The 57,671-nt window shown below is 73.8% G+C and carries 42 protein-coding genes and 1 rRNA gene (1 of these 43 running past the window's edge); 12 read left to right on the top strand and 31 right to left on the bottom strand.

Going from position 1 to position 57,671, the window contains the following annotated elements; translation table 11 throughout:
* The 4 genes in view from ACIGZJ_RS25205 to ACIGZJ_RS25190 are tightly spaced (at most 15 nt apart) and all read right to left on the bottom strand, a layout consistent with a single transcriptional unit that may run on beyond the window.
* Nucleotides 1–975, bottom strand: partial view of an IucA/IucC family protein gene (locus ACIGZJ_RS25205; RefSeq protein ID WP_396459333.1) — the 5' portion only. Its footprint begins 852 nt before the window's first position; only the first 975 of its 1,827 coding nucleotides appear in the window; it begins with the start codon at nt 973–975; its stop codon lies off the left edge, out of view.
* Nucleotides 953–2,443: a lysine N(6)-hydroxylase/L-ornithine N(5)-oxygenase family protein gene (locus ACIGZJ_RS25200; protein WP_396459332.1), complete on the bottom strand. Its 1,491-nt coding sequence runs from the start codon at nt 2,441–2,443 to the stop codon at nt 953–955. Before ACIGZJ_RS25200 ends, ACIGZJ_RS25205 begins: the two co-directional genes overlap by 23 nt.
* Before the next feature lie 15 nt (nt 2,444–2,458).
* Nucleotides 2,459–3,136, bottom strand: a complete 678-nt coding sequence (locus tag ACIGZJ_RS25195; RefSeq protein WP_392940623.1) for a GNAT family N-acetyltransferase — start codon at nt 3,134–3,136, stop codon at nt 2,459–2,461.
* On the bottom strand, nt 3,028–4,851 hold the full coding sequence (locus ACIGZJ_RS25190; protein ID WP_396459331.1) for an IucA/IucC family protein: 1,824 nt from the start codon (nt 4,849–4,851) through the stop codon (nt 3,028–3,030). Before ACIGZJ_RS25190 ends, ACIGZJ_RS25195 begins: the two co-directional genes overlap by 109 nt.
* A gap of 373 nt (nt 4,852–5,224) precedes the next feature.
* Between ACIGZJ_RS25190 and ACIGZJ_RS25185 the strand changes: the two genes are divergently transcribed.
* On the top strand, nt 5,225–6,394 hold the full coding sequence (locus tag ACIGZJ_RS25185) for a trypsin-like serine peptidase (protein WP_396459330.1): 1,170 nt from the start codon (nt 5,225–5,227) through the stop codon (nt 6,392–6,394).
* Between the two features lie 31 nt (nt 6,395–6,425).
* The gene (locus ACIGZJ_RS25180; RefSeq protein WP_396459329.1) at nt 6,426–7,562 is read left to right on the top strand and encodes a trypsin-like serine peptidase; all 1,137 of its coding nucleotides are present in this window, start codon (nt 6,426–6,428) and stop codon (nt 7,560–7,562) included.
* A 73-nt stretch (nt 7,563–7,635) separates the two neighbouring features.
* Here ACIGZJ_RS25180 and hflX read toward each other — a convergent pair whose 3' ends face one another.
* The 5 genes from hflX to miaA all read right to left on the bottom strand — a co-directional run bounded on the left by hflX (nt 7,636) and on the right by miaA (nt 14,546).
* Nucleotides 7,636–9,141 carry a GTPase HflX gene (gene hflX / locus ACIGZJ_RS25175; protein ID WP_396459328.1) on the bottom strand — a complete coding sequence of 502 codons (1,506 nt, stop codon included), beginning with the start codon at nt 9,139–9,141 and terminating at the stop codon, nt 7,636–7,638.
* A 148-nt stretch (nt 9,142–9,289) separates the two neighbouring features.
* Entirely contained in the window at nt 9,290–11,644 is a 2,355-nt protein-coding gene (locus ACIGZJ_RS25170; protein ID WP_396459327.1) for a RelA/SpoT family protein, read from the bottom strand.
* Nucleotides 11,645–11,803: 159 nt separating this feature from the next.
* Nucleotides 11,804–12,712: a diaminopimelate epimerase gene (gene dapF, locus ACIGZJ_RS25165; RefSeq protein ID WP_396459326.1), complete on the bottom strand. Its 909-nt coding sequence runs from the start codon at nt 12,710–12,712 to the stop codon at nt 11,804–11,806.
* Between the two features lie 86 nt (nt 12,713–12,798).
* Nucleotides 12,799–13,308: a hypothetical protein gene (locus ACIGZJ_RS25160; protein ID WP_392940484.1), complete on the bottom strand. Its 510-nt coding sequence runs from the start codon at nt 13,306–13,308 to the stop codon at nt 12,799–12,801.
* A gap of 272 nt (nt 13,309–13,580) precedes the next feature.
* A complete protein-coding gene (gene miaA, locus ACIGZJ_RS25155) occupies nt 13,581–14,546 on the bottom strand; it encodes a tRNA (adenosine(37)-N6)-dimethylallyltransferase MiaA (RefSeq protein WP_396459325.1) in 966 nt (321 codons plus the stop codon).
* A gap of 168 nt (nt 14,547–14,714) precedes the next feature.
* Here miaA and ACIGZJ_RS25150 point away from each other — a divergent pair, with 168 nt between their 5' ends.
* Nucleotides 14,715–15,002, top strand: coding sequence for an antitoxin (locus tag ACIGZJ_RS25150; RefSeq protein ID WP_396459324.1), 288 nt, complete (start codon nt 14,715–14,717; stop codon nt 15,000–15,002).
* Between the two features lie 38 nt (nt 15,003–15,040).
* Here the strand turns inward: ACIGZJ_RS25150 and ACIGZJ_RS25145 are convergent, their stop codons facing one another.
* Both ACIGZJ_RS25145 and miaB read right to left on the bottom strand, forming a co-directional pair.
* Complete coding sequence (locus tag ACIGZJ_RS25145) at nt 15,041–15,739, bottom strand: hypothetical protein (protein ID WP_392940478.1); 699 nt, start codon at nt 15,737–15,739, stop codon at nt 15,041–15,043.
* A gap of 72 nt (nt 15,740–15,811) precedes the next feature.
* Nucleotides 15,812–17,308 carry a tRNA (N6-isopentenyl adenosine(37)-C2)-methylthiotransferase MiaB gene (gene miaB / locus ACIGZJ_RS25140; protein WP_396459323.1) on the bottom strand — a complete coding sequence of 499 codons (1,497 nt, stop codon included), beginning with the start codon at nt 17,306–17,308 and terminating at the stop codon, nt 15,812–15,814.
* Between the two features lie 85 nt (nt 17,309–17,393).
* Between miaB and ACIGZJ_RS25135 the strand changes: the two genes are divergently transcribed.
* The gene (locus ACIGZJ_RS25135) at nt 17,394–18,413 is read left to right on the top strand and encodes a TAXI family TRAP transporter solute-binding subunit (protein WP_396459322.1); all 1,020 of its coding nucleotides are present in this window, start codon (nt 17,394–17,396) and stop codon (nt 18,411–18,413) included.
* Nucleotides 18,414–18,437: 24 nt separating this feature from the next.
* Here ACIGZJ_RS25135 and ACIGZJ_RS25130 read toward each other — a convergent pair whose 3' ends face one another.
* Together ACIGZJ_RS25130 and ACIGZJ_RS25125 are read right to left on the bottom strand one after the other, a co-directional pair.
* On the bottom strand, nt 18,438–19,880 hold the full coding sequence (locus ACIGZJ_RS25130) for a sensor histidine kinase (RefSeq protein ID WP_396459321.1): 1,443 nt from the start codon (nt 19,878–19,880) through the stop codon (nt 18,438–18,440).
* A 6-nt stretch (nt 19,881–19,886) separates the two neighbouring features.
* On the bottom strand, nt 19,887–20,639 hold the full coding sequence (locus tag ACIGZJ_RS25125) for a response regulator transcription factor (RefSeq protein ID WP_396459320.1): 753 nt from the start codon (nt 20,637–20,639) through the stop codon (nt 19,887–19,889).
* A gap of 383 nt (nt 20,640–21,022) precedes the next feature.
* On the opposite strand from ACIGZJ_RS25125, the gene ACIGZJ_RS25120 reads away from it, so the two are divergent.
* The 5 genes from ACIGZJ_RS25120 to ACIGZJ_RS25100 all read left to right on the top strand — a co-directional run bounded on the left by ACIGZJ_RS25120 (nt 21,023) and on the right by ACIGZJ_RS25100 (nt 26,306).
* A complete protein-coding gene (locus tag ACIGZJ_RS25120) occupies nt 21,023–21,796 on the top strand; it encodes an amino acid ABC transporter ATP-binding protein (RefSeq protein ID WP_392940469.1) in 774 nt (257 codons plus the stop codon).
* Nucleotides 21,797–21,914: 118 nt separating this feature from the next.
* Entirely contained in the window at nt 21,915–22,817 is a 903-nt protein-coding gene (locus ACIGZJ_RS25115) for a glutamate ABC transporter substrate-binding protein (protein ID WP_396459319.1), read from the top strand.
* A gap of 48 nt (nt 22,818–22,865) precedes the next feature.
* Entirely contained in the window at nt 22,866–23,516 is a 651-nt protein-coding gene (locus ACIGZJ_RS25110) for an amino acid ABC transporter permease (RefSeq protein WP_396459318.1), read from the top strand.
* Between the two features lie 76 nt (nt 23,517–23,592).
* Nucleotides 23,593–24,444 carry an amino acid ABC transporter permease gene (locus ACIGZJ_RS25105; RefSeq protein ID WP_396459317.1) on the top strand — a complete coding sequence of 284 codons (852 nt, stop codon included), beginning with the start codon at nt 23,593–23,595 and terminating at the stop codon, nt 24,442–24,444.
* A 107-nt stretch (nt 24,445–24,551) separates the two neighbouring features.
* On the top strand, nt 24,552–26,306 hold the full coding sequence (locus ACIGZJ_RS25100; protein WP_396459316.1) for an FAD-dependent monooxygenase: 1,755 nt from the start codon (nt 24,552–24,554) through the stop codon (nt 26,304–26,306).
* Here the strand turns inward: ACIGZJ_RS25100 and rny are convergent.
* From rny to ACIGZJ_RS25065, 7 genes are all read right to left on the bottom strand, one after another.
* Nucleotides 26,287–27,741 (bottom strand): ribonuclease Y, encoded by a 1,455-nt coding sequence (gene rny, locus ACIGZJ_RS25095; protein ID WP_396459315.1) that lies wholly within the window; start codon nt 27,739–27,741, stop codon nt 26,287–26,289. The genes ACIGZJ_RS25100 and rny overlap by 20 nt on opposite strands.
* Before the next feature lie 187 nt (nt 27,742–27,928).
* Nucleotides 27,929–28,912: a regulatory protein RecX gene (locus tag ACIGZJ_RS25090; RefSeq protein ID WP_396459314.1), complete on the bottom strand. Its 984-nt coding sequence runs from the start codon at nt 28,910–28,912 to the stop codon at nt 27,929–27,931.
* Between the two features lie 7 nt (nt 28,913–28,919).
* Nucleotides 28,920–30,044: a recombinase RecA gene (gene recA / locus ACIGZJ_RS25085; RefSeq protein WP_396459313.1), complete on the bottom strand. Its 1,125-nt coding sequence runs from the start codon at nt 30,042–30,044 to the stop codon at nt 28,920–28,922.
* 154 nt (nt 30,045–30,198) lie between these two features.
* Nucleotides 30,199–31,560 carry an AI-2E family transporter gene (locus tag ACIGZJ_RS25080; protein ID WP_396459312.1) on the bottom strand — a complete coding sequence of 454 codons (1,362 nt, stop codon included), beginning with the start codon at nt 31,558–31,560 and terminating at the stop codon, nt 30,199–30,201.
* A gap of 102 nt (nt 31,561–31,662) precedes the next feature.
* Complete coding sequence (locus ACIGZJ_RS25075; protein ID WP_387950175.1) at nt 31,663–31,857, bottom strand: DUF3046 domain-containing protein; 195 nt, start codon at nt 31,855–31,857, stop codon at nt 31,663–31,665.
* Nucleotides 31,858–31,891: 34 nt separating this feature from the next.
* Complete coding sequence (locus tag ACIGZJ_RS25070) at nt 31,892–32,458, bottom strand: GNAT family N-acetyltransferase (RefSeq protein WP_396459311.1); 567 nt, start codon at nt 32,456–32,458, stop codon at nt 31,892–31,894.
* 110 nt (nt 32,459–32,568) lie between these two features.
* Nucleotides 32,569–34,158: a S8 family serine peptidase gene (locus ACIGZJ_RS25065; RefSeq protein ID WP_396459310.1), complete on the bottom strand. Its 1,590-nt coding sequence runs from the start codon at nt 34,156–34,158 to the stop codon at nt 32,569–32,571.
* Between the two features lie 212 nt (nt 34,159–34,370).
* On the opposite strand from ACIGZJ_RS25065, the gene ACIGZJ_RS25060 reads away from it, so the two are divergent.
* A complete protein-coding gene (locus ACIGZJ_RS25060) occupies nt 34,371–39,080 on the top strand; it encodes an ATP-dependent helicase (protein WP_396459309.1) in 4,710 nt (1,569 codons plus the stop codon).
* Between the two features lie 110 nt (nt 39,081–39,190).
* Here ACIGZJ_RS25060 and ACIGZJ_RS25055 read toward each other — a convergent pair whose 3' ends face one another.
* From ACIGZJ_RS25055 to ACIGZJ_RS25015, 9 genes are all read right to left on the bottom strand, one after another.
* A complete protein-coding gene (locus ACIGZJ_RS25055; RefSeq protein ID WP_396459308.1) occupies nt 39,191–39,490 on the bottom strand; it encodes a hypothetical protein in 300 nt (99 codons plus the stop codon).
* 54 nt (nt 39,491–39,544) lie between these two features.
* Nucleotides 39,545–39,913, bottom strand: coding sequence for a helix-turn-helix domain-containing protein (locus ACIGZJ_RS25050; RefSeq protein WP_148642736.1), 369 nt, complete (start codon nt 39,911–39,913; stop codon nt 39,545–39,547).
* 374 nt (nt 39,914–40,287) lie between these two features.
* Nucleotides 40,288–40,764 carry a CinA family protein gene (locus ACIGZJ_RS25045; RefSeq protein ID WP_396459396.1) on the bottom strand — a complete coding sequence of 159 codons (477 nt, stop codon included), beginning with the start codon at nt 40,762–40,764 and terminating at the stop codon, nt 40,288–40,290.
* A 143-nt stretch (nt 40,765–40,907) separates the two neighbouring features.
* On the bottom strand, nt 40,908–41,546 hold the full coding sequence (gene pgsA, locus ACIGZJ_RS25040; RefSeq protein WP_396459307.1) for a CDP-diacylglycerol--glycerol-3-phosphate 3-phosphatidyltransferase: 639 nt from the start codon (nt 41,544–41,546) through the stop codon (nt 40,908–40,910).
* Nucleotides 41,543–43,030, bottom strand: a complete 1,488-nt coding sequence (gene rimO, locus ACIGZJ_RS25035) for a 30S ribosomal protein S12 methylthiotransferase RimO (protein ID WP_396459306.1) — start codon at nt 43,028–43,030, stop codon at nt 41,543–41,545. The genes pgsA and rimO overlap by 4 nt, the downstream gene beginning before the upstream one ends.
* Before the next feature lie 96 nt (nt 43,031–43,126).
* A complete protein-coding gene (locus tag ACIGZJ_RS25030) occupies nt 43,127–43,987 on the bottom strand; it encodes a helix-turn-helix domain-containing protein (RefSeq protein ID WP_396459305.1) in 861 nt (286 codons plus the stop codon).
* A 274-nt stretch (nt 43,988–44,261) separates the two neighbouring features.
* Complete coding sequence (locus tag ACIGZJ_RS25025; RefSeq protein ID WP_396459304.1) at nt 44,262–46,961, bottom strand: DNA translocase FtsK; 2,700 nt, start codon at nt 46,959–46,961, stop codon at nt 44,262–44,264.
* Between the two features lie 124 nt (nt 46,962–47,085).
* Nucleotides 47,086–47,721 (bottom strand): two-component system response regulator, encoded by a 636-nt coding sequence (locus ACIGZJ_RS25020; RefSeq protein ID WP_392940437.1) that lies wholly within the window; start codon nt 47,719–47,721, stop codon nt 47,086–47,088.
* 304 nt (nt 47,722–48,025) lie between these two features.
* Nucleotides 48,026–52,525, bottom strand: coding sequence for a HAMP domain-containing protein (locus ACIGZJ_RS25015; protein WP_396459395.1), 4,500 nt, complete (start codon nt 52,523–52,525; stop codon nt 48,026–48,028).
* A gap of 569 nt (nt 52,526–53,094) precedes the next feature.
* Between ACIGZJ_RS25015 and ACIGZJ_RS25010 the strand changes: the two genes are divergently transcribed.
* Nucleotides 53,095–55,656, top strand: coding sequence for a SpoIIE family protein phosphatase (locus ACIGZJ_RS25010; protein WP_396459303.1), 2,562 nt, complete (start codon nt 53,095–53,097; stop codon nt 55,654–55,656).
* 300 nt (nt 55,657–55,956) lie between these two features.
* On the top strand, nt 55,957–56,517 hold the full coding sequence (locus ACIGZJ_RS25005) for an acetate uptake transporter (RefSeq protein ID WP_396459302.1): 561 nt from the start codon (nt 55,957–55,959) through the stop codon (nt 56,515–56,517).
* A gap of 136 nt (nt 56,518–56,653) precedes the next feature.
* Here ACIGZJ_RS25005 and ACIGZJ_RS25000 read toward each other — a convergent pair whose 3' ends face one another.
* Nucleotides 56,654–57,493: a phosphatase PAP2 family protein gene (locus ACIGZJ_RS25000; protein ID WP_396459301.1), complete on the bottom strand. Its 840-nt coding sequence runs from the start codon at nt 57,491–57,493 to the stop codon at nt 56,654–56,656.
* A 95-nt stretch (nt 57,494–57,588) separates the two neighbouring features.
* Nucleotides 57,589–57,671 (bottom strand): 5S ribosomal RNA (rrf, locus tag ACIGZJ_RS24995); the annotation flags it as partial.

Here is a 57,671-nt window from a genome sequence, read left to right as displayed (position 1 = left end):
CAGGAAGGCGTCCGCCTGCCGCAGCCCGTGGATCCAGGCGGTGACGGCGGGGGCGGCCAGCGTGCGCTCGGTGGGCAGGCCGCGCCAGACCAGGGTGTTGAGGATGGCGAGCGGCAGTTTGACGGTGCAGCGCTCGGGCCGGCTGAGGTTGAAGAAGGAGCGGATGGACTGCTGGGGCAGCCGCAGGTCGCCGTCGGAGGGCAGCGGGACGATCTCGCCGCCGGCGATCCACGGGGCGAACAGCGGGACGACGGTCTCGTCCCACTGCCAGGGGTGGACGGGCAGCAGCAGGTAGTCGTCGGCGTCCGGGCCGAGGGCGGCGCGCAGGGCGTCGGGGTCGTCGAGTTCGCGGGCGTAGAGCTGCTCGGGCTCGGTGAGGCCGGGGACTCCCCGGTACTGGGCGAGGCGCCGGTGGACGGCGATCCAGGGCAGCGGCTGCGGGGTGCGGGCCTCGGGGGCCCAGCGGGCGGCGTCGGTGGCGGAGAAGCCGATCCGGCCCTTGTTGGGGACGATCCAGGGGTGACCGGTCTGCCGGCCCTCCAGCTCGACGTGGTCGAGGTCGGCGAGTTCGGCGGCGGTGGGGGCGGTGGCGAGCTGGTGGGCGTCGGCGATCAGGGTGGCGGTGAGCTCGCGGATCAGGTGGCCGGTGGTGTCGCCGCCCAGGCCGAGGGTGTGCCGGGCGTACTGGAGGAAGCGCAGCGGGTCGAGGCCCTCGGGGTTGCGGCACTGCAGCGAGGCGGGATCGACCTGCCAGCCGTCGTACGCGCCGCGGCGCGCGGTGAAGCGGTACTCGGCCTCGGGCAGCCGGAGCAGGTAGGCGCCCTCGCGGTCGGCCGGGACGGGTGTGATCAGCTCCTCGTAGGCGAACTCGCCGAGCATCTTGGCCAGCAGTGCCCGGCTCGCGCGCCGCCAGTGCCCGGGGGCGAGCTGCGGGGGCAGGTACAGCGGCGGTTCAGCGGCCGGCGGTTGCGGCACGGGTCCACTCCTGGGGTCGCGGAACGGCGGGGGCGGTGAAGTCGGCGGGGGCGGTGCTCTGGGCGGAGGCGGTGCTCTGGGCGGAGGCGGAGGCGGTGGCGGAGCCGGAGGCGGTCGGATCGGCGGCCCCGGCGGGTGTCACCGGTGGCGCGAAGCCGGTCCAGGCGGTGCGGGCGGGCAGCCGGTGGACGGTCCGGCCGGCCACGGCGTTGAGGATCACGGCCGCACGATGGGCGCCGAGACCCAGGTCGGGCGTGCCGACGCCGTGGGTGTGCAGTTCGGCGTTCTGAACGTACAGGCCGCCGGTCAGTTCGGGGAGGGTCGCGACACGGTGTTCGAGGTCGACCCGATAGCGGCCGGCCTCGTCCCAGTCGATCAGGTGGGCGAGCGGCTCCAGGGCGGCCGGGCGGGCGGCGCGGTACCCGGTGGCGAGCACCACGGCATCGGTGCGCAGCACGTGCTCGGCGCCGGAGTCGGTGTGCCGGCAGCGCAGTTCGAGGCCGCCGCAGGGCCCGGGCCGGGCCTCGGTGACGGCGGTGCCGGGGGTGATCTCGACCGGGACGGTGCCGATCGGCAGGCCGATGGTCCGCTCGTACAGGTGGTCGTGGATCTCGGCGAGGGTCTCGGCGCTGGCGGCCTTGTGCAGCTGCCACTGGGCCTCGACCAGGGTGTCCCGGACGTCGGCGGGCAGGCCGTGGAAGTAGCGGGTGTAGTCGGGGGTGAAGTGCTCCAGGCCGAGCTTGGAGTACTCCATGGGGGCGAGGGCCCGGGTGCGGGTGAGCCAGCGCAGCCGGGTGCCGTCCCCGGCACGGCGGCGCAGCAGGTCGAGTAACACCTCGGCGCCGGACTGTCCGCTGCCGATCACGGTGATGTCGCCGGCGCCGTCGAGGGCCTCGCGGCGGTCGAGGTAGTCGGCGCTGTGGAAGGCCCGCGGATGGCCGTCGAGGGCGGCGAAGGCCTCGGGCCGGACGGGCCGGGTGCCGACACCGAGGGCCAGGTTGCGGGCGTACACGGTGTGGCCGCGCCCGCTCGCGGTGTCCCGCAGCTCGGCCCGGTACAGCGTGCCGTCCCGGTGCAGGGCGGTGACCTCGGTGGCGAAGCGGCAGTTGGCGAGGCGTTCGGCGGCCCAGCGGCAGTAGTGGTCGTACTCCCGGCGGGCGAGTTGGAAGCGCTCGGCGAAGTAGAACGGGAAGAGCCGGTCCTGCTCGCGCAGGTAGTTGAGGAAGGACCAGGGGTTGGTGGGGTCGGTCAGCGAGACCAGGTCGGCGAGGAACGGCACCTGCATTCGGGCTCCGTCGACCAGCATGCCGGGGTGCCAGCGGAACTCCGGGCGCTGGTCGCAGAAGAGCGTGCGCAGGCCGGGTACAGGCTCGGCGAGCGCGGCGAGCGACAGGTTGAACGGGCCGATGCCGACGCCGAGCAGGTCGTACGGCCCGGGCTGGAGGGTGTCCGGCTGAGGGGGTTCCATGGGGTCGGGGGTGTCCTAGGAGGAGTGGGGAGGGCGCTCGCGGATCATCAGGGCGGCGCGTTTGTCGGGCAGGTCGAGTTCGGCGGCGCGGGCGAAGCCGGCCCGTTCGAAGGCGCGGACCGAGCGGCGGTTGCGGACGTCGGGTTCGCCGACCACCCGTTCGCAGCGGGGCCTGGTCCGGAGGATGTCGGCGGCGAGGGCGTCGAGCAGGGTCGCGCCGAGGCCTCGGCCGCGGGCGGCGGCGGGGCCGAGCAGCAGGTGCACTCCGGTGTCGTGCGGCCGGGCGGGGTAGTGGCGGGCGAGCGGGTCGAGGTCGGCCCGGTAGACCTCCCAGTAGCTCATCGGGGTGCCGTCGAGCAGTCCGATCAGGGGCAGGCTTCGGTCCTCGCCGTCGAGTTGGGCGCGCAGGTGGCGCTCGGTGGTGGCGGGCGGGCCGTCGAGCTCCCAGTAGGCGGCGACCTCGGGGTCGTTCATCCAGGCGGTGAGCAGCGGCAGGTCGGCGGGCAGGCGTACCGGGCGCAGGGCGAACTCGCCGGCGGCGGTGGGCAGTACGGCCCGGGCGGGCGCGTCGTCGGGCAGCAGGGTCACCGGCCTGCCACCGGGTTGGGGATGTCGACGTAGACGGACTGGCTGGCGACCGGGCCGACGAGTTCGTCCATGCCGTTGATCCGGGTGAGCAGGTTGGCCTTGCAGGGCAGGGTGGGCGCGTCCAGCAGCAGGGCGGGCAGCGCGGATCCGGTGGCGGCGACCCGGGGGCTGCCGAGGAAGCCGCGCAGGGCGGCGAGCAGGACGGTTTCGTCGGCCAGCCGCTGGGAGCCGAAGGCGCCGATCAGGCCGAGGACGTGGTTGATGCCGAGGTAGTAGGCGAAGTGGTGGTCGATCACCTCGTCGGTCAGGAAGGTGTCGCTCCGGGTGCCGAGGCCGGGGAGCCGGGTGGTGAGCCGCTCGGCGGCGCTCTGCCGGTAGTAGTAGCCCTGGTTGTCGCGGTAGCGCCCGCCGGTCGGCCAGCCGTCCCGGTCGAGCAGGACGAGGCTGTTCTGCTGGTGGGCCTCCAGGGCGATGCCGGCCTGTCCGTCCAGCCACAGGACGGGCAGGACCACGGCGTCCAGGTAGCGCAGGAACCATTCGGCGGCCACGGTGGCGGGCGGGCGGCCGCAGCGGGCGGCGAGGGTTCGCAGGGTGTCGCCGAGCAGCGAGGGCACGGTGTCGCCGGTGCCGAGCGGCTGTTCGGCGACCAGGCCGGCGACGCAGAGGGCGCGTTCGGCGGGGCCGAAGGGCTGGGCGCGCAGCACGGTGTCCAGGCCGCCGGGATCGCCGAGGGCGGGGTGGTCGACGCCGATCCAGGCGGGGTCGCGGACGATGTCGAAGCCGGGGTGGGCGGCCCGCCACTCGGCGGCCAGGCCGCTCTCCAGCAGCCGGTGCATCTCCAGCCCGCGGTGGAGCTCCTTGCGCAGGTTCTCCCGGCGGGAGTTGGTGATCCGCAGGCCGAGCGAGAGCTTGAGCATCCAGGGTGTGCCGGGCCGGTAGACGGTGCGCACCGAGGAGGTGGGGTGCCACGGCTCGCCGTGCGGGCCGAGGTCGTGCAGCAGGCCGTCGGCGAGCAGTGCGGCGACGGCCGGGCGCAGGGCGAGTTCGCGGGCCTGCCAGGGGTGCAGCGGCAGGGCGGCGGTGCCGGGCGGCAGCAGGGCCTGGTCGCCGAGGAGCCCGGCGGTGATCCGGTCGGCGCTCTCGGTCACGGCGGAGCCGGCGGCGAGCAGTTCCCGGTCGACGGCGTACCAGTGGAGCCGGAAGGAGCCGTGCAGCTCCGGGGAGTAGGCGGCGCTCTGGGCGGGGCCGAGGCCGTCCCGGCTCTTGGGGGTGGGGTGCAGCGGGTGGCCGAGCAGCAGGGACTGTTCGGCGGCGAGGAACTGCGAGCCCTCCGGTCCGCCGGGGGCGGCGGCGGTGCGGCGGTGGGCCAGGATGTCGGCGGTGCGCACCACGGAGTCGGCGACCCGGGCGGCGAGGTCGGCGACCTGGCCGGGGTCGGGGCGGTCGGCGGCCGCCGCGGCGAGCAGGGCCGCGGCGGTGACGGCGTCGACCGGGGCGTCGGCGCCGCCCTCGCCGACCGCGAGGGTGGCGGGGCCGAACCGGTGCCAGCCGCCGGGCGACCAGTAGCGGACGGGTGCGGAGAGCCGGGCGGCGCCGCCGAGGACGGCGATCCGCAGCCGCCCGTCGGGGCCGGGGGTGGCACCGGTCTCGCGGGCCCAGCAGCGCAACAGGGCCTCCATCGCGGCCTGTTCGGCGGCGACGGCGGGGTCGGGGTGCAGCAGCGGGTCGGGGTGCGGCAGCGGGTCGGGCTGGGCGGGGCGGGCCGGGGCGGGCCGGCGGGCCGGGATCGCGGGCGGGGCTCCGGTGAGGGCGGTGCTCAAGGCTGCTCCTTGGGGCGCGTGGAGGTGCGGACGCGGGCGGTTGGTGGAGGGGGTCTGGCGGGCGCTCGCACCGGTGCGTCAGGTAAGGGTTACCTATCCCTGACGGGTGATCACAAGAACGGCTCACTCGTCCGGGTGAAGAGCGGGGATTGTTCAACACTCAGGAGGGAGGGCCTGTCGTTCCGACGACACGGCGGAGGGCTCGTCCGGCACGGCAGAGGGTCCGTCCGGCACGGCAGAGGGTCCGTCACAACCCGGTGGCCGGTGGCCGGGCGTGCAACCAGGGGTCGGCCGGTGCCGTCCTGGTGGCCAGTGGGAGACTCCAAGGCGGCGAGCCGCCATCGCACAGGACCAGCAGGGGGAAGCGAACACCATGCCATCGATCCACCGGTCAGCCCTTGCCGCCCTCGCCGCGGGGACCCTGCTCGCCGTGAGCGCCTGCGGTCCGGACGGCCCCTCGGGCGGGGCCGGCGCAGCCCCGCCGCCCTCCTCGGCCACCGCCACCGCCACCGGGGGCGGCGGCGTGATCGGCGGGCTGACCCTGCCCTCCGGCATCCCGACCAGTCTGCTGGAGGGCCTGCCGAAGAGCTGGGAGGACCTGACGAAGTGGAAGTACGAGGACTGGGACAAGTGGGCGTCCAAGCACGTCTTCAACAACCCGGTGGTGAAGGACTTCTGGAACCCGGACAAGATGGGTGACTCCAAGCCCGCCGAGCCGGCGCCGCCCAGCACGAAGCCGGTCGAGGACCCGGGGGTGACCGATCCCGAGCCGCCGGTCGTCAAGGCGACCCCGGTGGCCCGCCCGTACACCAAGCAGCCCTCGGGGAAGGTCTTCTTCAGCGCCCAGGGCGGCCGGGGCAACTGCTCGGCCACGGTGATCACCGACCCGCAGCGCCCCGGCAAGAGCAACCTGGTCTGGACGGCCGGGCACTGCGTGCACGCGGGCAAGGGCGGCGACTTCCTCAAGGACCTGGTCTTCGTCCCCGCGTACAACAACTCCGGCGCCTCCAGCGGCGGCAAGAAGGCCCCGCTGTCCGAGCTGGCGCCGCTGGGCACCTGGTGGGCGGACCAGGTCTCGACCTCCCCGCAGTGGATGGTCGAGGGCGGCGGAACGGGCGACGCGGCCAACCAGTACGACTTCGCGATCATGCGGGTGCACAACCAGAACGACACCGGCAAGTCGCTGGAGGAGACGGTCGGCGCGGCCGTCCCGGTCTGGTTCGACGCCCCCCGCGACAAGCTCGGCGTCTCGGCCATCGGCTACCCGCTGTACAAGCCGTTCGACGGCCAGGAGCTGTACAAGTGCGACGGCGGCAAGCCGACCCGGCTGTCGTTCGACCCGAAGCGACCCTCGATGCTCACCATCGGCTGCACCATGACCCAGGGCGCCAGCGGCGGCGGCTGGTTCGCCACCATGCCGGACGGGAGGACGGCGCTGGTCAGCAACACCTCGATCGGCACCCAGGACCACACCTCGCTGAGCGGCCCCTACCTGGAGTCGGTCGCCAGGCAGGCCCTGGACTGGATCTCCAAGAAGCAGTAGCCGCCGGCACACCAACGGGGACGGATTCACCATGCCGAAGACCAGTCGGCGCGGGTCGCGGCGCCGGGCCGTGTCGGCCGGTGCCGCGGCGCTCACCGCGCTCTCGCTCGCCGCGGCCGGCTGTGGCCCGGGCGGCTCGGGCGGCTCCGGCGCCGCGTCCAGGGCGCCCGCGGCCGCCCGGCCGGGCGCGGGCCCGCCCACCGGCCAGCTGGAGCCGGCCGACTGGAAGGTCGCCGACTGGGCGCGGTTCGTCGGCGAGAACGCCTTCGTCAACGAGGTGGCCCAGGGATTCTGGTCCGTCGCCCGGATGGAGCGCGCCAAGGGCCGGGCGGCCCCGGAGTTCTCGTACCGGACGGCCGCCGCCGGCGTCGACCGCGACCCGCCGCCGGCCGCCGTCGCGGCCAGGGCGGTGCCGCACCCCTACGGCCCCGGCACCGCGGTGGTCGGCAGGATTTTCATGACCGCGCCCGAGGGCGAGGCGGCCTGCTCGGGCACGGTGGTCGGCGACCCGGCCAACCCGGGCCGGAGCAACCTGGTCTACACGAGCGCGCACTGCCTGCACGACGGCAAGGGCGGCGGCTGGATGAAGAACCTCGTCTTCGTCCCCGGTTACAACCGGGACGGCCAGGCGGTCCGCGGCAGGCCGTCCACCGAGCAGCAGCTCTCCCCGTACGGGCGCTGGACGGCGGTGCGCGCGCTGGTCTCGCCGACCTGGCTCAAGGAGAGCGGCGTCGGCGCCAACGCCCAGTACGACTACGGGATCATCCGGGTCAGGAACGAGAACGGCTCCGGCACCTCGCTGGAGGAGGCGGTCGGCGGCTCGATCCCGATCTGGTTCAACGCCCCGCGCGACCAGATCACCTCGGCGTCCTCCTACGGCTACCCCGCCGAGCGGCCGTTCGACGGCACGGCGCTCAGCCAGTGCGACTCCGCCATCCGGCCGGGCCGGCTCTCCTTCGACGCGGCGCGCCCGCCGATGTACGTGATCGGCTGCAGCATGACCGGCGGCGCCGTCGGCGGCGGCTGGTTCATCGTCCGGGACGGCAAGCCGAACCTGATCAGCCTCAGCTCGATCGGCAACCGCAACCCGTCCGAGTACCTGGCCGGCCCCTCGCTCCAGGACCAGGCCAAGCAGGCCTTCGGCTACTTCAGCAAGAACGTGCGGTAGCCGCCCGACGCCTCGGGCCCCGGCCCCCCGATGTGGGGGGCCGGGGCCCGAGGCGTTACAGCTCTTCCCGGGCTCAGCCCTGGGTCAGCGCGACCGTGTAGCGCTCCAGCTCGGCCGCCAGCTCCGCCGCCACCTTGGCGTGCAGCAGCGTGCCCTCGCCGGTGTGCTCGGTGGAGAGCAGCTCGCCCTCGGCGTGCACCCGGGAGACCAGGTCCCCGCGGGTGTACGGGACGAGGGCCTGCAGCTCGACCGCCGGGCGCGGCAGCTCGTCGTCGATGAGCTTCAGCAGCTCGGCGATGCCCTGACCGCTGCGGGCCGACACCACGATGGCGTGCGGCTCGCGGCGCAGCAGGCGCTGCAGGACGTGCGGGTCGGCGGCGTCCGCCTTGTTGATCACCACGACCTCGGGCACGTGCTGTGCGTCGACCGAGAGGATCACCTCGCGGACGGCGGCCAGCTGCGTCTCCGGCTCGGGGTGCGAACCGTCCACCACGTGCAGGATGAGGTCCGCGTCGGCGACCTCCTCCATGGTCGAGCGGAACGCCTCGACCAGGTGGTGCGGCAGGTGCCGGACGAAGCCGACGGTGTCGGCCAGGGTGTACACCCGGCCGCTCGGGGTCTGCGCCCGGCGGACGGTCGGGTCGAGGGTGGCGAACAGCGAGTTCTCCACCAGCACGCCCGCACCGGTGAGCCGGTTGAGCAGCGAGGACTTGCCGGCGTTGGTGTAGCCGGCGATGGCCACGGACGGCACCTGGTGGCGCTTGCGCTCCTGGCGCTTGGTGTCGCGGCCCGTCTTCATCGCGGCGATCTCCTTGCGGAGCTTCGCCATCTTCTCGCGGATCCGGCGCCGGTCCGTCTCGATCTTGGTCTCACCGGGACCACGGGTGGCCATACCGCCGCCGGAGGAGCCGGAACCGCCACCACCCATCTGCCGGGAGAGCGACTGGCCCCAGCCTCGCAGGCGCGGCAGCATGTACTGCATCTGCGCGAGCGAGACCTGCGCCTTGCCCTCACGGGACTTGGCGTGCTGGGCGAAGATGTCGAGGATCAGGGCCGTCCGGTCGACGACCTTGACCTTGACGACGTCCTCCAGCTGGATCAGCTGGCCCGGGGTGAGCTCACCGTCGCAGACCACGGTGTCGGCACCGGTGGCGGCGACGATGTCGCGCAGCTCCTTGGCCTTGCCGGAGCCGATGTACGTCGCCGCGTCGGGCTTGTCACGGCGCTGGATGACGCCGTCGAGCACCTGGGAGCCGGCCGTCTCGGCGAGGGCGGCGAGCTCGGCCAGCGAGTTCTCCGCCTCCTCGGCCGTGCCGTCCGTCCAGACGCCGACGAGCACCACGCGCTCCAGGCGGAGCTGGCGGTACTCGACCTCGGTGACGTCCTGGAGCTCGGTGGAGAGGCCGACGACGCGGCGCAGCGCGGCACGCTCACTGCGGTCGTACTGGTCGCCGTCGTAGTGGTGGTCGAGGTCCTCGTCGATGGCCGCGAGGTCCTCGTCCATGAGTGCTTCCGCCCGGAGGCCGTCCATACGGCGGCCGGCTTCGGCATTGTCGCGGGTGTCGAACGTGGAGGTCATTCTGTCCTTTGGCTGGCTGGTGCGGATGGCCTGTCTGCGACCGTACGGACGGTCGTACCCGGAGTCTGCCCAGCTGCCGCCCCGACTACCGCTCGGGCGAGGTGTGAGCTACCCCTGAGGACCGCGGGCTGCACCCAGGCTGTTTTTCTCAGTGCCCGGTGAACGCCGCGGACCGGCCGTGAATTCCCCATGATGGTCGCACGCCCGGCGCGGGCGGGTCATCCCCATTTCCCGGGTCGGGCGCCGGAGCCGACCCGGCCGCGGGAGTCGGGGCGGGCCCGGCCGCCTCCTCCGGGGCGGGCCCGGACCCCGTCTCCGGGGCCGCGGCCGCCGGGGCCGGGGCGTGCGGGCGGCCGACGTCGTACACCCCGGAGACCTTGAGCATCGCCCGCATCACGGCGGGCAGCGCGCCCGGCTCGGGCAGCTCCACGGTGTAGGTGTGCCGGACCCTCAGCTCCTGCGGCGGCTCGACCTCGGCCGAGACGATCCCGACGCCCTCCCCCGAGATCGCCGCGGTGAGGTCGGCCAGCAGCCGGGGCCGGTTCAGCGCCTCGGCCCGCAGCGTCACCCGGTACCCGGACGGCGGCGCCGCCCCGGGCTGCCAGTGCACCTCCAGGACACCGCGCCCGTCGGCCCGCATCCGCTCCCCCGCCGGGCAGCCGCCGCGGTGCACGGCCACCACCCCGCCCCGGATCGCGAAGCCGCTCACCGCGTCCGGCGGCACCGGGGTGCAGCAGCGGGCCAGCCGCACCGGCGCGCCGGGCCGGTCGGCCACCGTGGCGGGCGCCGCGCCGCGCTCGGCGGCCCGGTGCGCGGGCGGCGCCGGCTGCCCGGCCGACGGGCCGGTGCGCACCACCGCCACCCGGGTCGGGTGGTCGGCCAGCCAGCGCTCGATGGCCAGCCGGGCCCCGGGGGTACGGGCGTGCGCCAGCCACTCGGGGGCCGGGCCGGAGGGCTCGGCGGCGCGCGGTCCGCTCTCGGTGAGCACGGCGAGCCGGTCGCCGTCCTGGAGCACCGTGGACAGGGCGGTGAGCCGGCCGTTGACCCGGGCGCCGATACATCGGTGGCCGGTGTCCTCGCCGAGCAGGTACGCGGCGTCCACGCAGCTGGCCCCGGCCCGCAGCTGAAGCGTCTCGCCGTCCTCGGTGACGACGGTGATCTCGCGGTCGCCGGAGAGGTCGGCGGTCAGCGCGGACCAGAAGGCGTCCGGGTCGGGGGTGTCCTGCTGCCATTCGAGCAGTCGGCTGAGCCAGCCGGGCCGGGCCGGGTCGGTGCGGTCCAGCTCGTCGGCGCCCTGGTCGGCGCCGGGCTGCCGGGGGTCGCCCAGGGCCACCACCCCGGTCTCGGCCACCTCGTGCATCCGCCGGGTGCGGACCAGCACCTCGACCACCGTGCCGCCGTCCAGCGCCACGGCGGTGTGCAGCGACTGGTACAGGTTGAACTTGGGGGCGGCCACGAAGTCCTTGAACTCGCCGGGCAGCGGCGTCCAGCAGGTGTGCAGCTCACCGAGGACGGCGTAGCAGTCCGCGTTCTCCTCGACGACGACCAGCAGCCGCCCGAAGTCGGCGGGCTGGGGGCCCTGCGGCCGCCCGTCCGGACCGGCCGCGGCGGCCCGCTTGAGCAGCACCCGGTGCAGCGAGACGCAGTGCCGGGGGCGGACGGTCACCTCGGCGGCGACCCCGGCCTCGGCGAGCTGGCGGGCCAGCGTCCGGGAGAAGGGCTCCAGCAGGGTGTCCGGCCCGTCCTCGTGCCCGGTGACCAGGGCGCGGGTACGGGCGTACTCCTCGGGGTGCAGGGTGGCGAAGACGATGTCCTCCAGCTCCGCCTTGAGCACCTGGATGCCGAGCCGCTCGGCCAGCGGGATCAGCACGTCCCGGGTGACCTTGGCGATCCGCACCCGGCTGGCGGGCTTCATGTGCCGGATCGTCCGCATGTTGTGCAGCCGGTCGGCGAGCTTGATCACCATCACCCGGACGTCGTCCCCGGTGGCGACCAGCATCTTGCGGAAGGTCTCCGCCTCGGCGGCGGCGCCGAAGTCGACCTTCTCCAGTTTCGTCACCCCGTCGACCAGGTAGGCGACTTCGGGCCCGAACCCCTCACCGACCTGATCAAGCGTCAACTCGGTGTCCTCGACGGTGTCGTGGAGCAGCGAGGCGACCAGGGTGGTGGTGCCGGCGCCGAGTTGGGCCAGGATCATGGTGACGGCCAGCGGGTGGGTGATGTACGGCTCGCCACTCTTGCGCTTCTGGCCGCGGTGGCTGGCCTCGGCCAGTCGGTACGCCCGGCCGAGCAGGCCGAGGTCGGCCTGCGGATGGTGGCGGCGGTGGGCCTGGACGAGCGGTTCGATGGCGTCCGGCAGCGGCGGGCGGCCGGTGGCCAGCAGGGCCGCGCGGCCGGCCCGGCCGAGTGCGGCCCTGCCCAGCCCGCCGAGGGGCCGCCTGGGCCCGGCCTGCCGTGCGGATGTCGGCTGCCCCGCCAGGGGCTGCCCGGCTTCGATGGTCATCGGCACCTCCGGCAGCGGTCACCGGAGCCGATGGCCGACCCGGTGGTCCATGCTACCGAGCACAGCACGTTCCGCGACGCGCTGCTCCCCGTCCGTCATGGGGATCACCCGAACGGGGGGATTCACCGCCTCGCGAAATGGGCAAACCGCCCGCCGCCGTCAGAGCCCGAGGGTTTCGAGCCACCGCGGGTCGAGCACACCGCTCGCCACGATCACCGCCGGACCGGTCATCTCCACCCGGCCGTCCGGGTGCTCGGTGATCACCAGCCGGCCGCCCGGCAGGTCCACGGTGTAGCTGACGGACTCGCCGGTCAGCGCCGGGTCGGCGCCGTCCCGCCGGGCGGCGGCCACCGCGACGGCGCAGGCGCCGGTGCCGCAGGAGCGGGTCTCGCCGGAGCCGCGCTCGTGCACCCGCATCGCGACGTGGCGCGGGCCGCGGTCCACCACGAACTCGACGTTGACGCCCTCCGGGTAGACGCCCTCGGGGCTGGTCAGCGGCGCGTTCAGCAGATCGCCGGCGTGGTCCAGGCTCGCCACGAACGCCACCGCGTGCGGGTTGCCCATGTTGACGTTGCGGGCCGGCCAGCGCCGGTCGCCGACCGCCACCTCGATCCCGTCCGGCCCGGGCAGCCGGGCGTGGCCCATGTCCACGGTGACCTGGCCGGGGGTGCCGTCCTCGGCGTCCTCGGCGACCCGCGCCACCAGGACCCCGGCCCGGGTGGCCACGGCCACCTCGCCCGGCTTGGCCAGCCCGGCCTCGACCAGGTAGCGGGCGAAGACCCGGACGCCGTTGCCGCACATCTCGGCGATGCTGCCGTCGGAGTTGCGGTAGTCCATGAACCACTCGGCCCGGTCGGCCATCGCGGCGGCGGCCGGGTCGGCGGCGGCGCGCACCACGCGCAGCAGGCCGTCACCGCCGATCCCGGCCCGGCGGTCGCAGAGTGCGGCGACGGCCACGGGGCCGATCGTCAGTCGGCCGTCCGGGTCGGGGAGGATGACGAAGTCGTTCTCGGTGCCGTGGCCCTTGAGGAAGGGCAGGCCCGCGGGCTGCTGGGAGGAGTCGCTCACCCACCCGATGGTACTGAGCCGGCCGGCGGGACACCGCCCCGGACCGGCAGGCGGACCGGCAGCCGAGGCCCGGCAACGGCGCGCGGTCAGCGCAGGTGGACGACCCGCCACAGGGCGAGCGCGCAGGCGACCAGCGCGATCAGCGTGTAGATCACGATCGCCTTCCACCCGGCCCGCTCGCCGGAGCCCCGGCGGGGCAGGCCCGGCCACTTGTACCCGGCGTGCCGGGCGGCCATCGCGCCCCAGCCGACCGAGGCGGCGGTGAGCAGCAGGCCGAGCATCCCGACCATCGCGGAGCCGGCCCCGCCCGAGCCGAAGGCCAGCGGGAAGGCGAACATCAGCGAGCCGGCGGTGGCCAGCAGGGCGATCGGCAGCGTCTGCCACCAGCGCAGCCGGCGGCGCGGGCGGATCTCCCGCTCGTGCACCGCGCCGGCGGGGGCGCGGGTGTCGAGGGCCGGGAGGGCCACCGCGTAGGAGGTGGGCACATCCAGGCCGGGCAGCACGGGCAGGTCCGGGAGGGTCGAGGCGTCCAGGCCGTCGGCCTCTGCGGTGGCGCTCCTGCGCTGCCCGGTTTCGGGGCCGGTACCCGTCGACACGCGGCCTCCCCTGACAGTTCGACACGAGTGCGGACTCGCGGCCGGGCACGGTCGGCCCGCACGGACCGACCCTTATGGCATCGATGATGGCATGTCCAGGGAGGCGTTCCGGGCCTGACCGGGGTCGGCGGGTGATCCGTGGCCATCACGTGATCCGGCCGTAACCGCTGGTTCTTCCTGCACGCCCACCTGCGCGCGCAGGTGCACCGCCGGATTGGCCGGATACCGCCCACGGCCCGTCTCGAACCCCGCTGTCCGTCCCGGGAGGAGCCCTACGCCCGGCCCTGCTCCTGATGCCCGATCAGCTCCAGCGAGCGGGCCAGCAACTCCGCCGGGTCGGCCCCGGCCGGCCGGGAGAGCCAGTGGATCCGGTCGTCGCGGCGGAACCAGGACTCCTGTCGGCGGGCGAAGCGCTTGGTCGCGCGGACGGTCTCGGCACGGGCCTCGTCCTCGGTGCACTCCCCGGCGAAGTGGTCGAGCACCTGCTGGTAGCCGAGCGCCCGGGAGGCCGTCCGGCCCTCGCGCAGGCCGGCCTTCTCCAGCTCGCGGACCTCGGCCGGCAGCCCGGCCTCCCACATCCGGTCGACCCGCAGGGTGATCCGCTCGTCCAGCTCCGGGCGGGGCACCGCGACGCCGATCTGCACCGCCTCGTAGACCGCGGTGTTGCTCGGCAGGTTGGCGGTGAACGGCTGCCCGGTGATCTCGATGACCTCCAGCGCGCGGACGATCCGGCGTCCGTTGCTGGTCAGGATGGCCTCGGCGGCGGCCGGGTCCAGCTCGGCCAGCCGCCGGTGCAGCGCGTACGGGCCGGCCTGCGCCAGCTCCTCCTCCAGCCGGGCCCGGACGGCCGCGTCCGTCCCGGGGAAGTCCATCTCGTCGATCGCCGCCCGGACGTACAGCCCGGAGCCGCCGACCAGCACGGGGGCGCGGCCGGCCGCGAGCAGCCGGTCGATCTCGGCACGGGCGAGCCGCTGGTACTCGGCGACGCTGGCGGCCTCGGTGACGTCCCAGACGTCCAGCAGGTGGTGCGGGATCCCGCCGCGCTCCTCCTCGGTGAGTTTGGCGGTGCCGATGTCCATGCCCCGGTAGAGCTGCATCGAGTCGGTGTTGATCACCTCGCCGCCGAGGCTGCGCGCGATGGCGACGGCCAGGTCGGACTTGCCGGCGGCGGTCGCGCCGACCACACAGACCACGGGGGGCCGGGCGGCGCTGGGCTGGACGTTCGTGGAGCTGCTCACCGCACCAGTCTCGCAAAACCGCCGCCGCGCCGGTGACCTCCCCGTCGGATCTGTCCCACTGGGCGACGATATGACCTATTCGAGCGATATTCGCAGATGAGAACTGTTCGGGTGCGACGGACGTTGGGCAAGAGGACAGAGAGGAACGGTGAGGACACCATGGGTCTGATGGACAACCTCAAGGGCAAGGCCGGGGAGCTCAAGGAGAAGGCGAGCGAACTGGCCGACAAGCACAGCAGCCAGATCGAGCACGCGGTGGACAAAGCCGGCGGCGCCATCGACAAGGCGACCAAGGGCAAGTACTCGGAGAAGATCGAGCACGGCGCCAGCAAGGCCAAGGGGGCGGTGGACGAGTTCGCCCACAAGCCCAAGGCCCACGGCGAGGGCGGCGCACCCCATCCCGCCCCCGGCACCGACCCGGGCACCCCGGGCAACGGCCAGGGGCCGTCCGCCTGAGCCTTGGGCCCTACCCGGGGAGCCGAGGAGCGGGAGCGTCAGCCCCAGGACGCGACGAGGTACCCGACCCCGTACGGAGCCTCCTGGTAGCCCAGCCGCGCCGCGAGGCCGGCCCCCTCGGCGGCGCCGGCCAGCACCTGCCAGGGGGCCCGCCCCTCGACCTTGAGCTCGGCGGCCAGCGCCACGTCCAGGGCGCCCAGCGCGGCCAGGTCCGCCGAGCCGAGCGCGGCGGCGAGCGCCGCGTCGAAGCCCTCGGCACGCTCGTCCAGGTAGCCGGGCGCCTTCACCGAGCGGCAGGCGCTGCCGTCACCCATGACCAGCAGCCCGACCCGGTCGGCCAGCCCGGCCAGCCCCTGGCCGAGCCCGAGCATCCGGTCGGCGGGCGCGTCGGCGGGCACCGCGCAGGCGTGCGTCGGCAGCGCCGCCCCGGCCCGCTCCAGCAGCCAGGCCCCGACCGTCAGCGCGGGCGGCAGCTCCGGCCCCTCGACCCCGCCGGACGGCAGCCGGGCCACCAGCGGCACCCCGTAGCGGTGGAAGGACCCGGCCCCGCCCTCGGTCCACACCTCGGCCTCCGGGCCGGTGCCGACCACCACGACCAGCTCCGGTCCGGCGGCGAGCAGTGCGGCCAGCGCCTCGTCGCAGGCGCGGCGCAGCGGCTCCAGCTCGGCGGCCGCACCGGCGGCGACCTCCGGAACGAGCAGCGGCGGACAGGGGCACACGGCGGCGGCTACCAGCATGTGGATCACTCTAACGAACGCGGCCCGGCGGGATCGGGGATCCCACCGGGCCTCGGTACGCGGCGGTGGCGGTCAGTCGCCGCAGCAGCCGCCGGCCGGGGCGGCCGAGAGCGGCGCCGGGGCGCCGATGGTCGGCAGGCCGAGCAGCACGCCGGCCGGCTTGGCGGCCGGGGCGGCCTGGCGCTTCTCCCAGGCGTCGCCGGCCCGGGTGCGGCGCACCGCGAGGGACGGGCCCTCGGCGAGCAGGTGGTGCGGGGCCGCGTAGGTGATCTCGACGGTCACCAGGTCACCCGGACGCACCGGCTCGGCGGGCCGGGTGAAGTGGACCAGCCGGTTGTCGGGGGCGCGGCCGGAGAGCCGGTCGGTCTGACCGTCCTTCTTGCCCTCGCCCTCGGCGACCAGGATCTCCAGGGTGCGGCCGACCTGCTTCTTGTTCTCCTCCCAGGAGATCTCCTCCTGGAGGGCGATCAGCCGGTCGTAGCGGGCCTGCACGACGGCCTTCGGCACCTGGTTCTCCATGTCGGCGGCCGGGGTCCCGGGGCGCTTGGAGTACTGGAAGGTGAAGGCGTTGGTGAAGCGGGCCTCGCGGACCGTGTGCATGGTCTGCTCGAAGTCCTCCTCGGTCTCGCCGGGGAAGCCCACGATGATGTCGGTGGAGATGGCCGCGTCCGGCATCGCCTCGCGGACCTTGCGGATGATGCCGAGGAAGCGCTCCTGCCGGTACGAGCGGCGCATCGCCTTGAGCACGGTGTCCGAGCCGGACTGCAGCGGCATGTGCAGCTGGTGCATCACGTTCGGGGTCTCGGCCATGGCGGCGATCACGTCGTCGGTGAAGTCGCGCGGGTGCGGCGAGGTGAAGCGGATCCGCTCCAGGCCCTCGATCTGCCCGGCGGCGCGCAGCAGCTTGGAGAAGGCCTCGCGGTCGCCCAGGTCGGAGCCGTAGGCGTTGACGTTCTGGCCGAGCAGGGTCACCTCGATGACGCCCTCGTCGACCAGCGCCTCGATCTCGGCGAGGACGTCGCCGGGGCGGCGGTCCTCCTCCTTGCCGCGCAGCGCGGGCACGATGCAGAAGGTGCAGGTGTTGTTGCAGCCCACCGAGATGGCCACCCAGGCGGCGTACGCGGACTCGCGGCGGGTGGGCAGGGTCGAGGGGAAGGTCTCCAGCGACTCCAGGATCTCGACCTGGGCCTTGCGCTCGACCGCGGCGCGCTCCAGCAGCGCCGGCAGGTGGCCGATGTTGTGGGTGCCGAACACCACGTCGACCCAGGGGGCCTTCCGGACGATGGTGTCGCGGTCCTTCTGCGCCAGGCACCCGCCGACGGCGATCTGCATGCCCTGGTTGCGGCCCTTGGCCGGCGCCAGCTGGCCGAGGTTGCCGTACAGCTTGTTGTCGGCGTTCTCGCGCACGGCGCAGGTGTTGAACACCACCAGGTCGGGGTCGCCCTCCTGGCCGGCCTTCACGTACCCGGCGTCCTCCAGCAGGCCGGACAGCCGCTCGGAGTCGTGGACGTTCATCTGGCAGCCGTACGTGACGACCTTGTAGCTCTTCAATCCGCTCTCACCGCTCACCAGACCAGGGTACGGGCAGCCGCGAAACCCTTTTCCCCGCCCGCCTCCCCTCCCGTTCGCCGCACGCGCCTGGCACTATCCCTGCATGGCCCCCACCACCGCTCCACGACTCGGCGCCGCCCTCCGCGCGGCCGCCCGCAGCCCGCTGTGGCGGACGGTGCTGGCCCTGGTCCTGGTGCTGGCCGGGCTCGGCGGCTGGTGGCTGTCGGCCAACCGCTCGCCCGGCTACCCGCGCGGTTCGACGGGTTTCGTGACCGGCGTGCAGGGCGGGGTCTACGACAAGTACGGGCAGCTGCTGGAGACCCACGTCGCCAAGGCGATGCCCGGGGTGCGGCTGCGGCTGGACAACTCGCAGGGCTCCATCGACAACCTGGCCCGGGTGACCAGCGGCCAGGACGACTTCGCGATCGCGACCGCCGATGCCGTCGCCCAGTACTCCGGGCCCGGCAAGGACCGGCTGCGGGCGATCGCCCGGCTCTACGACGACTACCTGCAGCTGGTGGTCCCCGCCGACTCGCCGGTGCACCGGACGGCCGACCTGAAGGGCCTGCGGGTCGGCGTCGGCCAGTCGCTGTCCGGGGTGAACCTGGTGACCAGGCGGCTGCTCGCCTCGGCCCGGCTCGACCCCGACCACGACATCCAGCCGGCCATGCTGGGCGTCGGCCAGGCCACCGAGCAGCTGCGGGAGGGCGGGATCGACGCCTTCTTCTGGTCCGGCGGGCTGCCGACCGGGGCGCTCACCAGCCTCTCCGAGCGCTTCAGGATCAGGATCGTGCCGCTCGGCGACCTCGCCGAGGCCGTCCACCAGGTCGAGGGCGGCGGCACCGACGCCTACCGGGCCGCCACCATGCCGAAGGGCACCTACCCCAACGCCGAGCCCAAGGACGCCGTCGCCACCGTCGCCGTGCCCAATCTGCTGATCACCCGGGACGACGTGGACACCGACCTGGTGCAGGGCATGACCAGGGCGGTGATAGACAGCCGCGACCAGATCGGCGCCAAGGTCCACGCGGCCCAGCTGGTCGACCTGCGCACCGCCGTCTACACCGACCCGCTCCCGCTGCACGAGGGCGCGATGCGCTACTACCGCTCGGTGAAGCCCTAGCTCGGTGAAGCCCTAGGAACGGGCTCAGAGCCGCTTGCCCTTGTCGGGCCGCGGCACCGCCAGGGTCACCGCGAGGCCGGTCGGCTTCACCGGGGCGAAGGACAGCGAGCCGCCGCCGGCCAGCAGCAGGGTGCGGGCGATCGACAGGCCCAGGCCCGAGCCGTCCACGTTCTGGTGCCGCGGGCTGCGCCAGAACCGGTCGCCGGCCCGGGCCAGCTCCTCCTCGGTCAGGCCGGGCCCGGCGTCCGAGACGGTCACCGCGACCTCCTTGCGCTGCACCGCGACCAGCAGCCGCACCCGGCTGCCGGCCGGGCCGAACTTGAGCGCGTTGTCGAGCACCGCGTCCAGCGCGCTGCCGAAGCCGATCGGGTCGGCCATCCCGAGCGCCAGCGCGGGCCCGTCCCAGCGCAGCTCGATGCCGCGCTGATCGGCCACCGGCCGCCAGGCGTCCACCCGGGCCAGGGTCAGCGCGGCCAGGTCGGTGGGCTCCGGCTCGGGGCGGGCGTGCTCGGCGGTGGCCAGGCCGAGCAGGTCGTCCAGCACCCGGGCCAGCCGGACGCCCTCCTCCCGGACCCCGCCGAGCTCCTCGTCGTGCCCCTCCGGGAGCTCCATGCCCAGCAGCTCGACCCGCAGCAGCAGCGCCGCCAGCGGGTTGCGCAGCTGGTGCGAGGCGTCCGCGACGAAGGCCTTCTGCTGGTCCAGGGCGAGCACCACGTGGTCGGCCATCTCGTTGAACGAGTGGGCCAGCCGTTGCAGCTCGGGCGGACCGCCGCCGGGCGCCACCCGGGCGTTCATCCGGCCGGTGGCGATGTCGTGGGTGGCCCGGTCCAGGGTGCGGACCGGGCGCAGCACCCACTCGGTGAGCCGGACGGCGAGCAGCAGCGCGACGATCATCGCGGCGGCCTCCCCGGCCCCGATGACGAGCCAGCGGTGCAGCACCCGGGTGCGCATCGCGCCGGTCGGCGACTCGCTGAGCACCACCGCGACCACGTCCCCGTCCCGGACCACCGGCGTCGCGATGGTCAGCGCCCGTTCCGGGGTCCACGGCCAGACCTGTGGCGGGTTGTGGCTGCGCCGCCCGTCCAGCGCCTCCTGGAAGGCCGTCGCCCCCCAGCCCCCGACGGGGACCCGCCAGTCCGCCGGGGCGGTGGCGATGGGTACGCCGTCGCGCTGGAAGATGCCGATCCGCACGCCGTAGAGCTCGTGGTACCGAACCACCTCGGCGTCCAGCGCGTGCCGCCGGCTGACGTCGCCGGGCGCGGGCTCCAGGTCGCCCTTGAGGGCGGCGTCCAGGGCCGAGACGCCGGAAATCGGGAGGTCCTGGGCGAACCGGGCCGCGTCGTCGAGCCGGTCGACCACCACCCGGCTCTGGTCGGCGGCCGCGACGGCCGCCGCCAGCGGCAGGCCGAGCGCGGCCAGGACGCAGAGCATCAGTGCGAGCAGGATGCCCAGCAGGCGGTTGCGCACGTGCGGTCAGTGCTCCGCGCGGGCCGGGGGCGCGTCCGCGGCGGCTGCCGGGGACTCGGGGATCAGCCGGTAGCCCACCCCGCGGACGGCCTCGACCAGGCCGGGCAGGGCGAGCTTGGTGCGCAGCGAGCCGATGTGCACCTCCAGGGTGCGCCCGTTGCCCTCCCAGCCGCTGCGCCACACCTCGCTGAAGATCTGCTCGCGCCGGTAGACCACGCCGGGGCTCTGGGCGAGCAGCGCCAGCAGGTCGAACTCCTTGCGGGTGAGCGGCACGTCGCGGCCGTCCACGCTGACCCGGCGGCGCTCGCGGTCGATCCGGATGCCGCGGGACTCCAGCGGGCCGCGCTGCTGCGGCACCGCGTCGGGCGCGGGGTCCGCGACGGCGGCGGGCGCGGCACCGCGCCGGGCCACCGCGTGGATGCGGGCGAGCAGCTCGCCCATGTCGTAGGGCTTGGTGACGTAGTCGTCGGCACCGAGGTTGAGGCCGTGGATCCGGGAGCGGATGTCGGCGCGCGCGGTCACCATGATCACGGGCACGCCGCTGCCGGCCCTGATCCGGCTGCACACCTCGAAGCCGTCCCGGTCGGGCAGCCCGAGGTCGAGCAGGACCACGCGGTACGGGTCGTTGCCGTCGGGCACCAGGGCGTCGAGCGCCTCGTGCCCGCTGCGGGCGTGCCGGACCTGGAAGCCGTGCCGGCCCAGGACCGCGACCAGCGCCGCGGCGACGCGTTCGTCGTCCTCGACGAGCAGCAGTCTCATCGTTCCTCCTCTCCCCGAAGTTCCCCGGGGTGTCGCTCGGTGTTCACGGTCCCCGCCGGGCAGGCCCGGTCCTGCGCAGTATGGGCCAGCGGGCCGCCGGGCGCCAGGCTCGGCCATCCCCCGGAACCGCCCGGGACGGCGCGCGGCGGAGCGGCTGCCCGCTGTCACGGTGCCCCCGACGGCGCGCGGTGAACAGTCCGCACCCGGCGTGTGGCCGGATCGTGATCCTCAAGTTCCGCTCAGATCGGCTGACGTGGCATCGTCACGGCTCCTATGGTCGCCGCACCGGGGGCTGCGGCTCCGCCGGCTGCGGCCCCCGGCTTTCGTACACCACTGCCACCCAAGGGAGTTCACCCTCGGGCCGACACGAGGGAGCAGGCGCGATGACCGCGAGCCTCAGCAAGGACTCGAGCGCCACGTCGACCCCGCTGGTGGTGTTGAACGGGGTGAACAAGCACTTCGGGGCGCTGCACGTGCTCCAGGACATCGACCTGGAGATCGCCGAGGGCGAGGTGGTGGTCCTGATCGGCCCGTCCGGGTCGGGCAAGTCCACGCTGTGCCGGACGATCAACCGGCTGGAGACCATCGACTCCGGGACGATCACCATCGACGGCCGTCCGCTGCCCGCCGAGGGCCGGGAACTGGCCAGGCTCCGGGCCGAGGTCGGCATGGTGTTCCAGAGCTTCAACCTGTTCGCCCACAAGACCGTGTTGGAGAACGTGGTCCTCGGCCAGGTCAAGGTCCGCAAGATCGCCCGCGAGCAGGCGGTGAAGACCGCCAGGGAGCTCCTGGAGCGGGTCGGCGTCGCCGCGCAGGCGGACAAGTACCCGGCCCAGCTGTCCGGCGGCCAGCAGCAGCGCGTCGCGATCGCCCGGGCGCTGGCCATGAACCCCAAGGTCATGCTCTTCGACGAGCCCACCTCGGCGCTCGACCCGGAGATGATCAACGAGGTGCTGGAGGTCATGCGCCGGCTGGCCGCCGAGGGCATGACGATGGTCGTCGTCACCCACGAGATGGGCTTCGCCCGCTCCGCCGCCAACCGCGTGCTCTTCATGGCGGACGGCCGGATCGTCGAGCAGAACACCCCCGAGGCCTTCTTCACCGCCCCGCGCAGCGACCGCGCGAAGGACTTCCTCTCGAAGATCCTGCACCACTGACCTTCGAGTTGACGCATCATCGGATCACGGACGGCCCCACCCGCCCGGATCCGTTCACGCAACGCCAAGACGCCAGAGCCCGGTTGACCCGTGGCCCAGCCCCAGGAGAGCTACCCTCATGAGGACTCGTCGCACCTTCGCCGTCGCGCTCTGTGCCATCGCGCTCACCGCAACCGCCGCCTGCGGCAAGGACGGCACGCCCGGCGACTCCGCCGCGAGCGCGAGCAACGCCCCCAAGCTGCCGACCTACACGGTCAAGACCGACGTCAAGCTGGACTCGCCGACCTTCACCGAGGCCAAGAAGCGCGGCCAGCTGATCATCGGCGCCAAGTCCGACCAGCCGTTCCTCGGCTTCGAGGACCTCGCCAGCGGCGACCGCAGCGGCTTCGACATCGAGATCGCCAAGATGGTCGCCGCGGACCTCGGCTTCACCCCGCAGCAGATCAAGTGGCAGACCCTGGTCTCCTCGCAGCGCGAACCGGCCATCTCCAACGGCCAGATCGACTACTACGTCGGCACCTACAGCATCAACGACGAGCGCAAGAAGACGGTGTCCTTCGCCGGCCCGTACTTCATCGCCGGCCAGGACTTCCTGGTGAAGGCGGACAACACCTCGATCACCGGCCCGGAGTCGGTGAACGGCAAGAACGTCTGCACCGCCACCGGGTCCACCTCGATCAAGAACATCCAGCAGTACTCGCCGAAGATCACCCAGTTCGACACCTACTCGGCCTGCGTCGAGAAGCTGCTCTCCGGCGAGGTCGACGCGGTCACCACCGACGACGCCATCCTCAAGGGCTACGCCTCCAAGTTCGCCCCCAAGCTCAAGGTGGTCGGCAAGCCGTTCACCAAGGAGAACTACGGCGTCGGCCTGAACAAGGACGACAAGGTGCTGCGGGACGCCATCAGCAACGCCATCAAGGCGCACCAGGACAACGGGGACTGGAAGAAGGCGTACGACGCCACCCTCGGCCTGTCCGGTTCGACGGCCCCCGAGCCGCCGGCCCTCGACCGCTACTGATCACCAGCCTGACCGATTTCTGACCACTTCTGAGAGGAGGGCCGCCAGATGGGCATACTGTTCGAGGACGACAACTTCGCGCTGTTCCGCGACGGTTTCCTGCAGACGATCGAGCTGAGCGCGCTCAGCGCCTTGCTCGCCCTGCTGCTGGGCACCCTACTGGCGGCCTTCCGGGTCTCCCCCATACCGGCGCTGCGCGGCTTCGGCACCGCCTGGGTGACGCTCTTCCGCAACACCCCGCTGACCGTCCTGTTCTTCGCCGTCGCCTTCGGACTGCCCGCGCTCGGCGTGCACTTCAGCCACCTCGCCTTCGCGGTGCTGGCGCTCGGCAGCTACACCGCCTCCTTCGTCTGCGAGGTCCTGCGCTCCGGCATCAACACCGTGCCGCTCGGCCAGGCGGAGGCCGCCCGCAGCCTCGGGATGACCTTCGGCCAGACCCTCGGCCAGGTGGTCCTGCCGCAGGCGGCCCGCACCGTGCTGGCGCCGATGAGCAGCGTCTTCATCGCGCTGCCGAGGAACTCGGCGATCGCCGGCGCGTTCAGCGTCCCCGAGCTGTACAGCGTGCAGCAGACCCTCTCCGAGCGCGGCTACTCGATCTTCGCGATCTTCTTCTGGGTGGCCTGCGCCTATCTGGTGATCAGCGCCACCGTCGCCCTGCTGTTCCGCTTCCTGGAAGACCGACTGGCGGTGGCCCGATGAGCGAGCGAACCGAACGCACCACGGAGGAACGGCGCGCCCCGGCGCCCGCCTCCGCCGAGCGAAGCGAGGCGGGCGCATGAGCTCCCTGTTCACCCGTACCGCCACGGCCAGCGTCCTGTACGACGCCCCCGGCCCGCGCGCCCGCACCCGCTACCGGCTGTTCGGCGTGCTCTCGCTGGTCGGCATCGCCGGCCTGCTCTGGTACGCCGTCGCGACCCTCGCCGACAACGGGCAGTTCGACGCCCAGCTCTGGGAGGTCTTCCAGTACAACACCGTCCAGCAGCGGATCGTCGACGGCCTGCTGTCCACCCTGGAGGCCTTCGGGCTGGCCGCGGTGCTCTCGCTCACGCTCGGCGCACTCCTGGCGGCCGGGCAGCTCTCCGACCACAAGCCGGTGCGCTGGGCGACGGTCTCCTTCGTCCAGTTCTTCCGGGCGATGCCGCTGCTGATCCTGATCGTGGCGCTCTACTACTCGTTCTTCGCCAAGGACCCGATGTGGGCCCTGGTGCTCGGGCTCACCCTGTACAACGGGTCGGTCCAGGCCGAGATCATCCGCAGCGGGGTCAACGCCGTCCCGCGCGGCCAGGGCGAGGCCGCCTACGCGATCGGCCTGCGCAAGACCCAGGTGATGACCACCATCCTGGTGCCCCAGGCGGTCCGCTCGATGCTCCCCGCGATGATCGGCCAGCTGGTCGTCACCCTGAAGGACACCTCGCTCGGCCTCATCATCACCTACTCCGAGCTGCTGTACATCGGCAAGAAGATCGCCAGCCAGCCGATCAACGCCGCGGGCTTCCCCTACATCCCCGTCGTCCTGGTGATCGGGCCGATCTACATCGCGATGTGCCTCCTGCTCACCGCGCTCGCCCAGTGGATCGAAGCACGCGGCCGCCGCGGCGCGAACCGGCGCACATCGGCTGCTGCTTGACGCACACGCAGGTGAACTGTTGCATTGCTCTTCGTGACACCACCCGGGACCATCCTCGCGGCATATGACGCCCCCTCGTCGGCCCCGCCATGCCCGGAGGTCCCGGCATGGACCCGGTGATCGTGGTCGGGGCCGGACCGGTCGGTCTGGCCCTGGCCCTCGCGCTCGCCCGGCACGAGGTGCCGACCATCGTCCTGGACGAGGGCTCCGGGCTCTGCCCCGAGGGCCCCCGCAGCGTCGTCCTCGGCGCCGACACCGCCGCGTTCCTGACCCGGATCGGCTACTCCCGGGCCGTCTCGGACTCCGCCCGCTGGGACGCCTTCACCATCTGGCGCCGCCGCCAGGAGGTCCTGCGGATCGACCTCGCCGACGACCCCGCCCTCCACCTGCCCCAGCACCGCCTCCAGCGCGGCCTGCGCGACGCCCTGACCGGCACCCCGCTGGTCAGGCTCGTCCCGCTGAACCGGGTCACCGAACTCGAACAGGACCGCGACGGCGTCAGCGTCCGCACCCGCAACCCGCAGGACGGCGCCGAGACCTGGTGGCGCGGCAGCCACCTGGTCGGCTGCGACGGCGCCCGCTCCGCCGTCCGCAAGCTGCTGCGGATCCGCTTCCCCGGCCGCCCCGCCGTGGACCGCAACGCCATCGCCACCGTCCGCGTCGACCTGCCCTTCACCGAGGCCAGGCTGCACCGCGAGCCCCCCTGGCGCGGCGACCGCGAGGCCTCCGCCCGCCCGCTGCCGGACGGCGTCTGGCGCCTCGACTGGCGGCTGCCCCCCGGCCGGCCCGACCCCACCGAAACGGTCGACCCGCACGCCACCTGGCCCGGCATCGTCACCGGCGACACCCTGCTCACCCGGGTCACCTCCGCCCTGACCGGCTGGTGCGGCGAACTCCCCCGCTACGAGCTGCTCGCCGCCGCCGACCACACCGCCCAGCAGCGCCTCGCCGCCCGGTTCCGCAGCGGCCGCTGCTTCCTCGCCGGCGACGCCGCGCACCTGCACGGCGCCCTCGGCATGCAGAACCTCGCCGACGGGCTGCGCGACGCCGACAACCTCGCCTGGCGCCTCGCCCTCGCCTGGCACCTGCACTCCGGCGGCCCCCAGCCCGGCGGCTCGCTGCTCGACGGCTACGAGGCCGAGCGGCGCGGCGCGGTCGGCGCCCGACTGCGCGCCGTCGACCAGGCCATGCCGCTGCTGCGCCCGCTGCGCGGCTGGCAGGCCACCCGCCGCTCGCTGCTCACCGGCTCGTTCCGCAAGCACGCCCCGATGCTCGCCGACGGCCAGCTGGGCACCGGCCGCTTCGGCGGCGCCCCCGCCTACCCGGCGGCGCCCTCCGGCGTCCCCGGCCGGGTACCGGTGCAGCGCGGCGGCCGCACCACCACGCTCAGCGAGCTGCTGCCCGCCACCGCCCCCGGGGTGCTCGTCCCGGACGTACCGGTGCTCTCCACCGACGGCACCCCCGACCAGCTGCACGCCCGGCTCGGCGCCACCTTCCTGCTGCTGCTGGTCGCCCCCGGCACCGCCGTCTGGTCGGCCGAGCACTGGCTGGGCGCCGGGCTGATGCCCAGACTGGCCGAGGTCGCCGCCGCGCTGCCGGTGCCCGCCGAGGTGCTGGTCACCGAGGAGTACCCCGGCGCCGGACCGCACACCGTGCTGCTGATCCGTCCGGACGGCCACCTGGTCGGCACCACCCAGGGCGCGGCCGCCGAGGACCTCCAGGAGCTCGCCGACCGGGCCCGCGGCGGCCCGGTACCGCTCACCGGCACGCCGGAGGCCGCCGCCGAGCCCGTGTCTGAGCACCAGCCGGAGCGCCGGCCGGAGCCCGCGCCGACCGCCGAACCTAGCGGGCCACCTCGGTGACCCGGCTCTCCCGCACCACCGTCACCCGGATCTGACCCGGGTAGGTCAGCTCCTGCGCCACCTGCCTGGCGACCTCGCGGGCGATCACCTGCGCCCCGAGGTCGTCCACCACCTCAGGCCGGACCATCACCCGCACCTCGCGGCCCGCCTGCATCGCGTACACCTTGGCCACCCCGTCGTGCGCCCGGGCGATCTCCTCCAGCCGCTCCAACCGGCGGACGTAGAGCTCCAGCGACTCCTTGCGCGCCCCCGGCCGCCCGCCCGAACAGGCGTCGGCGGCCTGGGTCAGCACCGCCTCGACCGTCTTCGGCTCCACCTCGCCGTGGTGCGCCGCGATCGCGTGCACCACGTCCTCCGCCTCCCCGTACCGCCGGGCGAACTCCGCCCCGATCGCGGCGTGGCTGCCCTCGACCTCGTGCGTCATCGCCTTGCCGATGTCGTGCAGCAGCGCCGCACGCCGCACCGGCTCCGGGTCCACCCCCAGCTCGGCGGCCATCATCCCGGCCAGCTGCGCGGACTCCACCAGGTGACCGAGCACGTTCTGCCCGTACGAGGCCCGGTAGCGCAGCGTGCCGAGGGTGCGGACCAGCTCCGGGTGCATCCCGGCGAGCCGCACGGCCAGCAGCGCGTCCTCACCGGCCCGGACGCAGCGCCGCTCGACCTCCTCGCGGCTGCGCTCGTGGACGTGCTCGATCCGCACCGGGTGGATCCGGCCGTCCTCGACCAGCTGCTCCAGGGTGAGCCGGGCGGTCTCCCGGCGGACGGGGTCGAAGCAGGACAGCTGCACCGAGGCCGGGGTGTCGTCGATGATCAGGTTGACCCCGGTGACGGCCTCGAAGGTCCGGATGTTGCGGCCCTCCCGGCCGATGATCCGGCCCTTCATCTCCTCGTTGGGCAGCCGGAACACCGACACCGCCGTCTCGGCGGTCTGCTCGGCGGCCAACCGCTGGATCGCCCCCGCGACGATCCCCCGGGCACGCTGCTCGCCCTCCTCCTTGGCCGCGCGCTCGATCTCCCGGACGGTCACGGCGGCCTCCCGGCGGGCCTCGGACTCGGCCGCCCGGACGAGCTCGGCCCGCGCCTGACCGGCGGTCAGACCGGCCGCCCGCTCCAGGGCGCCCGCCCGGCGCTCGACCAGCTCGGCGGCCTCCCGGCGGGCCCGCTCCACCTCCGCCGACCGCTCGGCGAGCTCCTCCTCCTGGGCGCGCAGCCGACGCAGCTCCTCGGACAGCCGCTCCTCCCGCCGGTCGAGTTCGGCGCGCAGCTGCGCGGCCTGGTCCTCGGCCCACGTCCGGGCCCGCTCGGTCTCGGCGGCGGAGCGCCGCTGGGCGGCCTGCAGGCGTCTGACCATCAGCCAGGTCACGGCCAGGACGGCGATCAGCACGCCCACGACCAGCAGGGAGGCAACCGATCCGGCGCTCAGCGCGATCCTCATCCTGCCCACTCCCCGTCCCCTGCACGGCACACCGGCCGGGACCAACCGCGACCGGGCCCGCGCATGCCTGCCCGAGGCCTGGTGACACGTGAGCGACGTGCTCCCGCACTGAGTGCGAGGCTAAGCGCAGGTTACGAAACGGTCAAGACTGGGCCGGGGGTCGGCGAACTCCCGCACCGGACCTCCGTCACTCCCACCCGTCACCGGATGGTCCGTCCACGTCCTCCCCACTGGCGGCCTCCTCGTCCAGGGCCTCGCGGACCACGCGGAAGGCCAGGCCCTCGGAGTAGCCGCGCCGGGCCAGCACGCCGACCAGTCGGCGCATCCGCGCCTGTCGCTCCAGCCCCCTGGTCACCCGCAGCTTGCGTTCGACCAGGGCCCGGGCCGCCGCGGCCTCGTCGTCCTGGTCGAGCTGCGCGACGGCCAGCTCGACCAGCTCGGCGGCCACCCCCTTGGTCCGCAGCTCCTGGGCGAGCGCGCGCCGGGACAGGCCTCGGACGGCGTGCCGGGATTCGACCCACGCCTGGGCGAAGGCCGCGTCGTCGATCAGCCCGACCTCCTCCAGCCGGTTGAGGACCTGCTCGGCGGCCTCGTCCGGGATCTCCCGCTTGCGCAGGGCGTCGGCCAGCTGCTTACGGCTCTTGGCCGCGCCGGTGAGCAGCCGCAGGCAGATGTCCCGGGCCTGCGACTCGGGGTCGGCGGACGCCTGCGCGCCGGCCGGTCCGGCTCCCCGGGCCGCCTTCGCCGGGCCGGCCCCACCGGGGCCCGCGGACCGCCGACTCCTCGCCGCCGACCGGCCTGCCGGGGCGTCGACCGCGGCGCCGTCCTGGTCGTCGGACCCCGTCCGGGCGCGGCCCCGGCGCGTGGCCCCCCGGCCGGGGGAGGCGGAGGCGGCCGCACCCCCGTGACCGGCCGCCTCTCCCCCCTGTCCGGGGGGCGCCTCCTCCATCAACGCCGAACGACGCCGGCGCCGGCCGGTGGGCAGCTCGGACGCGGACACCATCCCGAGCCCGTCGCCCACCGCCTCCACCCCGCGCGGGAGAGCGCGCGCGGGCGCGGGCTCCGGCGCGGGCTCCGGCTCGGCCACGGCCGCGAACCAGTCCGGCGGCCCGAAGTCGTCGCCGTCGTCCGGATCCGCCGGGCCGGTGCCCCGTCCCCTGTCGTGCTGCATCAACGGATCAGGCCTTGGCGGCCGCCGCCGTCTTCTTCGCCGCGGCCGTCTTGGCGGCGGTCGCGGTGATCGGCTTGGCACCGGCCTCGGCGGACGGAGCGGACGCCGGAGCCTCGCCCTCGGCCGGCTCCTCCGTCTTCGGCCCGATGCCGAGCTTGCCCTTGATCTTCCGCTCGATCTCGTCGGCGAGCTGCGGGTTGTCGCGCAGGAAGTTGCGGGCGTTCTCCTTGCCCTGGCCCAGCTGGTCGCCCTCGTAGGTGTACCAGGCACCCGACTTGCGGATGAAGCCGTGCTCGACGCCCATGTCGATCAGGCCGCCCTCACGGCTGATGCCGACGCCGTAGAGGATGTCGAACTCGGCCTGCTTGAACGGCGCGGCGACCTTGTTCTTGACCACCTTGACCCGGGTGCGGTTGCCGACCGCCTCGGTGCCGTCCTTCAGGGTCTCGATCCGGCGGATGTCCAGGCGGACCGAGGCGTAGAACTTCAGCGCGCGGCCACCGGTCGTGGTCTCCGGCGAACCGAACATCACGCCGATCTTCTCGCGCAGCTGGTTGATGAACACCGCGGTGGTGTTCGACTGGTTCAGCGCGCCGGCGATCTTGCGCAGCGCCTGGCTCATCAGGCGGGCCTGCAGACCGACGTGCGAGTCGCCCATCTCGCCCTCGATCTCCGCACGCGGCACGAGCGCCGCGACGGAGTCGATGATGATCAGGTCGACCGCGCCCGAGCGGATCAGCATGTCGGTGATCTCGAGCGCCTGCTCGCCGGTGTCCGGCTGGCTGACCAGCAGGGCGTCGGTGTCCACGCCGAGCTTCTTGGCGTACTCGGGGTCGAGCGCGTGCTCCGCGTCGACGAACGCGACCGTGCCGCCGGCCTTCTGCGCGTTGGCCGCCAGGTGCAGGGTCAGCGTGGTCTTGCCCGAGGACTCGGGGCCGTAGATCTCGACCACCCGGCCGCGCGGGATGCCGCCGACGCCGAGGGCGACGTCCAGGGCGGTGGATCCGGTGGGGATCACCTCGATCGGCTCGTTGGCCTTCTCGCCCAGGCGCATCACCGAGCCCTTGCCGAACTGCCGCTCGATCTGGGCGAGTGCGTTCTCAAGGGCCTTCTCGCGGTCCGTACCTGCCATGGCTTCCACCCTCGGGTTCTGTGCTGTGCGCTTCATCGTCCTCGACGCTAGCGCGTCCCACTGACAATCGGCCCCGACCGGGCTCGGCCCGTGGAGAACTCTTGGCCGGAGAGTACAAAGAACATCTGTTCGATTCAAGCCCGGCCCGTTCGACCTACTCCTCCCCGTCCTTGTCGTCCGGCCCCCGGCCTGCACCGGAACGCGGTTCGGACCCCGCACCGACCATCCGCCGCAGCCGGCGCGCCGCCTCGCGGCGCAGCTCCCGTCGGGCCCGCCGCTGCGCGCCCCGGTCGATCCGCGGGTCGGTGGCCACCTCGTACCGGCGCACGTAGGTCCCGACGAACCCCTGCAGGGTGGCCGCCACCGGGATGGCGATCAGCGCGCCGACCGCGCCGAGCAGCGCGGCGCCCGCGACCACCGAGCCGAACGCCACCGCCGGGTGCACGTCCACCGTCTTCGCGGTGATCCTCGGGTGCAGCAGGTAGTTCTCGATCTGCTGGTAGACCACCACGAACACCAGCACCCAGAGCGCGTCCATCGGCTCCACGGTCAGTGCGACCAGCACCGGCAGCGCACCCGCCAGATAGGTGCCGATGGTCGGCACGAACTGCGACATGACGCCCACCCAGATCGCCAGCGCGGCCGCGTACGGCAGGTCCAGCAGCGCGAACATCACCCAGTGCGCCAGCGCCGAGGCCACCGCGAGCAGCGCCCGCGAGTAGAGGTAGCCGCCGGTCTTGGCGAGCGCGATCTCCCAGGCCCGCAGCACCTCGGCCTGCTTGGCGGGCGGCAGCAGCGAGCAGACCGTCCGGCGCACCCGGGGCCCGTCGGCGGTGAAGTAGAAGGTGAAGAGGCCGACCGTGAAGGCCTGGAAGAGCCCGCCGATCAGGGTGGAGGAGACGCCCCAGACGTTGTCGGCGGCCTGCTGGGCGTAGGTCTCGATGGCGCCCGAGTCCTTGAGCAGCTTCTTCTGCAGCTCGTCGAGCGAGAGGTCCTGGTGGAAGGTCCGGTTGACCCAGTGGATCAGGTTGTCGAGCAGGTGCGGCAGGTCTCCCGCGATCTTGCCGACCTGGTCGACCAGCAGGGTGCCGAGCGCGGCGAGGAAGCCGCCCACCGCGACCACCACCGCGACGAAGACCAGGAAGGTGCCGACGCCCCGGCGCACGCCCCGGGCCGCCATCCGGTCGACCGCCGGCTCCAGCGCCAGCGAGAGGAAGAAGGCCACCAGCAGCATCACGAAGAGGTCGATCAGCTGGTGGAAGGCCCAGTCGGCGAGCTGGAAGAGCCCGACCATGGCCAGCGCCAGCATCATCGCGCGGGGCAGCCAGCGCGGCATTCCGGCGCCCCGCGCTCCGCCGGGCCCGACGGCGCCGCCGGGTGCGGAGGGGGCGCCGGGTGCGGAGGGGGCGCCGGGTGCGGCGGCCTCCGGTGCGGGCGGCGGGCTCGCGGCCCCCTCGGCGTCCTCGGCGTCCTGCGGCGACCTGTCCGGATTCTGGGGTTCTGCACTGCTTTCCACCCGCACAGTCTCACCCATGCGGTCCGACGGCCGGACACCCGCCCGGGCCCCGGGAGCGTCGACCGGGCCGGGCCCGCGGGCCCGGCCCGTGCGGGCGGCGGCTCAGCGCAGCAGCGCCGACACGCCCTGGGTGTCGCAGACCACGCGCCAGACGTCCTTGGCCTCCCAGCCCGCCTCCAGCGCCTGGCGCACCGTCCGCCCGCCCAACTCGCTCATCACATGATCGGAGGCGAAGGACTCCGCGTAAGCCTCGCCGAACTGCGCGTACATCCGTCGCCAGAACTCCGTCAGCCTCATGCCCACCAGTATCCCGGACCGGGCCCGGGGAGCCCTACGGCTCCTGGCCCGGCCGCCAGGCCGCGGCCTCCAGCGCGTACTCGACCTCGCCCAGCTCGCTGCCGGGGAGCGGCTCGGGGTACTCCTCCTGAAAGGTCCGGACGTACCTGAGCCCGGCCTTCTCCATCACCCGCCGCGAGCCCTCGTTGACGGCCATCGTGTAGGCCACCACCCGCCGCACCCCGAGTCCGGTGAAGCCCCGGTGGATCAGCGCCCGTGCACCCTCCGTGGCGTAGCCCCGCCCCCAGGCGGGGCGCCGCAGCCGGTAGCCGAGCTCGACCTCGCCCCGGTCCCGCGGGTCCGGCGGCCGGAACTCGAACCAGCCGAGGAAGGCCCCGCCCGCCCGCTCCTCGGCGGCCCACCAGCCGAGGTCGCCGAACCGCCGGTAGTGCTCGAAGTAGAGCGGCAGCAGCTCCCGCTCCACCACCTCGCGCGGGGTGGCCCGCCCGCCGGTGAGGTGGCGCATCACCTCGGGGTCGCCGTCCAGCTCCACCAGGTGGTCGACATCGGCCTCGGTGAAGCGGCGCAGCACCAGCCGCTCGGTGGTCAGGAAGACGGTCATACCCCGATCGTCGCCCACCCCGCACCGCCCGTCACCGGGTTTTCCGGGCCGGCCGCGTCGGCCCGGACGGCCCGGACGTCGGCCCGGCGCGACCGCAACGGCACGGCCGGTCAGCGCGGCAGGGCGAGCGTCCCGGCCCCGTAGTACTGGCGGTCCCCGCAGGCGTACGGGCCGGGCGGGCAGGCCGCCGACGCGGTGGTGGCCAGCAGGGCCGCGAGCCGGTCCGACCCCCAGTCCGGGTGGAGCGCCGCCGCCACCGCGACCGCGCCGGTGACGTGCGCCGCGGCCATCGAGGTGCCGGCCAGCGCCGCGTACTGGCCGCCGGGCCAGTCGGAGATGATCGCGCCCTGGGCGCCGCCGTCCGGGTCCCCGCCGGGGGCGGCCAGCGAGACCTTCCCCCGTCCGTAGTTGGAGTAGCCGGACGGCCGGCCGTCCCGGTTGACGGCGGTCACCGTGACCACGCCGGGGAGCTCGCCGGGCAGCCGGACGCACTCGGTGCCGACGTACCGGGACTGCGCCGGACCGGAGACCCGGTCGTTGGGGCTGCGCTCGTCGGTGCGGGCGGCGCCGAGGTCCTGGGAGTCGTTGCCGGCCGAGGCGACCACCACGGCGCCCTGGCGCCGGGCGTAGTCGGCGGCCCGGGCCACCGCGGCGGTCAGCGCGGCCTGGTCGCGGTCCTCGGGGCAGTTGTACTTCCACGGGTCGGCGAAGTAGCTGTTGTTGATCGCCTTGGCCCCGTGGTCGGCGGCCCAGAGCATGCCGCAGACGATGTTCTCGGCGTAGTACTGGCCGAGCGGGCCGAGCAGCCGGACGGCGGCGATCCGCACGCCGGGGGCGACCCCGCTGACGCCGTGCCCGTCCCGGGCGGCGCCGACGATCCCGGCGACGTGGGTGCCGTGGCCGCTCTCGCTGACGCCGAGGTCCGGCCGCCAGGCGCCGGTCCTGGCGTCGGGGCGGCCGTCGGCGCAGGAGGCCGAGCTCTTCGGGTCGACGGCGGCGCGCAGGTCGGGGTGGGTGTCGTCGACGCCGGAGTCCAGCACCGCGACCAGCACCTTGCGCAGCGCCTCGGTGGAGGAGCCGCCCGGGTCGGCGGCGGGGCTGGTCAGCAGGGTGGCGGTGGGGACGGCTCCCGGCCCGGCGGGCGCGTCGCCCGCGGGCCGGCCGGCCGGGCCGAGCATGGCGAGGTTCCAGGCGTCGGCCTCACCCGGGTCCGGCACGGTGGCGGTCGCGTCGTCCCGGCCGTCCGCGGAGCCGTCCGCGGCGACCAGGTGGTCCGCGCTGCCGCCGCGGGCCAGGTCGGCGCCCGCGCCGAAGTCCCCGGCGCCGTCCAGCGGGCGCGGCGGGCTGGGCACCGGGGCGGTCCGGGTGGCGCCGACCGCGGCCACCCCGGGCCGGGCGCGGACCTTGTCGGCGAAGCCGCCGGTGGCGTACGCGAGCACCGCCCCGATCTGCGGGTACTCCTGGACGACCTGCCCGCCGGCCGCCCGGGTCTGCTCCCCGGCCAGGGCCGCGCCGCCCGCGTCCTGCGCCTCGGCCAGCACCAGGTAGCTGAGGTAGGCCCGGCCCGGCCCGGAGACGTACGGGACGGCGCCGCCGACCACCAGCGCGGTGAGCAGCATCGCGAGCAGCGCCCGGACCGGTCCCCGGGCGCCGCGCCGGACGTGCCCGGGACCGCTGCCGGACGGGTGCACCTGCGCCATCGCACGGTCTCCGCTCGTCGGTCCCGATGTCCACGGGAGGGCCCCGAGGGTCACGGGGGAATCACGGGTCTGAAATCACCATAGGAGCGAATTGTCTGCTTTGCCTTTTTTAATGACGCCAGACGTTTCAGACCCCCGGCCCTACCCCGGACCGCCCACACCCGCCCCCGCGCCCGCCCACGGTTGTCAGTGCCACCCGGCACCATGGGGGCATGGCGCCCCGCACCCCAGACCAGCAGCCGGCCGACCAGCCGCCCGACCCGCTCGCCGGCTTCGCCCCGGCCACCCGGGCCTGGTTCACCGGTGCGTTCAGCGCGCCCACCACCGCCCAGGCCGAGGCCTGGCGCGCCATCCAGCGGCAGACCGACGTCCTGGTCGTCGCCCCCACCGGCTCCGGCAAGACGCTCGCCGCGTTCCTCTCCGCCCTGGACCGGCTCAGCAGCACCCCTCCCCCGGCCGATCCCAAGCGGCGCTGCCGGATCCTCTACATCTCGCCGCTCAAGGCCCTCGCGGTCGACGTCGAGCGCAACCTGCGCGCCCCGCTGGCCGGGCTGCGCCAGGCCGCCGTCCGGCTCGGCCTGCCCGAGCCCGAGGTCGAGGTCGGCATCCGCTCCGGCGACACCCCCGCCGCCGACCGCCGCCGCTTCGCCGGCCACCCGCCGGACATCCTGATCACCACCCCCGAGTCGCTCTTCCTGCTGCTCACCTCCGCCTCCCGGGAGGCCCTGCGCGGCATCGACACGGTGATCCTGGACGAGGTGCACGCCGTCGCCGGCACCAAGCGCGGCGCCCACCTCGCCCTCAGCCTGGAGCGCCTGGACGAGCTGCTCGACGCACCCGCCCGCCGGATCGGCCTCTCCGCCACCGTCCGCCCGGTCGAGGAGGTGGCCCGCTTCCTCAGCCCGCAGCGCGGCGCCGCCATCGTCCAGCCCCCCTCCGCCAAGGAGTTCGACCTCTCGGTGGTCGTCCCCGTCCCCGACCTGGACGACCTGCCCGCCGCCCCCGCCGGCCCCGGCGAGGCCGCCGACCCGGCCCGGCAGAGCTCCATCTGGCCGCACGTCGAGGAGCGGATCGTCGACCTCGTCCAGGCCCACCGCTCGACCATCGTCTTCGCCAACTCCCGCCGCCTCGCCGAGCGGCTCTGCAACCGGCTCAACGAGATCGCCCACGAGCGGGCCTCCGGCGAGCCGCTGCCCGAGGCGCACTCCCCCGCCCAGCTGATGGCCGAGTCCGGCGTCGCCAAGGGCGCCCCGCCGGTCATCGCCCGGGCCCACCACGGCTCGGTCTCCAAGGAGCAGCGCGCCCTGGTCGAAGAGGAGCTGAAGGCCGGCCGGCTGCCCGCCGTGGTCGCCACCTCCAGCCTGGAGCTCGGCATCGACATGGGCGCCGTCGAGCTGGTCGTCCAGGTCGAGTCCCCGCCCTCGGTCGCCTCCGGCCTGCAGCGGGTCGGCCGGGCCGGCCACCAGGTCGGCGCCGTCTCCACCGGAGTCGTCTTCCCCAAGTACCGGGGGGACCTCGTCCAGTCCGCCGTGGTCACCGAGCGGATGCGGTCCGGGCGGATCGAGGCGCTGCGCATCCCGCGCAACCCGCTGGACGTGCTCGCCCAGCAGCTGGTCGCCATGACGGCGCTGGACAGCTGGCCGGTGGACGACCTGCTCACCCTGGTCCGCCGTGCCGCGCCGTTCGCCACCCTCCCGCAGTCCGCCTTCGACGCCGTGCTCGACATGCTGGCCGGCCGCTACCCCTCGGACGCCTTCGCCGAACTGCGCCCCCGCCTGGTCTGGGACCGCGTCGCCGGTACCGTCACCGGCCGCCCCGGGGCCCAGCGGCTGGCCGTCACCTCCGGCGGCACCATCCCCGATCGCGGCCTGTTCGGCGTCTTCATCGCCGGCGCGGACCCGAAGAAGGGCGGCGGCCGCGTCGGGGAGCTCGACGAGGAGATGGTCTACGAGTCCCGCGTCGGCGACGTCTTCACCCTCGGCACCACCTCCTGGCGGATCCAGGAGATCACCCACGACAAGGTGCTGGTCACCCCCGCCCCGGGCGTCCCCGGCCGGCTCCCGTTCTGGAAGGGCGACACCCTCGGCCGCCCGCTGGAGCTCGGCCGCGCGCTCGGCGCGTTCACCCGCGAGCTCGGCGCGCTGCCGCCCGAGGCCGCCACCGCCCGGCTCAAGGCGGCCGGCCTGGACGACTGGGCCGCCGGCAACCTGCTCGACTACCTCGCCCGGCAGCGGACGGCCTGCGGCCACCTCCCGGACGACCGCACCATCGTGGTCGAACGCTTCCGGGACGAGCTGGGCGACTGGCGGATCGTCATCCACTCCCCGTTCGGCGCCCAGGTGCACGCCCCCTGGGCACTCGCCCTCGGCGCCCGCCTGCGCGAGAAGCACGGCCTGGATCCCCAGGTCATGCACGCCGACGACGGCATCGTGCTCCGGCTGCCGGACGCCGACCTGCTCGACTTCCCGCTGGAGCAGCCGGAGCAGACCGGCCGGGCGGCCTCGGACGACGCACCGGTCGGCGCCGACGCCGCCCTGTTCGACCCGGCCGAGATCGAACAGCTGGTCACCGACCAGGTCGGCGGCTCCGCCCTGTTCGCCTCCCGCTTCCGCGAGTGCGCCGGCCGCGCCCTGCTGCTGCCGCGCCGCAGCCCGGGCCGGCGCACCCCGCTCTGGCAGCAGCGCCAGCGCGCCGCCCAGCTCCTCGAGGTCGCCTCCGAGTACGGCTCCTTCCCGATCGTGCTGGAGGCGGTCCGGGAGTGCCTCCAGGACGTCTTCGACGTCCCCGGCCTGGTCGAGCTGATGGGGGATCTGGAGTCCCGCGCCGTCCGCCTGGTCGAGGTCACCACCTCCGAGCCCTCCCCGTTCGCCCGGTCCCTGCTCTTCGGCTACGTCGCCCAGTTCCTCTACGAGGGCGACTCCCCGCTCGCCGAGCGCCGCGCGGCCGCCCTCTCGCTCGACTCCCGGCTGCTCTCCGAACTCCTCGGCCAGGCCGAGCTGCGGGAGCTGCTCGACCCCGCGGTGCTCGCCGAGTTGGAGGCCGAACTCCAGCGCCTCACCCCCGAGCGCCGGATCAAGGACGCCGAGGGCGTCGCCGACGCGCTGCGCCTGCTCGGCCCGCTCGCCGAGGCCGAGCTCACCGCCCGCGGCGCCGAACCGCTCTGGGCCCTGGAGTTGGAGGCCGCCCGCCGGGTCATCCAGGTCCGGATCGGCGGCGAACAGCGCTGGGCCGCCATCGAGGACGCCGGACGCCTGCGCGACGCCCTCGGCACCCCCCTGCCGGTCGGCGTCCCCGAGGCCTTCACCGAACCGGTCAAGGACCCGCTGGGGGACTTGCTAGCCCGGCACGCCCGCACCCACGGCCCGTTCACCGCCACCGAGGCGGCCGGGCGCTTCGGCCTCGGCGCCGCCGTCGTCACCGGCACCCTGCACCGGCTCACCGCCGCCGGCCGCCTCGTCCAGGGCGAGTTCCGACCGGTCGAGGGCCACACCGCCACCGTCGAGTGGTGCGACGCCGAGGTGCTGCGCCGACTGCGCCGCCGCTCGCTGGCCGCCCTGCGCCAGGAGGTCGAGGCCGTCCCCCCGCGCGCCCTGGCCGCCTTCCTCCCGCAGTGGCAGCACCTGGCCGGCCACCGGCTGCGCGGCCCCGACGGCCTGCTCCGGGTGGTCGAACAGCTCCAGGGCACCGCCCTGCCCGCCTCCGCCCTGGAGAAGCTCGTCCTGCCCGCCCGCCTCGCCGACTACACGCCCGGCCTGCTGGACGAACTGATGGCGGCCGGCGAGCTCGGCTGGTCCGGCGCCGGGGCCCTGCCCGGCAAGGACGGCTGGATCAGTCTGCACCTCGCCGAGAACGCCCACCTGCTGCGCCCCGAGCCCGTCCCGCCCGCCGTCACCCCCGTGCACACCGCCCTGATGGCGGCCCTGGAGGGCGGCTACGGCCTGTTCTTCCGCCAGCTGGTCGACCGGCTGCACGCCGAAGGCCTCACCGAGACCTCCGAGCCGGAGGTCGTCGACGCCCTGTGGGACCTGGTCTGGGCCGGGTACGTCAGCAACGACACCCTCGCCCCGCTGCGCGCCCTGCTCGGCTCCGGCCGGACGGCGGGCGCCACCGCCCACCGCGCGCCCCGGGCCACCCCGCGCGGCCGCTACGGCGGCGCCGGCCGCCCCTTCGGCCGCACCGGCGGCGCCCTGCGCAGCGGCCCGCCGACGGTGGCCGGCCGCTGGTCGCTGCTGCCCGCCTTCACCGCCGAGCCGACCGTCCGGGCCACCGCCCAGGCCCAGAGCCTGCTGGACCGGCACGGCCTGCTGACCCGGGGCGCGGTGGCCGCCGAGCGGGTGCCCGGCGGCTTCGCCGGCGTCTACCGGGTGCTGGCCGCCATGGAGGAGCGCGGCCGGGCCCGCCGGGGCTACTTCGTGGAGGGCCTCGGCGGCGCCCAGTTCGCCATGGAGGGCGCCGCGGACCGGCTGCGCTCGGTCAGCGGGCGGCTGGAGCGGACCAGGGCCACCGAATGGCCGGCCGGCCCGGCGGCCGAGCCGCCCCAGTTGCTGGTGCTCGCCGCCGCCGACCCGGCGAACGCCTACGGGGCCGCGCTGCCCTGGCCCGATCCGCCCGCCGCCCCCGGTGCCACGGAGGCCCGGGCCCACCGGCCGGGGCGCAAGGCCGGCGCCCTGGTGGTCCTGGTCGACGGCGAGCTGGCCCTCTACGTGGAGCGCGGCGGCAAGTCCCTGCTGGCCTGGCCGCAGGAGGACGGCGCCCGGGTGCTGGCCGCCTCGGCCCTCGCCTCGGCGGTCCGCCAGGGTGCGCTCGGCAGCGTCACCATCGAGCGGGCCAACGGCGAGCCCGCCCTCGGCTCCGACCTCGGCGCCGCCCTGGAGGAGGCCGGCTTCCACGCCACCCCGCGCGGGCTGCGGCTGCGGCCCTGAGGCACGGCGAAGGCCGCGGGGCGGTCGCACCGGCCCCGCGGCCTTCCTTCACGTCTTCGGTTCTGTCGGTCGAGGGCTCTGCCGTCGAAGGCTCTGCCCGTCTGGCGCTGTCACCCGATCGGAGGCTCCGCCTCCACCCGGGCCATGCCCTCACCCGTTCGGCTCTGTGGTCCGGTCGCTCTCCAGTCCGCGTGGACGGGGATCAGACCGAGCCCCCAGCCGCCGGCCGCGAGCAGCCCCAGCGCGGCACCGTCCGGCAGCGGCCCCCGGGCGACCAGCAGCCACCAGCCGAGCGCACCGGTCAGGAACAGCAGGACCCATCGGACCCACCGGGGAGGCGTCCGTCGTCGGGACACCAGGCGTCCCAGGCGTATTCGGGCCTCGGTGTACGCCACCGCAGCTCTCCGCACGACCGCCTCCTTCGCTCGCCCCGGGCACCAGGCGCCCGCAAGTCGAGGCCGGAGTCAGGCGGCGACCACGTCCATCGCGGCGGCCTTGGGCGAGAGGTTCGCCCGGTCGGTGCCGGGGGCGGGCAGCGGTACCGGTTCGAGTACCGGCCTCAGCAGTTCACCTTCGGAGAGGGTGGCCATCGCCGCAAGTTCGGCGAGCGACAGTTCGTCGCTGACCTCGCGCATGACCTCGGACATCCGGACGTCGAGTGCGTCGCAGATGGCGGAGAGCAGCTCCGAGGAGGCCTCCTTCTGCCCCCGCTCGACCTCGGAGAGGTAACCGAGCGAAACCCTGGCGGCTGCCGACACCTCGCGGAGTGTGCGGCCCTGGCGCTGGCGCTGCCGACGCAGTACATCGCCCAGTAGGCGACGAAGCAGGATCATCGGTGCCTCCCTCCTCGGACTGCGGATCGAGATGTCACGTCCCCACCGTACCGCCTTGCCCGCTTCGCGTGCGGGGACCATGGTCGTGTTCACTCTGGGCTGCAAGGCTGTCCCCTCCCCATTTTCGGTGCCGCGCCCGGGCCGTCGAGCCCCTCGTCGTGCCCTCCGCGTGGCACCCGGCCACCGCTGCGCCATTCCTTCGCCACCTGGTTTCTGCCCAACCAGGCCCTCCGATGTAACACGATCCTCCAGCTGTGCCATACCCGTGCGCCAGCTCGGCAGGTCTCGGTTCGGTGGAGATCCTGGGCAGGCGGTCCCTCCCGACGTCCTGCCGCAACGGTGACGTGCCGGGCCGGCGGCGGGTGGACGGCAGGTCAGTGCGGGTCCGCACCGGACGGAAGCCGCCCGACGAGCAGCTCCAGAGCGGCGGTCACCGCCCTGTGACGGATTGTGGCACGCTCCCCCGACAGCCGTGGCGAACTGACCAGACTTCCCCCCGGACCGGCGACGGCAAGGTGTACGGTGCCCACCGGCTGCCCGTCCTGCGGCTCCGGCCCGGCCACCCCGGTCGTCGCGAGCCCGTACGTGGCGCCCAGGAGCCGGCGCACCCCCTCGGCCATCTGCCGCGCCACCACCGGGTGCACCGGCCCGTGGACGGCCAGCAGGCCCTCGTCGACGCCGAGCACCGAGGCCTTCAGCTCGGTCGCGTACGCGGTGACCGAGCCCCGGAAGGTCCGGGACGCCCCGGGGACGTCCACCAGGACGGCCGCCAGCAGGCCGCCGGTGAGCGACTCGGCGACCGCCAGGGTGCTGCCCTCGCCGCGCAGTACGGCGTGCGCCCGCGCGGCCAGCTCGTAGTCGGCGCCCCCCGAGCCGGTCCCCGCGCCGGTCTGCGCCCCCGCGCCCGCCCGGTCCGCCCCGAAGCCCTCGTCCGCCCCGAACACGCCGTCCACCCCGAACACGCCATCCGTCCCGTCCACCCCGGGATCCCCCTTCACCGGTCGGCGCGCGCCGCCGCCTGCCCCTCGCGGCGCAGTCGCAGCGCCTGTCCGACGTAGTCCAGCGCGGTGCCCACGGTCAGCAGCACCGCCAGCGCCATCAGCACGGCCCGGGCGGTGGCCAGCCAGCCGGTCAGCTCCAGCACGTACATGCCCACCGCGATGCCCTGGGTGAGCGTCTTCAGCTTGCCGCCCCGGCTGGCCGGGATCACGCCGTACCGGATCACCCAGAACCGCATCAGGGTGATGCCGAGCTCGCGCGCCAGGATCACCACCGTGACCCACCACGGCAGGTCGCCCAGGATGGACAGGCCGATCAGCGCAGAGCCCATGATCGCCTTGTCGGCGATCGGATCGGCGATCTTGCCGAAGTCCGTGACCAGGCCCTTGCGACGGGCCAGCTCGCCGTCGAAGAGGTCGGTGATCATCGCGACGGCGAAGGAGGCCCAGGCCACCGCACGCCACTTCGGGTCGTGGCCGCCGTCGGCGAAGAGCAGCGCGACGAAGACCGGCACCAGCAGCAGCCGGAGCATCGTGAGCATGTTCGCGATGTTCCAGATGCCCGGCGCCGGAGGCACCGCGGCCTCCGGTCTGCCCGGGTGGGCCGCGGTCGGGGCGCCTGGCCCCTTGGTCATTCCCCGGCTCCTACGGCCTGGGCTCCCGCGAGCCTGGGCACCCGGACCTGCTCCAGCGCCTCGGCGACCAGGTCGACGCCCTCGCTGGCGACCACCCGGGCCCGGTAGAACTGGCCGATCTCGGGGGTCTCGACGCCGGTGAGCACGGTGAGGCCGTCCGTCTCGGGGGCCTGGTGGGCGGCGCGGCCCTCGACCAGGTCGCCCTCCACGGACTCGATCAGCACCTCGACCTCGGTACCGATCCGCTCCTCGGCCCGCTGGGCGGTCATCTCCTCGGCCAGCCGGGTCAGCCGGTTCAGCCGGTCCGCCACCACGTCCTCGGGCAGCTTGCCGTCGTAGGTCGCGGCCTCGGTGCCGTCCTCGTCGGAGTAGCCGAAGACGCCGATCGCGTCCAGGCCGGCGTTGGTGACGAAGCGCTCCAGCTCGGCGAAGTCCTCCTCGGTCTCACCGGGGAAGCCGACGATGAAGTTGGACCGGGCGCCGGCCTGCGGGGCCTTGCCGCGGATCGTCCCGAGCAGCTCCAGGAACTGGTCGGTGGAGCCGAAGCGGCGCATCCGGCGCAGCACGGCGGGCGCGGAGTGCTGGAAGGACAGGTCGAAGTACGGCACCACGTCGGTGGTCCCGGTCATCGCGTCGATCAGGCCGGGCCGCATCTCGGCGGGCTGCAGGTAGGAGACCCGGACCCGCTCGACGCCCTCGATCGAGGAGATCTCGCCGAGCAGCGTCTCCAGCAGCCGGATGTCGCCGAGGTCCTTGCCGTACGAGGTGTTGTTCTCGCTGACCAGGACGACCTCGCGGACGCCCTCGCCGGCCAGCCACTGGGCCTCGTGCAGGACGTCGGAGGGGCGGCGGGAGACGAAGGAGCCGCGGAAGGCCGGGATGGCGCAGAAGGAGCAGCGCCGGTCGCAGCCGGAGGCGAGCTTCACCGAGGCGACCGGGCTGTCGTCCAGCCGCTTGCGCAGGGTGCGCGGGCCGGAGGCGGGCGCGAGGCCCGCCGGGAGGTCCTCGGGGGCGCCGTGGCCGGGCAGCGCGATCTCGGCGGCGGCGGCCTGGCGCTCGACCGGGCTCAGCGGCAGCAGCTTGCGGCGGTCGCGCGGGATGTGCGAGGCGTGGTGGCCGCCGGAAAGGATGGTCTGCAGGCGGTCGGAGATGTCGGCGTAGTCGTCGAAGCCGAGCACGCCGTCGGCCTCGGGCAGCGCCTCGGCCAGCTCCTTGCCGTAGCGCTCGGCCATGCAGCCGACCGCGACGACGGCCTGGGTGCGGCCGTGCCCCTTGAGGTCGTTGGCCTCCAGCAGGGCGTCGACGGAGTCCTTCTTGGCGGCCTCGACAAAGCCGCAGGTGTTGACGACGGCGACATCGGCTTCGGCGGCATCGTCGACCAGGGACCAGCCGTCGGCCTCCAGTCGCCCGGCGAGTTCCTCGGAGTCCACCTCGTTGCGGGCGCATCCGAGCGTGACAAGGGCGACAGTACGGCGTTCAGGCATAGGGCCAAGATTAACGCGCGGCCCCCGGTGCCGTTCGCCCCGGAGGCCGCGCGCCTCGCTTTGCCCGGCCTTCGCCGGGCCTCGACCCCGTCGTGGTCAGCCAGCCTGCGGGTCGCCGGGGGTGTACGTGACGTGCACCACCTGGCCGTTCTTGCCCGCCGGACCGAGGTCCTTGCCGTTGACGTACACGTGCACGGCCCCGGCGTTGCCGATCACCAGCTTGATCTGCTTGGGGTCGGTGAAGGTCTGGTCCTGACCCTCCTCGATGTTGTTCTGGAACAGCGACTTGCCGGCGCCGTCCAGGGCGGACACCCAGCTGGTGTCCTTCTCCGCGACCAGCTTCACGGTGACCTTGTCGGCCGGGGCGGCGGCGATCGCCGCGACGCTGGGCGCCGGGGCGGGCGGCTGCACGCTGGGCGAGGGCGCCGGGGCCACCGAGCCGGTGCCGGAGCCGCTGGGCAGCGGCGCACTGGCGGAGCCGGTGGTGGAGCCGCCCGTCTTGCCGCTGACCAGGTTGAAGCCGATCAGGGCGACCACGGCGACGATCGCGGCGACCATGGCGGCCGTCCAGTTCGGCCGACGGCGGTCGGTGACCTTGATCGGCCCGGTGTCCAGCAGCTGGGCGGGGCGCCGCTGGGCCGGGGCGCCGCCGTGCGCGGCGTCGTAGCGGGCGACGAGCTCCTCGCCGTCCACGCCGACCGCACGGGCGATCGCACGGATATGGCCACGGGCGTAGAAATCGCCGCCGCAGCGGCTGAAGTCGTCCTCCTCGATGCCGTGCACGATCGGCACCCGGACGCGGGTGCTGCTACTCACCTGATCCACCGTGAGCCCGGCGTCGATCCGGGCGACGGACAGCACCCGGCCGATGCTCGGGGCATCGGCCGCGTGCTCCGCGCCGGCCGGGTGGGCGGACGTCGGGGCGTTCTCGCGGTCGGGGGACTTGCCGATGGTCACGGGGCACGCCTTTCGAGCGGATGGCCACCTGCTGGAGAACAGTCTAGGGGCGCGGGCGGATCGTTTCTCAAGCGGAATAGGACCGAATGCGCGGAGCCGTCCGGGCCGGGGCCCGATCCCGCGCTGACCTGGCATCAACGCGGGTGGAGGCCGTGCGATCAGGCCGCTTTGCGGCCTGTGACGCGGCGTAACGCCCGTTCGGTTCCGTACACCGCGCCTACCCTCCTCCGAACGGGTGAACCGGATCGGGGGCCACCTTCGGTGCGCACCCGTCTCATCCCCGGATGCCCACGATGATGCCGTCGAGCTCGTCCGGTGTGACGAGCACGTCGCGGGCCTTGGAGCCCTCGCTGGGACCGACGATCCCACGCGACTCCATCAGGTCCATCAGCCGGCCCGCCTTGGCGAAGCCGACCCTCAGCTTGCGCTGGAGCATCGATGTGGAGCCGAACTGGGTGGAGACCACCAGCTCGGCCGCCTGGATCAACAGGTCGAGGTCGTCGCCGATCTCCTCGTCGATCTCCTTCTTCGGCCCGCCGCCGACCGTCACGTCGTCCCGGTAGGCGGCCGCCAGCTGGTCCTTGCAGTGCTGGACCACGGCGGCGATCTCCGCCTCGGTGACGAACGCGCCCTGCATCCGGATCGGCTTGCTGGCGCCCATCGGGAGGAAGAGCGCGTCACCCTTGCCGATCAGCTTCTCCGCGCCGGGCTGGTCCAGGATGACCCGGGAGTCGGCCATCGCCGAGGTCGCGAACGCCAGCCGGGACGGCACGTTGGCCTTGATCAGACCGGTGACCACGTCCACCGAGGGCCGCTGGGTCGCCAGCACCAGGTGGATGCCGGCCGCACGGGCGAGCTGGGTGATCCGGACCACCGAGTCCTCGACGTCGCGCGGGGCGACCATCATCAGGTCGGCCAGCTCGTCGACGATCACCAGCAGGTACGGGTACGGCGTCAGCTCGCGCTCGCTGCCGAGCGGCGGGGTGACCTTGCCGGCCTTCACCGCCGCGTTGAAGTCGTCCACGTGCCGGAACCCGAACGCGGCGAGGTCGTCGTAGCGCAGGTCCATCTCGCGCACCACCCACTGGAGGGCCTCGGCGGCCTTCTTCGGGTTGGTGATGATCGGCGTGATCAGGTGCGGGATGCCCTCGTAGGCCGTCAGCTCGACCCGCTTGGGGTCGACCAGCACCATCCGGACCTCGTCCGGGGTGGCCCGCGCCAGCACCGAGGTGATCAGGCAGTTGATGCAGGAGGACTTGCCCGCGCCGGTCGCGCCGGCCACCAGGATGTGCGGCATCTTGGCGAGGTTGGCCATCACGGTGTGGCCCTCGACGTCCTTGCCCATGCCGACCAGCATCGGGTGCGAGTCGTCGGCGGCCGCGCGCGAGCGCAGCAGGTCGCCGAGGTTGACCATCTCCCGGTCGAGGTTGGGGATCTCGATGCCGACCGCCGACTTGCCGGGGATCGGGCTGATGATCCGCACGTCCGCGCTGGCCACCGCGTAGGCGATGTTCTTGGCGAGCGCGGTGATCCGCTCGACCTTGACGGCGGGGCCGAGCTCGACCTCGTAGCGGGTGACCGTCGGGCCCCGGGTGAAGCCGGTGACCCGGGCGTCCACCTTGAACTCGGCGAAGACGCCGGTGAGCTGGGCGACCACGTCGTCGTTGAGCTTGCTGCGGGTCTTGCCGGGGCCGCCGCGCTCCAGCAGGTCCAGGGAGGGCAGCGCGTAGGTGATGTCGCCGGAGAGCTGGAGCTGCTCCATCCGCACCGGCGCCGGTGCGTGCTCCTCGGGCGCGCTCTGGCCGCCGGCGCGGGCGGCCGGGACGGCCGGCTCCTCCGGCGGGGCGGTGCGGTCCTGCACCTGGTGCATCATGTCCGCCACCGCCGAGGAGGCGGGCACGCCGTAGACCAGCGCGCCGTCCAGGTCGGCGGCCGCTCCGGCGGCGAGGTTGCGGGTGGCGTACGGGTCCTCGGGGTCCTTCACGAACATGTCGGGGACGGCGGAGGCGAGCTCCTGCTCGTCCGGCTGCTTGCGCCGGCGGCGCCGGCGGCGGGCGGCGATCTCGTCCGGCGGGCCGTCGCCGTCGGCGTCCACCGTGAAGGGCAGCGCCGAGGGGTCGGCGTCCTCGGGCGGCTCGGTGGACGGCTCCCACTCCGGCGCACGCCCGTCGGCCGATTCGTCCTGCGGGCGGGGCTCCACCACGCCGAGCCGGACGCCGACCGCGCGCAGCCGCTCGGGGATCCGGTTCAGCGGGGTGGCGGTGACCACCAGCAGCCCGAAGAAGGCCAGCAACAGCAGCAGCGGCACCGCGAGCGCGGGCCCGGCGGCGGCCATCATCGGGGTGGAGGCGGCCCAGCCGAGGATGCCGCCGGCCGACCTTATCCGGGTCGCGCCGCTGCCCATCATGGGGGCGCCGCAGCCGATGTGGACCAGGCCGAGGACGCCGACCAGCAGCGCGCTCAGGCCGATCATGATCCGCCCGTTGGCCTCCGGCAGCTCCGGGTGGCGGATCAGCCGGATCGCCACCGCCGCGAGCAGGAACGGCACCAGCACGTCCAGTCGGCCGAACAGCCCGGACACCACGTTGGTGGCCGCCTCGCCCAGCCAGCCCTGCGGGCTGAACCACGTCCCGGCGGCGGTGACCAGCGCGAGCGCGAACAGCAGCAGGCCGACGCCGTCCTTGCGGTGGGCCGGGTCCAGGTTCTTGGCGCCGTCGCCGAAGCCCCGGAACACGGCGCCGACGCCGTGCGCCAGACCGAGCCAGACGGCGCGCACGGCACGGAAGAGTATCGGCTTCGGCGGGGGCGGCGCGGCCGGAGCCGGGGCCGGCTTGGCCGCCGCCTTCTTCGCCGGGGCGGCCTTCTTGGCGGCCGCCTTCTTCGCGGGCGGCTTGGCCGGAGCCTTCGCCACGGCCTTCTTGGACGGTCCCGGACTCGAGTTGCGTGCCGCGCTTCCGGGCGTACGTGTGGCCATGGCTCAGCAGCCTACCGGCGCCGACCACCCGTGCACATGCGGCCGAGCCGGGGGGCCCGGCCGTGTCGCAGACACACCGTCATGCTGATCCGTTTTCATCCGGACGGCGGAAACGGACCGGCTTTCAGTCCGTCCCCGGACGGAGCGCCTCCAGGGCGCGCCGCAGCTCCGCGAGCCTGCGCTCCAGGTGCGCCGCGGTCGCGGCCGCCCCGCCGTGCTCGGCGCCGTCCAGCTGCTTGCCGAGTGCCTCGGCCTGCTCCTCCACGGACGCCAGCCGGGCCGACAGCTCGCCGAGCAGCGCGCCGCCGATGGCCGGCCGGTTCTCGCCGGCCTCCAGCTGCAGCCGCAGCAGCGCGGCCTGCTCCTTGAGCTGGCAGTTCTTCACGTAGAGGTCGACGAAGACCGAGACCTTGGCCCGCAGCACCCAGGGGTCGAAGGGTTTGGAGATGTAGTCGACCGCGCCGGCCGCGTAACCCCGGAACGTATGGTGCGGTCCGTGGTTGATCGCGGTCAGGAAGATGATCGGGATGTCCCGGGTGCGTTCGCGCCGCTTGATGTGCGCGGCGGTCTCGAAGCCGTCCATCCCGGGCATCTGGACGTCCAGCAGGATCACCGCGAAGTCGTCGGTGAGCAGCGCCTTGAGCGCCTCCTCGCCGGACGCGGCGCGGACCAGCGTCTGGTCCAGCGCGGAGAGGATCGCCTCAAGCGCCAGCAGGTTCTCCGGCCGGTCGTCGACCAGGAGGATCTTCGCCTTTTGCATTACGACCCGCCCTCCTGACGTCTGACTGCCTGGGGAAGGCACCCGCGTACTGCCCACCACTACCCCGGTCATGCTAGCCGCACCCCCTCGCCCGGCACATCGCTCCGTCGCGAGATGATCCGGAGCGGCGCGCATCCAGTGCACCGGCGCACGCTCAGCAGCGTGTTGCCATCCGGTCACTGTTCGCAACGATCGGTGACCCTACCCGGTTCCCGCCCCTCCCCGCCAGCAAACCGGCCCCCCGGCTGGCGCGAAGCACGGAGCGGACCTCGCGCTTCGCGCCCCCGGCGGGCCGGGCCTGCCGTCAGTCGCGGTGCAGGCGCTGGCGCATCACCGCGAGCAGGTGGTCGGTCTCCACCGGCTTGGTGATGTGGTCGGTGGCGCCGGCCTCCAGGGACTTCTCGCGGTCGCCCTTCATCGCCTTGGCGGTCAGCGCGATGATCGGCAGCCCGGCGAACTGGGGCATCCGCCGGATCGCCTCGGTGGTCGCGTAGCCGTCCATCTCCGGCATCATGATGTCCATCAGGACCAGCGCGACGTTCTCGTGCTGCTCCAGCATCTCGATGCCCTCGCGGCCGTTCTCGGCGTACAGGACGGTCAGGCCGTGCTGCTCCAGCACGCTGGTGAGGGCGAAGACGTTGCGGACGTCGTCGTCCACGATCAGCACCTGCTCGCCGTCGAAGCGGGCGGCCACCCGTCCGGCCGGGCGGACCGCCGTGGCGGGCACCGACGTGAGGCCCGGACCCTCCAGCGCGGCCGCGCGGCGGCGCTCGACGGCGCCCCGGCGGCGCTCCTCGGCGAGTTCGCGGACCTCCTGGGCCCAGTGGTCGGCGGGGTTCTCGCCGACCGGGACGGGAGTGCCGGCCGGGGTGACCCCGACCGCGGCGCGCACCGCGGGGGCGACCGGTACCGGCTGCCCGGCGCCGGGGGGCTCGGCGGCCTCGGTGCGCAGCGGCAGGTACAGGGTGAAGGTCGAGCCCTTGCCGAGCTCGCTCTCGGCGTGGATCTCACCGCCCAGCAGCCGGGCGATCTCCCGGCTGATCGACAGGCCGAGACCGGTGCCGCCGTACTTGCGGCTGGTGGTCCCGTCGGCCTGCTTGAACGCCTCGAAGATCTCCCGCAGCTTGTTGCCGGGGATGCCGATGCCGGTGTCGGAGACCGAGAAGGCGATCAGCGCGTCGTCCGGGTCCTTGATCGCCCCGGACTCCAGCAGCCGCTCGCGCACGTGCTGCGGGACGTCCGGCCCGGCCGGGCTGATCGAGAAGTCGACGGCCCCGGCGTCGGTGAACTTGACCGCGTTGGAGATCAGGTTGCGCAGCACCTGCTGGAGCCGCTGTTCGTCGGTGTGCAGGGTGACCGGCAGGGCGGGCGAGACCCGGACGGCGAAGTCCAGGTTCTTGTCCACCGCGACCGGCTGGAAGGTCGCCTCGACGTAGTCGACCAGCTGGACCAGGGCGATCCGCGCCGGGCGGACGTCCATCTTGCCGGCCTCGACCTTGGACAGGTCGAGGATGTCGTTGATCAGCTGGAGCAGGTCGGAGCCGGCGCCGTGGATGGTGTCGGCGAACTCGACCTGCTTGGGCGAGAGGTTGCCCTCGTTGTTGTCGGAGAGCAGCTTGGCCAGGATCAGCAGCGAGTTGAGCGGGGTGCGCAGCTCGTGCGACATGTTGGCGAGGAACTCGCTCTTGTAGCGGGAGGCGAGGGCGAGCTGTTCGGCGCGCTCCTCCAGGACCTGCCGGGCCTCCTCGATCTCACTGTTCTTGATCTCGATGTCGCGGTTCTGCTGCGCGAGTTGCTCGGCCTTCTCCTGCAACTCCTCGTTGGTGCGCTCCAGCTCCTCCTGGCGGGCCTCCAACTCGGCGGACCGCATGGAGAGTTCCGCGGTGAGCCGCTGGGACTCCAGCAGCAGGCCCTCGGTCTTGGTGTTGACGCTGATGGTGTTGACGGTGACGCCGATCAGGTCGGCGATCTGGTTGAGGAAGTCCAGCGCGACGGTGGTGAAGGAGCTGAAGGTGGCCAGCTCGATCACGCCCAGCAGTCGGCCCTCGAACAGCACCGGCAGGACGACGATGTGGGCCGGCGAGGCCTCGCCCAGACCCGAGGCGATCTTGAGGTACCCGGGCGGCGCCTCCTTCAGGATGATCGAGCGCTTCTCCACCGCGGCCTGACCGATCAGCGACTCACCGGGCCGGAAGGTCGTCGGCATCGCCCGGCGCTGGTAGCCGTAACTGCCGATCAGCCGCAGCACGGTGTCGTTCTCGTCGTCGTCCTCGGTGATCAGCTCGGCGGTGCGGCCGGCCGGCTGGGCCAGGAAGAAGGCGCCGTGCTGGGCGGAGACCACCGGGGTCAGCTCGGTCATGATCAGCGAGGCGACCGCCTCCAGGTCCCGGCGGCCCTGCAGCAGGCCGGAGATCCGGGCCAGGTTGGTCTTCAGCCAGTCCTGCTCCTGGTTGGTGCGGGTGGTCTCGCGCAGGTTGGCGATCATCTGGTTGATGTTGTCCTTGAGCTCGTCGAGCTCCCCGGACGCGTCCACGTCGATCCGCAGCGAGAGGTCGCCCCTGGTCACGGCGGTGGCGACCTGGGCGATCGCGCGCACCTGCCGGGTCAGGTTGTTGGCCAGTTCGTTCACCGACTCGGTGAGGTCCTGCCAGGTGCCGTCCACCCCGGGGACGCGGGCCTGGCCGCCGAGGCGGCCGTCGGTGCCCACCTCGCGGGCCACCCGGGTCACCTCGTCGGCGAACGCCGAGAGCTGGTCGACCATGGTGTTGATGCTGGTCTTGAGCTCCAGGATCTCGCCGCGCGCGTCCACGTCGATCTTCTGCGAGAGGTCCCCGCGGGCGACCGCCGTGATCACCAGGGCGATGTTGCGGACCTGGCCGGTCAGGTTGTTGGCCATCAGGTTGACGTTGTCGGTCAGGTCCTTCCAGATCCCGGCCACGCCCGGCACCCCGGCCTGACCGCCCAGGATGCCGTCGGTGCCCACCTCGCGCGCCACCCTGGTGACCTGCACCGCGAACGCGGAGAGCTGGTCGACCATGGTGTTCAGGGTGCCGGCCAGCGCCGCGACCTCGCCCTGCGCCTCGATGTCGATCTTCTTGGAGAGGTCGCCGCGGGCCACCGCGGTGGCGACCTCGGCGATGTTCCGCACCTGGCTGGTCAGGTTGGAGGCCATGAAGTTGACGTTGTCGGTCAGGTCCTTCCAGATGCCCGACACCCCGCGCACCCGGGCCTGGCCGCCCAGGATCCCCTCGGTGCCCACCTCGCGCGCCACCCGGGTCACCTCGTCGGCGAACGCCGACAGCTGGTCGACCATCGTGTTGACGGTGGTGACCAGCTCCAGGATCTCACCGCGGGCGTCGACGGTGATCTTCTTCGAGACGTCGCCGCGGGCCACCGCGGTGGTCACCTCGGCGATGTTGCGGACCTGGCTGGTCAGGTTGTTGGCCATCAGGTTGACGCTGTTGGTCAGGTCCTTCCAGGTGCCGGACACCCCCGGCACGCTCGCCTGCCCGCCGAGGATGCCCTCGGTGCCGACGTCCCGGGCGACCCGGGTCACCTCGTCCGCGAAGGCCCCCAGCTGGTCCACCATCGTGTTGATGGTGTTCTTCAGCTCCAGGATCTCGCCCCGCGCGTCCACCTGGATCTTCTGCGACAGGTCGCCCTTGGCGACCGCGGTGGTCACCTGGGCGATGTTGCGCACCTGATCGGTGAGGTTGTTCGCCATGAAGTTGACGTTGTCGGTCAGGTCCCGCCAGACCCCGGCCGCGCCCGGCACCTGCGCCTGGCCCCCCAGCCGCCCCTCGGTGCCCACCTGGCGGGCCACCCTGGTCACCTGCTCGGCGAAGCCGGAGAGCTGGTCCACCATCGTGTTGATGGTGTTCTTCAGTTCCAGGATCTCGCCCCGCGCGTCCACCTCGATCTTCTGCGACAGGTCCCCGCGCGCCACCGCGGTGGTCACCTGGGCGATGTTGCGCACCTGGCCCGTCAGGTTGTCGGCCATGAAGTTCACCGAGTCGGTCAGGTCCCGCCAGACCCCGGCGACGCCCGGCACCTGCGCCTGACCGCCGAGCCGGCCCTCCGTCCCGACGTCCCGGGCCACCCGGGTGACCTGCGCGGCAAAGCCGTTGAGCTGGTCCACCATCGTGTTGACGGTGTTCTTCAGCTCCAGCATCTCGCCGGCCACCTCGACCGTGACCTTGCGCGAGAGGTCGCCCTTGGCGACCGCGGTGGTCACCTGGGCGATGTTGCGCACCTGCGCGGTCAGCCGGCCCGCCATGGTGTTGACCGAGTCCGCCAGGTCCTTCCAGCTGCCCGAGACGCTGCGCACCTTGGCCTGGCCGCCGAGCTTGCCCTCGGTGCCGACCTCGATCGCCACCCGGGTCACCTCGTCGGTGAACTCCGACAGCTGGTCCACCAGCCCGTTGACGGTCCGCCCGATCTTCAGGTACTCGCCGCGCAGCGGGTGGCTCACCCCGTTGCTGTGCAGCGAGCGGAGCTCCATCTTCTGGTCCAGGTCGCCCTCGGCGATCGAGGCCAGCACCCGGCCCACCTCGGCCATCGGCCGGGCCAGGTCGTCGATCAGCGCGTTGCAGTTGTCGACCGCGGCCATCCAGGCGCCCTCGCCCGCGCCGGTCTCCAGCCGCTCGTTCAGCCGGCCCTCGCGGCCCACCGCCCGGCGGACCCGGGCCAGTTCGCCCGTGAGGTGCTGGTTCCGCTCGGCGACCTCGTTGAAGACCGCCGCGATCTCCGCGAGCGGACCGTCCCCCGGCACCGTCAGCCGGCGCCGGAAGTTGCCGTCCCGCATCGCGGTCAGCGCGGCCAGCAACTTGCGCAGCTCGGCCGGCTCGGCGCCCCGGTTGTGGTTCACTCGCCGACCGGCCGCGCTCCGCGGCGCGGCCCCGGGCCGCCCGCCGCGCGGAGCCGGCGGCGTCGTACCGGTTGCGTCCTTGGTGGCCGAACTCAACGGGACCCTCCCACATCGTGAACTGTCCGGTGACGGCCCCGCGCCCCATCGGGCCCCGGCCCGGCCACCGGCCCGGCGCAACTGCGCACCGGCGGCCCTCTCGGCGCACCGGCACCCGCAACGACCGTACTGCCCGACCGGCCCTCGTGGACCCCCCAGTCTGGCAGCACCGGCGCCGGGTATACGGCCGGTTGCGCTCGGTTGGTACCGCCCCGGCCGAAACAGGTGGGCAGAATCACCCTCAGGTGCCTGTTTCGCCGCCCCGCCCCCACGGGGAACCAACCGGAAAGTAGGGTGGAGCGCTGCACCGGGCCACGACCCGCCCCAGCGCGCCGCCCGCCCGGCCGGCGCGCCGGGAGTCGGCGCCGCACCGGGGACAGCCAGGGCCAGAGCAGAGGAGAAGTGGCAACGTGGTCACCGCGCGCGCAGCCGCCACCTTCGAACCCGTCGGCCGCTCCGCAGGCGCCGCCCGCGGCTTCGTCCGGGACGCCCTGCTGGGCTGGGGCCTGCCCGAGGTCGTCGACGACGCCGTCGTCCTGGTCAGCGAACTCGTCACCAACGCCGTGGTGCACGCCGGCACGGCCGCCGAGGTCTGCTGTCTGCGGGAGGAGGAGACCGTCCGGATCGAGGTCACCGACCACCACCCCGAGCGCGGCCTCCCCTCCTTCGCCGACGTCCCCGTCACCGCCTCCGACCGCTACGCCGACCCCGACGGCGAGGGCGGCCGCGGCCTGTTGATGTGCTCCGCCCTCGCCGAGCGCTGGGGCGTCGAGTACTCCGCCGGCCGCAAGACCGTCTGGTTCCGCCTCGCCCTGCCCGCCCACGTGATCGGCACCCGGTACGCGGTACCCGCCACCCCGGGCAGCGAACTGCCCAGCACCGCGGGCCCGGTACACGTCGCGGTGGTCCAACTCGACGACGACGGACGGGTCCTCGCCTGGAACCCGGACGCCGAGGCGCTCTTCCAGCACCCCGCCGGCACCGTGCTCGGCCTGCCGTGGGCCGACCTCGCCGCCTGGCCGCAGTCCCCCGGCATCGGCCTCGGCCTCGCCGAGACCCTCCGACTGGCCCGCTGGGAGGGCAGCTTCGGCCTGCGCCGCGCCGACGGCCAGACCATCGACGTGTACGGCGTCCAGGTCCGCATCCGCGACACCGAGGGCATCCCGTCCACGCTCTGCCTGCTGGTCCGCGAGCCCGACCGCGCGGTCCTGCGCTCCCCCGCCCGCGGCCTGCCCGCCGACGCCCCCGACCCGACCGGCACCCGGCTCGACCTGCTCTCCGGACCGGCCCTCAGCGACGACCTCGACGCCCTGCTCCAGCGCACCGTCGAGCGCGCCCGCGACCTGCTCGACGCCGACGCCGCCTACGTGCTGCTCACCACCGACGACGAGACCGAGTTCGAGGTACGGGCCGCGACCGGACTCACCTCCGGCCACCGCCGGCACACCCGCTTCCCGGTCGACAGCGGCAACCGCTACGACTCCGCCCGGCTGCCCTCCGTCCACGAGGACCTCGCCACCCGCCCCACCGGCCTGCCGGTCCTCACCGGCAGCGGCATGCGCTCGCTGCTCACCGTCCCGCTCAAGGTCGAGGGCCGCCTGATCGGCTCGCTCGGCATCGCCGCCGCCGCACCCGGCCGCTACGACAACGAGGACGCGCTGCGCGTCCAGTTCGCCGCCGACCGGGTCGCCCTCGCCGTCGAGAGCGCCCGGCTGACCGAGCTCGAACGACTGCGCCGCGGTTCGCTCTCCTTCCTCGTGGAGGCCTCCGACCTGCTGGCCGGCACCCTCGAACACGAACAGACCCTCGCCCTGATGGCCCAGATGGCCGTCCCCACCCTGGCCTCCTGGTGCGCCGTCTACACCAACGGCGACCACGGCGCGGCCGCCTCGCTGGCCTTCGTCCTGCACGAGGACGAGGACCGCATCGACCCGCTGCGCGCCCTGCTCGACAAGACCTCCGCCCCGGACTCCGGCCCCAACCACGGCGCCCGGTTCTGGACCGCTCCGGTCGACACCGCCCGCGCCGCCGGACTCACCGAGAGCCCCGAACTCTCCGGCCTGCTCGGCGAGACGGTCGTCCTGCCGCTCGTCGCCCGCAACCGGGTCATCGGCCTGCTCGCACTCGGCACCCCGGCCGGCGTCAGATTCCGCCAGGAGATCCTGGAGCTCGCCGAGGACCTCTCCCGCCGGGCGGCGCTGGCCCTCGACAACTCGCGCCTCTACTCCGAGCGCACCGCCACCAGCCAGGCCCTGCAGCGCAGCCTGCTGCCGCCGGAGCTGCCCGAGATCCCGGGCGTCGAGGTGGACGTCTACTACCAGGCCGCCGGCGAGGGCAACGAGGTCGGCGGGGACTTCTACGACCTGTTCACCATCCGCGAGGGCACCTACGGCTTCGCCATCGGCGACGTCTGCGGCACCGGCCCCGAGGCCGCCTCCGTCACCGGCCTCGCCCGACACTCGCTGCGCCTGCTCGCCCGCGAGGGCCTGGACGCCCCGCAGGTCCTCAGCCGGCTCAACGCGGCCATCCTGGACGAGGGTTCGCGCAGCCGCTTCCTGACCCTGCTGTACGGCGAGATGACGCCCCGGCCGGACGGCAGCACCGAGCTCTCGATGGTCTGCGCCGGCCACCCGCTGCCGCTTCGGCTGCGCACCGACGGCCAGGTCGACCGGGCCGCCACACCGCAGCCGCTGCTCGGAGTGATGGACGAACTCGACCTGACCGCAGATCACTTGGTGCTCGCACCCGGCGAGGTCCTGCTCTGCGTCACCGACGGCGTCACCGAACGCCGGGAGGGCCTGCGGATGCTGGGCGACGACGGCCTGGCCGAGGTGCTCACCGGCTGCACCGGCCTGACCGCGGGAGCGGTGGCCCTGCGGGTCCAGCGGGCCGTCGAGCGCTTCGCCCCGGAGCCGCCGTCCGACGACATGGCGATCCTCACCCTCCGGGTGCCCACCCAGCGCGTGGGCTGACCGCGGCTGTCCGCCGACCGGCCGACCGTGAGCATTCGACAGTGAGCGTTCGACAGCTGACGGCGCCGCAAATTGTACGATTCACAAGGGTACAAGCCAGCCGGGCCGGGTACACCGATCTCACCGGGGAATCCCCCGGAGGGGACACGACCAGCGGCTTTCGCGCTGGCCCATCATTCTGACCGCAGCCGTCGCACGCTCCAGCCGTGCGCCCTCGGCGCGGTCGCGCGCATCCACCTCATCGAACACCCACTTGCGTTGACAGCGCCCTGCGCGCGCCCAGAGTGAAAGGAGCCTCCGGTGAGCAACGAAGCTTCCGGGGCACAGAACGCCCGTTCCGGAGCCGACGCGGGTAACCTCGGCTACCTCGCCCTCGGCCTGACTCTCCTCGCCTACGGCCTGCTCTCCACCGGCATCTTCAGTGGCACCACGGCCGGCGACGCAGCCTCTCTCGCCCACCTTCTCGGCGGCCTCACCCTGTTCATCGCCGGTCTCTGGCAGCTCCGCGCCGGCGAGGGCTTCACCGGGACGGCCTTCACCAGCCTCGGCGCGTTCTGGGCCACCTGGTCCGTGGCCGGCGGGGCCGGAAAGAACGCGGCGGGGCTGTTCCTCCTGCTGTGGGCCCTGCTGGCCCTCACCCTCACCGCGGCCGCCTGGCAGTCCGGTCTGTTCAGCCGCCTCGTCTACGGCCTGCTGACGGTCTCCCTGGCGCTCTCCGCGATCGCCACCTTCACCACCACCGGTGGCCTGGCCAAGTTCGCCGGCTGGGTCGCGGCCGCCTCCGGGCTCGCCGCCTGGTACTGGGCCACCGCCGCGCTGACCAACAGCGGGTGGGGCCGGGCCGCACTGCCGGTCAAGTGACCTGGCAGGCACCGCTGATCCGGTAGGCACCGCTTCTGCGTACGCTGCCGCTCCGGCAACCGCCGGTGGGCCGGACCCCCTCGTACGGGGTCCGGCCCACCGGCGTCCTGTCGTTGCCACTCCCCGTCCCGGCGCCTCAGGGGTGTACGGCGGTCCGCTCCTCGGCCGGCCTGTCCTCCGGCGCGGCCGCCGGCCGCCGGGCCCGCCACCGACCCGCGGCCGCCTGGGCCGCGTACGCGAACAGCAGGATCGCCAGCGCCACCAGGCCGTCCGCCCAGAAGTGGTTCGCCGTGACCACGACGACCACCACGGTCAGCACCGGGTGGAGCACCATCACCCACCGCAGCGGGCTCGGCGACACCTTGATCACCGCAACCGCCGCCAGCACGCACCAGGCCACGTGCACCGAGGGCATCGCCGACAGCTGGTCGGCCACCACCACCCCGCCGACCGCGCCCCCGTACACCGACTGCCCGTACTCCTTGGCGACGTCCACGAAGCCGCTCCCGGGCAGCATCCGGGGCGGCGCCACCGGGATGAACTGGACCAGCAGACAGATCGCCGTCGTGATCACCACGGTGTTGCGCACCCACGCGTACCGCGCGCGGTGCCGGACGAACACCCAGACCAGCACCCCGATCATCACCGCGAAGTGCATGGAGGCGTAGTAGTAGTTCGCCAGCTTCACCAGGGCCGGGCAGGGGGTGACGGCGGCCTGCCAGGACGCCTCGTCCGGCAGCCCCAGCGACAGCTCCGTCCGGTGGATCCACGCCGCCCGGTCCAGGGCGTGGTCGGTGCTCATCACGGAGAGGTGTCCGACCAGCTGCCAGAGCGCGAACAGCGCCAACAGCGTGCCGGCCTCCCGCAGCATCGTCGACAGCGGCGTCCGTCTGGCCCGCGCGGCCGCGTACGAGCCGCCGTAGAGAGCGACCGCGGCGCCCCCGGCGGAGTGCCAGGTCAGGGTCAGGTTCTGCAACGGGATCGTGCCTCCACCGAGCTCAGATGTGCTGGCAGAGACGTTAACGCAAAAAGACCCCCATCCGAATGGATGGGGGTCTTTTTGGAATGATTGTTCGGCGGCGTCCTACTCTCCCACAGGGTCCCCCCTGCAGTACCATCGGCGCTGTGAGGCTTAGCTTCCGGGTTCGGAATGT

The organism is Kitasatospora sp. NPDC052868 (assembly GCF_044547105.1).
In the GTDB taxonomy this organism is placed as follows: Bacteria; Actinomycetota; Actinomycetes; order Streptomycetales; family Streptomycetaceae; genus Kitasatospora.
The sequence above is the reverse complement of the archived record's forward strand: the minus strand, read 5'-3'. Positions and strand labels throughout refer to the sequence as shown.

Excerpts from the sequence above, each read along its gene's own strand:
- ACIGZJ_RS25135 (WP_396459322.1), top strand. The coding sequence starts at position 17,394 with ATGGCCCCCACCACCGCTCCACGACTCGGCGCCGCCCTCCGCGCGGCC.
- ACIGZJ_RS25070 (WP_396459311.1), bottom strand. The coding sequence starts at position 32,458 with ATGACCGTCTTCCTGACCACCGAGCGGCTGGTGCTGCGCCGCTTCACC.
- ACIGZJ_RS25090 (WP_396459314.1), bottom strand. The coding sequence starts at position 28,912 with ATGCAGCACGACAGGGGACGGGGCACCGGCCCGGCGGATCCGGACGAC.
- rimO (WP_396459306.1), bottom strand. The coding sequence starts at position 43,030 with ATGCCTGAACGCCGTACTGTCGCCCTTGTCACGCTCGGATGCGCCCGC.
- ACIGZJ_RS25200 (WP_396459332.1), bottom strand. The coding sequence starts at position 2,443 with ATGGAACCCCCTCAGCCGGACACCCTCCAGCCCGGGCCGTACGACCTG.
- ACIGZJ_RS25075 (WP_387950175.1), bottom strand. The coding sequence starts at position 31,857 with ATGAGGCTGACGGAGTTCTGGCGACGGATGTACGCGCAGTTCGGCGAG.
- hflX (WP_396459328.1), bottom strand. The coding sequence starts at position 9,141 with ATGACCTCCACGTTCGACACCCGCGACAATGCCGAAGCCGGCCGCCGT.
- ACIGZJ_RS25100 (WP_396459316.1), top strand. The coding sequence starts at position 24,552 with ATGGACCCGGTGATCGTGGTCGGGGCCGGACCGGTCGGTCTGGCCCTG.
- ACIGZJ_RS25050 (WP_148642736.1), bottom strand. The coding sequence starts at position 39,913 with ATGATCCTGCTTCGTCGCCTACTGGGCGATGTACTGCGTCGGCAGCGC.
- ACIGZJ_RS25105 (WP_396459317.1), top strand. The coding sequence starts at position 23,593 with ATGAGCTCCCTGTTCACCCGTACCGCCACGGCCAGCGTCCTGTACGAC.
- ACIGZJ_RS25020 (WP_392940437.1), bottom strand. The coding sequence starts at position 47,721 with ATGCAAAAGGCGAAGATCCTCCTGGTCGACGACCGGCCGGAGAACCTG.
- ACIGZJ_RS25120 (WP_392940469.1), top strand. The coding sequence starts at position 21,023 with ATGACCGCGAGCCTCAGCAAGGACTCGAGCGCCACGTCGACCCCGCTG.
- ACIGZJ_RS25150 (WP_396459324.1), top strand. The coding sequence starts at position 14,715 with ATGGACAACCTCAAGGGCAAGGCCGGGGAGCTCAAGGAGAAGGCGAGC.
- ACIGZJ_RS25060 (WP_396459309.1), top strand. The coding sequence starts at position 34,371 with ATGGCGCCCCGCACCCCAGACCAGCAGCCGGCCGACCAGCCGCCCGAC.
- ACIGZJ_RS25025 (WP_396459304.1), bottom strand. The coding sequence starts at position 46,961 with ATGGCCACACGTACGCCCGGAAGCGCGGCACGCAACTCGAGTCCGGGA.
- ACIGZJ_RS25145 (WP_392940478.1), bottom strand. The coding sequence starts at position 15,739 with ATGCTGGTAGCCGCCGCCGTGTGCCCCTGTCCGCCGCTGCTCGTTCCG.
- ACIGZJ_RS25015 (WP_396459395.1), bottom strand. The coding sequence starts at position 52,525 with ATGCGGGACGGCAACTTCCGGCGCCGGCTGACGGTGCCGGGGGACGGT.
- ACIGZJ_RS25115 (WP_396459319.1), top strand. The coding sequence starts at position 21,915 with ATGAGGACTCGTCGCACCTTCGCCGTCGCGCTCTGTGCCATCGCGCTC.
- ACIGZJ_RS25180 (WP_396459329.1), top strand. The coding sequence starts at position 6,426 with ATGCCGAAGACCAGTCGGCGCGGGTCGCGGCGCCGGGCCGTGTCGGCC.
- recA (WP_396459313.1), bottom strand. The coding sequence starts at position 30,044 with ATGGCAGGTACGGACCGCGAGAAGGCCCTTGAGAACGCACTCGCCCAG.
- ACIGZJ_RS25110 (WP_396459318.1), top strand. The coding sequence starts at position 22,866 with ATGGGCATACTGTTCGAGGACGACAACTTCGCGCTGTTCCGCGACGGT.
- pgsA (WP_396459307.1), bottom strand. The coding sequence starts at position 41,546 with ATGACCAAGGGGCCAGGCGCCCCGACCGCGGCCCACCCGGGCAGACCG.
- rny (WP_396459315.1), bottom strand. The coding sequence starts at position 27,741 with ATGAGGATCGCGCTGAGCGCCGGATCGGTTGCCTCCCTGCTGGTCGTG.
- ACIGZJ_RS25065 (WP_396459310.1), bottom strand. The coding sequence starts at position 34,158 with ATGGCGCAGGTGCACCCGTCCGGCAGCGGTCCCGGGCACGTCCGGCGC.
- ACIGZJ_RS25125 (WP_396459320.1), bottom strand. The coding sequence starts at position 20,639 with ATGAGACTGCTGCTCGTCGAGGACGACGAACGCGTCGCCGCGGCGCTG.
- ACIGZJ_RS25185 (WP_396459330.1), top strand. The coding sequence starts at position 5,225 with ATGCCATCGATCCACCGGTCAGCCCTTGCCGCCCTCGCCGCGGGGACC.
- ACIGZJ_RS25170 (WP_396459327.1), bottom strand. The coding sequence starts at position 11,644 with ATGACCATCGAAGCCGGGCAGCCCCTGGCGGGGCAGCCGACATCCGCA.